47 protein-coding genes are annotated in these 57671 nt (G+C 65.4%); 28 read left to right on the top strand and 19 right to left on the bottom strand.

Translation table 11 applies throughout. From position 1 onward, the window contains the following. Positions 1-392: 392 nt before the first annotated feature. The 6 genes from FPY90_RS11940 (at position 393) to proA (ending at position 12454) form a co-directional block, all read left to right on the top strand. A complete protein-coding gene (locus FPY90_RS11940; protein ID WP_217641852.1) occupies positions 393-557 on the top strand; it encodes a hypothetical protein in 165 nt (54 codons plus the stop codon). 297 nt (positions 558-854) lie between these two features. After that, positions 855-1631, top strand: coding sequence for an IclR family transcriptional regulator (locus FPY90_RS11935; protein WP_083411130.1), 777 nt, complete (start codon positions 855-857; stop codon positions 1629-1631). Between the two features lie 169 nt (positions 1632-1800). Continuing rightward, on the top strand, positions 1801-2847 hold the full coding sequence (locus tag FPY90_RS11930) for a zinc-binding dehydrogenase (RefSeq protein ID WP_498685579.1): 1047 nt from the start codon (positions 1801-1803) through the stop codon (positions 2845-2847). An 80-nt stretch (positions 2848-2927) separates the two neighbouring features. Beyond that, entirely contained in the window at positions 2928-4235 is a 1308-nt protein-coding gene (locus tag FPY90_RS11925; RefSeq protein WP_071214326.1) for an MFS transporter, read from the top strand. A gap of 53 nt (positions 4236-4288) precedes the next feature. Continuing rightward, on the top strand, positions 4289-5758 hold the full coding sequence (locus tag FPY90_RS11920) for an aldehyde dehydrogenase (NADP(+)) (RefSeq protein ID WP_498681170.1): 1470 nt from the start codon (positions 4289-4291) through the stop codon (positions 5756-5758). A gap of 390 nt (positions 5759-6148) precedes the next feature. Next, positions 6149-12454 (top strand): anti-phage protein ProA, encoded by a 6306-nt coding sequence (gene proA / locus FPY90_RS11915; RefSeq protein WP_498681168.1) that lies wholly within the window; start codon positions 6149-6151, stop codon positions 12452-12454. 37 nt (positions 12455-12491) lie between these two features. On the opposite strand, the gene FPY90_RS11910 is transcribed toward proA, so the two are convergent. Continuing rightward, positions 12492-13334 carry a DUF1684 domain-containing protein gene (locus tag FPY90_RS11910; RefSeq protein ID WP_498681167.1) on the bottom strand — a complete coding sequence of 281 codons (843 nt, stop codon included), beginning with the start codon at positions 13332-13334 and terminating at the stop codon, positions 12492-12494. 551 nt (positions 13335-13885) lie between these two features. Here FPY90_RS11910 and FPY90_RS11905 point away from each other — a divergent pair. From FPY90_RS11905 to FPY90_RS11825, 17 genes are all read left to right on the top strand, one after another. Further along, the gene (locus FPY90_RS11905) at positions 13886-15649 is read left to right on the top strand and encodes an FAD-binding protein (RefSeq protein WP_498681165.1); all 1764 of its coding nucleotides are present in this window, start codon (positions 13886-13888) and stop codon (positions 15647-15649) included. An 18-nt stretch (positions 15650-15667) separates the two neighbouring features. Further along, a complete protein-coding gene (locus tag FPY90_RS11900) occupies positions 15668-16570 on the top strand; it encodes a LysR family transcriptional regulator (RefSeq protein WP_498681163.1) in 903 nt (300 codons plus the stop codon). Between the two features lie 99 nt (positions 16571-16669). Next, positions 16670-18019: an MFS transporter gene (locus FPY90_RS11895; protein WP_498681161.1), complete on the top strand. Its 1350-nt coding sequence runs from the start codon at positions 16670-16672 to the stop codon at positions 18017-18019. Beyond that, the gene (locus FPY90_RS11890; RefSeq protein ID WP_071214314.1) at positions 18016-18894 is read left to right on the top strand and encodes a shikimate dehydrogenase; all 879 of its coding nucleotides are present in this window, start codon (positions 18016-18018) and stop codon (positions 18892-18894) included. Before FPY90_RS11895 ends, FPY90_RS11890 begins: the two co-directional genes overlap by 4 nt. 54 nt (positions 18895-18948) lie before the next feature. Continuing rightward, on the top strand, positions 18949-19749 hold the full coding sequence (locus FPY90_RS11885) for an IclR family transcriptional regulator (RefSeq protein ID WP_498681159.1): 801 nt from the start codon (positions 18949-18951) through the stop codon (positions 19747-19749). Positions 19750-19993: 244 nt separating this feature from the next. Further along, a complete protein-coding gene (locus FPY90_RS11880) occupies positions 19994-21376 on the top strand; it encodes an MFS transporter (RefSeq protein WP_498681158.1) in 1383 nt (460 codons plus the stop codon). A 196-nt stretch (positions 21377-21572) separates the two neighbouring features. Further along, complete coding sequence (locus FPY90_RS11875; RefSeq protein ID WP_498681156.1) at positions 21573-22727, top strand: Gfo/Idh/MocA family protein; 1155 nt, start codon at positions 21573-21575, stop codon at positions 22725-22727. 45 nt (positions 22728-22772) lie between these two features. After that, a complete protein-coding gene (locus FPY90_RS11870; RefSeq protein WP_498681155.1) occupies positions 22773-23618 on the top strand; it encodes a sugar phosphate isomerase/epimerase family protein in 846 nt (281 codons plus the stop codon). 20 nt (positions 23619-23638) lie between these two features. After that, positions 23639-24478: an aldo/keto reductase gene (locus FPY90_RS11865; protein ID WP_498681154.1), complete on the top strand. Its 840-nt coding sequence runs from the start codon at positions 23639-23641 to the stop codon at positions 24476-24478. A 55-nt stretch (positions 24479-24533) separates the two neighbouring features. Continuing rightward, positions 24534-26300 carry an FAD-dependent oxidoreductase gene (locus FPY90_RS11860; RefSeq protein WP_498681152.1) on the top strand — a complete coding sequence of 589 codons (1767 nt, stop codon included), beginning with the start codon at positions 24534-24536 and terminating at the stop codon, positions 26298-26300. A gap of 52 nt (positions 26301-26352) precedes the next feature. Further along, a complete protein-coding gene (locus tag FPY90_RS11855) occupies positions 26353-26637 on the top strand; it encodes a YciI family protein (protein ID WP_071214309.1) in 285 nt (94 codons plus the stop codon). Positions 26638-26669: 32 nt separating this feature from the next. Continuing rightward, a complete protein-coding gene (locus FPY90_RS11850) occupies positions 26670-27734 on the top strand; it encodes an alcohol dehydrogenase catalytic domain-containing protein (RefSeq protein WP_307579082.1) in 1065 nt (354 codons plus the stop codon). 41 nt (positions 27735-27775) lie between these two features. After that, positions 27776-29437 carry an FAD-dependent oxidoreductase gene (locus tag FPY90_RS11845; protein WP_307579084.1) on the top strand — a complete coding sequence of 554 codons (1662 nt, stop codon included), beginning with the start codon at positions 27776-27778 and terminating at the stop codon, positions 29435-29437. Positions 29438-29590: 153 nt separating this feature from the next. Further along, positions 29591-30361: an SDR family NAD(P)-dependent oxidoreductase gene (locus tag FPY90_RS11840; protein WP_071214306.1), complete on the top strand. Its 771-nt coding sequence runs from the start codon at positions 29591-29593 to the stop codon at positions 30359-30361. 479 nt (positions 30362-30840) lie between these two features. Continuing rightward, positions 30841-31827, top strand: coding sequence for a Bug family tripartite tricarboxylate transporter substrate binding protein (locus FPY90_RS11835; protein ID WP_307579089.1), 987 nt, complete (start codon positions 30841-30843; stop codon positions 31825-31827). Positions 31828-31871: 44 nt separating this feature from the next. After that, positions 31872-32402, top strand: coding sequence for a tripartite tricarboxylate transporter TctB family protein (locus FPY90_RS11830; RefSeq protein ID WP_071214304.1), 531 nt, complete (start codon positions 31872-31874; stop codon positions 32400-32402). Continuing rightward, positions 32399-33928, top strand: coding sequence for a tripartite tricarboxylate transporter permease (locus FPY90_RS11825; RefSeq protein WP_498681150.1), 1530 nt, complete (start codon positions 32399-32401; stop codon positions 33926-33928). Before FPY90_RS11830 ends, FPY90_RS11825 begins: the two co-directional genes overlap by 4 nt. A 375-nt stretch (positions 33929-34303) precedes the next feature. Here FPY90_RS11825 and FPY90_RS11820 read toward each other — a convergent pair whose 3' ends face one another. The 6 genes from FPY90_RS11820 to FPY90_RS11795 all read right to left on the bottom strand — a co-directional run bounded on the left by FPY90_RS11820 (position 34304) and on the right by FPY90_RS11795 (position 39232). Continuing rightward, complete coding sequence (locus FPY90_RS11820) at positions 34304-34558, bottom strand: Txe/YoeB family addiction module toxin (protein WP_071214302.1); 255 nt, start codon at positions 34556-34558, stop codon at positions 34304-34306. A gap of 3 nt (positions 34559-34561) precedes the next feature. Then, complete coding sequence (locus tag FPY90_RS11815) at positions 34562-34810, bottom strand: type II toxin-antitoxin system Phd/YefM family antitoxin (RefSeq protein ID WP_071214524.1); 249 nt, start codon at positions 34808-34810, stop codon at positions 34562-34564. Between the two features lie 278 nt (positions 34811-35088). Beyond that, positions 35089-35364, bottom strand: a complete 276-nt coding sequence (locus tag FPY90_RS11810; RefSeq protein ID WP_071214301.1) for an HPr family phosphocarrier protein — start codon at positions 35362-35364, stop codon at positions 35089-35091. Positions 35365-35412: 48 nt separating this feature from the next. Beyond that, positions 35413-37482 (bottom strand): PTS fructose transporter subunit IIABC, encoded by a 2070-nt coding sequence (locus tag FPY90_RS11805; RefSeq protein ID WP_498681148.1) that lies wholly within the window; start codon positions 37480-37482, stop codon positions 35413-35415. After that, complete coding sequence (locus tag FPY90_RS11800) at positions 37479-38459, bottom strand: 1-phosphofructokinase family hexose kinase (RefSeq protein WP_498681147.1); 981 nt, start codon at positions 38457-38459, stop codon at positions 37479-37481. Before FPY90_RS11800 ends, FPY90_RS11805 begins: the two co-directional genes overlap by 4 nt. Next, entirely contained in the window at positions 38456-39232 is a 777-nt protein-coding gene (locus FPY90_RS11795) for a DeoR/GlpR family DNA-binding transcription regulator (RefSeq protein WP_498681145.1), read from the bottom strand. The genes FPY90_RS11800 and FPY90_RS11795 overlap by 4 nt, the downstream gene beginning before the upstream one ends. A gap of 607 nt (positions 39233-39839) precedes the next feature. Between FPY90_RS11795 and FPY90_RS11790 the strand changes: the two genes are divergently transcribed. After that, on the top strand, positions 39840-40508 hold the full coding sequence (locus FPY90_RS11790) for a DUF4956 domain-containing protein (RefSeq protein WP_498681143.1): 669 nt from the start codon (positions 39840-39842) through the stop codon (positions 40506-40508). Between the two features lie 2 nt (positions 40509-40510). Beyond that, positions 40511-41341, top strand: coding sequence for a polyphosphate polymerase domain-containing protein (locus FPY90_RS11785; RefSeq protein ID WP_498681142.1), 831 nt, complete (start codon positions 40511-40513; stop codon positions 41339-41341). Between the two features lie 174 nt (positions 41342-41515). Here FPY90_RS11785 and FPY90_RS11780 read toward each other — a convergent pair whose 3' ends face one another. Continuing rightward, entirely contained in the window at positions 41516-42007 is a 492-nt protein-coding gene (locus FPY90_RS11780; protein WP_498681141.1) for a very short patch repair endonuclease, read from the bottom strand. Between the two features lie 100 nt (positions 42008-42107). On the opposite strand from FPY90_RS11780, the gene FPY90_RS11775 reads away from it, so the two are divergent. The 3 genes from FPY90_RS11775 to FPY90_RS11765 all read left to right on the top strand — a co-directional run bounded on the left by FPY90_RS11775 (position 42108) and on the right by FPY90_RS11765 (position 44809). Beyond that, a complete protein-coding gene (locus tag FPY90_RS11775) occupies positions 42108-42689 on the top strand; it encodes a dihydrofolate reductase family protein (protein ID WP_498685577.1) in 582 nt (193 codons plus the stop codon). 195 nt (positions 42690-42884) lie between these two features. Next, entirely contained in the window at positions 42885-43373 is a 489-nt protein-coding gene (locus FPY90_RS11770) for a helix-turn-helix domain-containing protein (protein WP_498681140.1), read from the top strand. 491 nt (positions 43374-43864) lie between these two features. Then, positions 43865-44809, top strand: a complete 945-nt coding sequence (locus FPY90_RS11765; protein WP_498685576.1) for an IS30 family transposase — start codon at positions 43865-43867, stop codon at positions 44807-44809. Between the two features lie 216 nt (positions 44810-45025). On the opposite strand, the gene FPY90_RS11760 is transcribed toward FPY90_RS11765, so the two are convergent. The 11 genes from FPY90_RS11760 to FPY90_RS11710 form a co-directional block, all read right to left on the bottom strand. Further along, positions 45026-46015: a VOC family protein gene (locus tag FPY90_RS11760; protein ID WP_498681139.1), complete on the bottom strand. Its 990-nt coding sequence runs from the start codon at positions 46013-46015 to the stop codon at positions 45026-45028. A 454-nt stretch (positions 46016-46469) separates the two neighbouring features. Continuing rightward, the gene (locus FPY90_RS11755) at positions 46470-47972 is read right to left on the bottom strand and encodes an aldehyde dehydrogenase family protein (protein WP_498681136.1); all 1503 of its coding nucleotides are present in this window, start codon (positions 47970-47972) and stop codon (positions 46470-46472) included. After that, a complete protein-coding gene (locus FPY90_RS11750) occupies positions 47969-48673 on the bottom strand; it encodes an HD domain-containing protein (RefSeq protein ID WP_071214227.1) in 705 nt (234 codons plus the stop codon). The genes FPY90_RS11755 and FPY90_RS11750 overlap by 4 nt, the downstream gene beginning before the upstream one ends. Positions 48674-48720: 47 nt before the next feature. After that, on the bottom strand, positions 48721-50019 hold the full coding sequence (locus FPY90_RS11745) for an NAD(P)/FAD-dependent oxidoreductase (protein ID WP_071214226.1): 1299 nt from the start codon (positions 50017-50019) through the stop codon (positions 48721-48723). A gap of 3 nt (positions 50020-50022) precedes the next feature. After that, the gene (locus FPY90_RS11740) at positions 50023-50343 is read right to left on the bottom strand and encodes a 2Fe-2S iron-sulfur cluster-binding protein (RefSeq protein ID WP_071214225.1); all 321 of its coding nucleotides are present in this window, start codon (positions 50341-50343) and stop codon (positions 50023-50025) included. Between the two features lie 18 nt (positions 50344-50361). After that, complete coding sequence (locus FPY90_RS11735) at positions 50362-51123, bottom strand: SDR family NAD(P)-dependent oxidoreductase (protein WP_071214224.1); 762 nt, start codon at positions 51121-51123, stop codon at positions 50362-50364. Positions 51124-51252: 129 nt separating this feature from the next. Further along, on the bottom strand, positions 51253-53118 hold the full coding sequence (locus FPY90_RS11730; RefSeq protein ID WP_071214223.1) for a PEP-utilizing enzyme: 1866 nt from the start codon (positions 53116-53118) through the stop codon (positions 51253-51255). A gap of 77 nt (positions 53119-53195) precedes the next feature. Then, positions 53196-54290, bottom strand: a complete 1095-nt coding sequence (locus FPY90_RS11725) for a PEP/pyruvate-binding domain-containing protein (RefSeq protein WP_498681133.1) — start codon at positions 54288-54290, stop codon at positions 53196-53198. Then, positions 54287-55573 (bottom strand): cytochrome P450, encoded by a 1287-nt coding sequence (locus FPY90_RS11720; RefSeq protein ID WP_071214221.1) that lies wholly within the window; start codon positions 55571-55573, stop codon positions 54287-54289. The genes FPY90_RS11725 and FPY90_RS11720 overlap by 4 nt, the downstream gene beginning before the upstream one ends. A 133-nt stretch (positions 55574-55706) precedes the next feature. Next, entirely contained in the window at positions 55707-56525 is an 819-nt protein-coding gene (locus FPY90_RS11715) for an IclR family transcriptional regulator (protein ID WP_071214220.1), read from the bottom strand. A 104-nt stretch (positions 56526-56629) separates the two neighbouring features. Continuing rightward, on the bottom strand, positions 56630-57316 hold the full coding sequence (locus tag FPY90_RS11710) for an HD domain-containing protein (RefSeq protein WP_083411113.1): 687 nt from the start codon (positions 57314-57316) through the stop codon (positions 56630-56632). Between the last annotated feature and the right edge of the window lie 355 nt (positions 57317-57671).

The following is a 57671-nucleotide window of genomic DNA, read 5'->3' as shown; positions in this document are numbered from 1 at the left end:
CTGCAATCGAGTAAGGAGGGCGGTGCTCCGGAAGATACCTCGCGCATCGAATGGATTTCGGGCGGACAAGCATTCCATCGAGATGAACCGGTGGTTAGCCTTGAAAAAATGCATGGCGGCCTCGCCTGTCCACTTGTTATCGATCACCGGATGCGCACACCGGGGCCGGATGCCCATCGAAGCGCCACACCCCGATTCCCGGCGGTTTTAAATATGTCTGCCAACAAAGACACCGCCAGGAAGTACATCTACGGATTAAACAATTCGGATCACGCCTAAATCCTCTCGTGCCTGACCGGCGACACTGAGTGGAGGGCCTTCGGCCACTTTCGGCTCAACGGCAAGGAAGTCTACGACCCGCGATCTCAAGCCCCGATTTCAGTGGACCGCCAGTGCTGCTCATAGTGCGCTTTGTCGAAGGGGACGACGTGGTGATGACCGAGTTCTCCGGCGAGGTCTTACGCATGGCCATAGGCGAGGTCTTTGTGATGCGCGAGGCCTTGATCACCGAGCGCCGCACCTTCGTCATCGAACTGACCGAGAACGACCACAAATAGGCGCCGGAGGAACCTACTCTCAGCCTTGCTAGGCACGATATTTCCCAAGCCTCGTATCGCAGATGCCCTCCTGGGTGAGCAGTCAAGTGTTGCTATCAGCAACGTACCCCTTCAGCAGTGTTGAAGCTATCTGGGCTGCCGCTAAATTCGTTTCAACGAGAGGGCGATGAATGCTGGTGTTCAGATGATGATCAATTTCTCAGCAGGATCTATCCGCCTCAATGGACTTAGAAACACAACTGCCGCCTCGCTCATTTGTGTTGCATGTCTCACTGAGTAAGACGCATAATAATTCGCATGGTTGTTTCTCTCCCTCAGGTACCGGTCTCGATGGTCGATCGCATTGGTGTCATCCTCGAGACGTTTAATGTTGATGACCCGGTGTTGACGGGCTCGGAAATTGCGCGTCGTACGGGCCTGCCCAAGGCGACTGTCGCGCGGATACTCGTGGACCTTGATCGGCATGATTTCGTTGCCCACACCGAGTCCGGATACCAGATTGGCATGAAGTGTTTTGAATTGGGGGAACGGGCACAACAGCCCAAGAACCTGCGCCGACTGGCTTTGGCCACCATGTCTGATCTTCGGCAAGCAACTGGTCTGACAGTGCAACTTGGCGTGCTTGATGGCTTGGATGTCGTATATATCGAGATCCTCCGCGGAAAGCACCGAGAGCTTCGTATTCCCTCACGAATCGGCGGGAGGGTGCCCAGTTATGCCACTGCTGGAGGCAAGGCGTTATTGGCCCACTCGGCCGCGGAAGTCCAAGAACTGGTCCTCAGTAGCGCCCTCACAAAAATCGGGCCTCGGACCATCGTCGATCCAAAAGAATTGGCCGCCCAATTGGAACGTACGCGCCGAGATGGCATTGCCTACGAGGTTGAAGAGTCCCATGGAGGTTTATCATGTGCGGCGAGCCCAATCCTTCGAAGCGATGGAACGGCGCTCGCAGTAATCTCAATCACCGCACCGGTAGGTAGCGTTGATATGCGCATAGTGGGGCCGGCTGTTCATGCCGCGACGCTCGGCTTGAACCGTCAGGTGCGGGCTACGCCATACTGGGCAAGCCTCTAGCATTACCTGTCCCACTGAGTGGGACGATTTTTTGACTTCAACGACACGTGATCACAGGCTATTTCCTAGTCGCCGTGACAAACGTCACGAGCGACAAAATCGTTACGAGGAGTCGTTTGTGAAAGCCGCAGTCATGACAGAGCCCAATGTGCCCCTGAGGGTGACCGAGTTGGTCATTAGCGCGCCGGGCCCTGGGGAAGTCCGGGTCCGGATAGAGGCAGCAGGCGTATGCCACAGCGACCTTCACTATATGAAGAACGATCTGGCCTGTAAGACGCCGATTGTCATGGGGCATGAAGGTGCTGGGATTGTCGAAGAACTTGGAGACGGGGTCCGAAGCGTGGCAGTTGGTGACAAGGTAATCATGACGTGGCGACCTCGATGCGGCTCCTGCGAATACTGCTCTTCTGGTCGTCCGGCGCTTTGCACTCTGGGCAAGATCCACGCCGTCACTAATGGCTTGCTGCGCGGCGGTTCTCGCTTGGATCATGATGGCACGGCTGTCCATCACCTCATGGGTGTTTCCTGCTTTGCGCAAGAGTGCGTTGTTTCCGAAGAATCCCTCATCAAGGTTCCTAAGGAAGTTCCTTCAGCCATTGCGGCAATCGTAGGATGCGCCGTCGTAACTGGCATGGGTACGGTACTCAACGGTATGCCGCATGCTGCCGGTGAATCCGTGCTTATTGTTGGTGCCGGCGGAGTCGGACTTTCGGCAGTCATTGGGGCAGCCGCAGTCGGCGCCTACCCCATCATCGTTGCCGATATCGACGACCAGAAACTTGATAAAGCGCGGGAGCTAGGTGCCACCCACACGATCAACAGCAAACTCGTGGACTTAGTTACTCAAGTTCTCGAGATCACTGAAACGGGAGTTCACTGGGCCATCGAAGCGATCGGGCGTGAAGAAACCATTACTGCGGCCGTTACCGCACTGCGTCCACGAGGCACCGCCTTCGTAATTGGACTGGGCAACCCGAATACCGACATCCGTTTCCCCCTGAATCAAGCGGTCCAACAGGAAAAGACCATCCGAGGAAGCTTGTACGGTTCCTCAAATCTCTCGGTTCAGATTCCACAAATCCTGCGGATGTACCTGGCAGGAAAACTGCCTCTGGACGCAATGCTGGGCAACAGCTTCGCGCTCGATGAGATTAACGAAGCTTTCGACGACTTGTCTGGCGGCGGCGCGGGCCGGGCCGTCATCCTCATGACTTAGTCAACTCGAACTAAATCGACATAGGAAGGCCACAGCAGCGTAGCTAGGGCATTCCCTGATCACTCACACAGGAGTTCTAAATGTCAGCCCAAACATCTGCGGTGACCATCCAAGTCACCAATCAAGACCGCAAGCGCGCTCTCTGGGGCAGCGCGGTCGGAAGCACCATCGAGTGGTACGACTATTTCCTCTACGGCACAATGTCGGGCCTCGTTTTCGGTCCGCTCTTCTTCCCCTCGGATAATCCAACCGCCAGCCAGATGCTCTCCCTTGCATCGTTTGCTCTTGCCTTCTTCGTACGACCCATTGGCGGCATATTGTTTAGCCACATCGGTGACCGAATCGGCCGGAAGAAAACGCTGCTAGTCACCCTGACTATGATGGGCGTTGCCACTGTTGCTATCGGTCTGATGCCTACTTATGCAGCCATTGGTGTAGGTGCCCCCATCCTCCTGACAATCTTGCGCCTCATCCAGGGTCTGGCGTTGGGCGGTGAATGGGGCGGGGGGCTGTTGCTGGCCGTCGAATATTCTCCGAAGGAACGCCGAGGATTCTTCGGCGCAGTTCCGCAAACTGGTGCGCTCCTGGGACTGGCCTTGGGAAACATTGCCACGCTTGGCGCCGACGCTCTTTTCCCCAAGGAAGCGTTCCTCACATACGGATGGCGAATTCCGTTCCTGCTTTCTGCTGTTCTGCTTCTGGTTGGTTTGTGGATCCGACATCGAGTCGATGAAACCCCGTCCTTCCGTCAGATGAAACTTGCCGGCAACGAAAAGCGTATTCCGATCGTAGAAACGCTCAAGTACCACTGGCGATCGGTCCTCATCGCAACCGGTGCCAAGATTGTCGAGACATCTACGTTTTTCATTTTCGCGACGTTCACCGTCTCATACGCCATTTCACTGGGTTACGAACGGACTCCCGTACTAGCGATAATTCTGATCTGCTCGATCCTCGGCGTCTTCTCCATGGTTAAGTTTGGCGCGCTGTCCGACAAGATTGGTCGCAAACCGGTATTCATTGGTGGCTCCATCGCTGTTATGGCCTTCATCCTGCCTTACCTGTGGCTTCTGAACCAGAAATCGCTCATTCATTTGGCTATCGGTTGCTTCATTGGTTTCGCGATCATTTGGCCAAGTTATGGATCGCTCATCGGAACGCTCATTGCCGAGAGCTTCACTCCGGATATCCGATACACGGGCGCTTCTTTGGGGTACCAGCTTGGTGCAGCGATCGCCGGTGGGCCCGCTCCGCTCATTGCAACTGCACTGCTGACCGCGTTTGCCGGCAGCTACGTCCCGGTCGGCCTGTTCGTTATGCTCTGTGGCGCCATTTCGGTCGTGGCAGTTTCATTCGCCAAAGAAAAGCGAAATCAAGAAATCGACTAATTTCTGCTGCAACCTTGGCTGAGGCCTGGGTGAAGCTCCTAAGAAAGGCAATCATGGCGCTCACACTTGAGACCATAAATGAAACATCGGCAGCCGCACTGGAACTCATTCTGGCAAAGGCGGAATCCTCCTTCGAGCCATGGGCCGGCACCACACTGATCGAGCGTTCTGAAGCATTGGAACTCATCGCCGATCGGCTCGACGAAGCCTCGGACGAACTCATCAGATTAGCAGTGGCGGAAACGCACCTGGCGGAACCCCGGCTCCGGGGTGAACTGAAACGAACAACGTTCCAGTTGAGGCTCTTTGCCAAGCAGGTTCTCGGAGGAGAATTCCTGGATGCGCGAATTGACCATAAGGACGACGAGTGGCCCATGGGTGCTCCTCGTCCCGATTTACGCCGAACTATGCAGCCTCTTGGCCCAGTTCTCGTGTTTGCCGCCAGCAACTTCCCTTTTGCGTTCTCTGTCGCCGGCGGTGACACTGCATCTGCACTGGCCGCTGGTTGCCCCGTAGTGCTCAAGGTTCACCGCGGACACCCGGCGTTATCCCGCAAGACCGCGGATGTGGTTCTAACCGCACTCGTGGATGCCGGAGCGCCGGACGGAACCTTTGACATAATTTTCGGAACCCGAAATGGCGCTGAAGCGCTGGCGGATTCTCGCATCAAAGCTGGCGCGTTTACCGGGGGAATTCCAGGTGGGCGAACGTTGTTCGACATTGCCTCGGGACGTGCAGAACCAATCCCCTTCTATGGTGAAATGGGCAGCAACAACCCCGTATTCGTTACTCCGGCAGCAGCAGAGGAGCGTGGCGGATCCATCGCCCGTGAGTTCGTGACCTCCTTTACTCAGAGTGCGGGGCAGCTTTGTACAAAGCCAGGAACTCTGTTTATACCGAGCGAGAGCGTAATTCTTGATGAGCTTCGCAATATGGAACTTCCATCGGAAGCGCCCCTGCTCAATGAAGGAATTTTGGCTGCATTCTCCGATGCCAAAGAGAAGCTCGAGGGCCACGCCGGGGTACAAGTGCTGAACGAATCCAATTCACGAACGAGTGGCGATGCCCGGCCGATACTCTTTCACACCACCTTGGAGCAAATTCGCAGGGACCCAGAGTCGTTGCTTGCAGAGTGTTTCGGTCCGGCAGCACTGGTCATTACGTATGAAGACTCTTCGGAGCTCAGCGAAGTGGCAAGGCTATATGAAGGTCAACTAACGGCTTCGATCCATGGCACTGATTCATGTGAAGTGGGATCCCTCTTGCAAGTGCTCTCACATAAGGCTGGACGAGTCCTCTGGAATCAGTGGCCAACGGGTGTTTCTGTCACTTACGCACAGCAGCACGGTGGCCCCTACCCAGCAAGCACCGCGGTGCAAAGCACCTCTGTAGGCACGGCGGCTATGGATCGTTTCCTCCGCCCTCTGGCTTTCCAAGGATTCCCGGAGCACCTCTTGCCAACCCATTTGCGGGAATCGAATCCCTTGGGAATTCCGCGACAAGTTAATGGTGAGGGCGATTGAAAGCTGATTGCCACAGCAAGAGTTTCTGACCGCGTGCCCTGAAAAGGCCGCATCCCCGAGCAGCAACATCGCATTTGATTCGCGTTCGGGGTACCGTCTGGCCGATTCCACTCACATCGGTGGAAGTCGCGGTCGTCCATGCGCCGTCAGCGATGCCGCGGTGCTTCAACTGACAACATCCTAACAAGACCCGACGAAGCCGCCTGCGGAAGATGAGCATCTTCCGCAGGCGGCTTCTCTTCGAAGAGGCATAACGTAGCGCCCACGATGGGACCCATGAATTTCCTTACCTGCGTGGGATAAGTTCTAAGGAACGAATGGGTGGGCACGGCAAATGTCGAGCCCGCGGGGAAACAAAGGACGGCACACTTGACGATTCACAGTGACTATATGGGAAATGCACTGGAAATCGTCTCCGGTGCCCTCGCGGTGTTCACGGACCAGAAGCGCGCGGCCCGAACCGCGGCCGCCGGCTGGACGGGATTGGCGGGACAACTCGACCACGTCCTGGGCAATCCCGGTGCGTCCACGGGCATCGTTGACCTTGCCGCGCAACTGCGCGAACTATGCTCCGCACCTGAAGACCACGGGCTCTCCGAAAAGCAGAGCCAGCAAGCGCGCCGGCTGCAGGAAATCCACCAAGGCTGGGCGAATGGCACCGCCTTCACAGCGATCGACATGCAGCGCGCCCTGGAAACCTGCAAGGATTTCCTGGCCGGGCTGGATCTCGACCACGAGGCCGAGCAAGTGGCGGAACTGCTCCATTCCTCGGCCGTGGGCGACCATCCGCCGGCTTCGGTCCGGGGACCAAGCCGCGGCTCCATTTCGGTCGACATCGCACACGGCAAGTCGGTCAACTACGCCACGGCACACACGCACACGCGCATCCTCGAGCGGGTGGTGCTGGAGAATCGCGCCGGCCAACCACGTTCGGTTCTGGTGACCGCCGTGGTGATGAGCGGGAACCTGCCGATCTCCGCCGTGGCCGATCGCCGCCTGGAACTTCCTGCCGGGGTGAGCACCCTGCACGACCTGGATGTGGTGCTGGATCCGGCTGCCTTTGCCCTGATCGATTCGAGGCGCCCGGGCACGTTGATCGTGCGGGTGGCGGAGAACGGGAAGCTGGTTGCCGAGCAATCCGGTTCCATCGAGTTGCTGCCGGCGAGCCATTGGACCGGTGCCGGAACCCAGGCCAACGCCGAACTGCTGGCGGCGTTCGTGCAACCGCAGCACCCGTTGCTCACCGAGCTGCTGTCCGAGGCCGGCGACATTTTCCGTGCCCGCACCGGCACCTCGAACCCCGACTCCGGACTCGGCGGATCCGAACGGGTGGATGCGTCGGTCGAGTCGATCTTCGAGGTGCTCGGCACCCGCGGCATCCGCTTCGGGGCCCCGCCGGCGAACTGGGACCTGGCCGATCTGGGCGGGCAATACCTCCGCAGCGCCCAGGAGGTCCTCACCGAGCGTGTTGGCTCCTCCCTGGAAACCACGCTGCTGTTCTCCGCGCTGCTGGAAGCCGTGGGCATCAACTCGGTGGTCTGGCTGGCCAAGGACCATGCATTCCTGGCCTATTGGCGGACCCCGGAGGGGGCATTGCCCAGCAGCAGCCTCGATGCCGAGGGCGCCGGGGCACTGGCAAACCTGGTGGCGGCCGGCCACCTTCGCATCGTGGAGAGCACCGCCATCACCACGGACCGGCGTACCTCCCTCGCCGAGTCCTCCGCCGCAACCATGCGTGACTACGCCCAAGGTGCAACTGCCGCCGAACACCTGGTCTTCGCCATCGACATCCGCGCCTCGAGGCGCAGCGGGATCACCCCTCTGCCGGCCCGCGGGCTTTCGGAGAGCGGCCGGCCTGTCGTCATCGAGTACAAGGCAGCGGCCTCGGACACCCTGGCACGCTTCTTCAAGGAAAAGTCCGAGCGACAACGCTCGGCACCGGTCTCCGCGGGCAAGCCTGCGCCACCGCGCATCACCGCCTGGAAAAACGGGCTGCTGGATCTGTCCCTGCGCAACCGCCTGCTGAACTTCACCGAACGCGCGCGTTTCCCGCTGGCCGTTCCGGAATCCGTGGTGGACGGCTTCGAGGACCTGGTCAACAACGGGCGGGCCATCGAACTGCTGCCCGCCGACGAGATTTCCGCCCTGGATGCCCAGCGATACACCTCCGGCCCGTCGCTTCCGATCGAGCGGCGCATCGAGCTGCTGCTGAACCGCGGGAAGGTCTACACCCGGCTGGAGGCGGACCGCTACCTGACCCGGCTTCGCCGGATGGCCGGCGACGCCAAGCGGATCGTCGAGGAAAACGGCGCCAACAACCTATACCTGGCCGTGGGGTCGCTGAACTGGTCGATGGACGGGCGGGCGCTGCGCTCGCCCTTGTTCCTGGTCCCGGTGCGCCTGTTGCCGGCCGGACGCGGAAAGCACTATCGCATCGAAATCGACGAGACCGGCTCCTCCACCCCGAACTACTGCCTGAGCGAGAAGCTGCACGAGCAGTTCGGCCTGCGCATCCCCGGGTTCGAGGACCCGGTGCGCGACGAATCGGGCATCGACCTGGCCGCCGCCCTCACCGCGCTGCGCGAGGCGCTGGTGGCGGCCGAGCTTCCCTTCCACGTGGAGGGGAGCGTGGACCTGGCGATCCTGCAATTCGCGAAGTTCCGCATGTGGCGCGACCTGGACGAGAACTGGGAAACCTTCATGGACGCCCCGCTGGTGCGCCACCTGGTGCAGACCCCGACCAGCGAATTCATCGACCCGGCAAGCACCGAGGCCGAACCGGTCGTTGACCTTGACCGGCTGGCCGCCCAACTCCCGGTCCCAGCCGACGCCTCCCAGCTCGAGGCCGTCGCCGCCGCCCGGGCCGGGCGCACCTTCGTGCTCGAGGGACCTCCGGGCACCGGGAAGTCCCAGACCATCACCAACCTGCTGGCCCACGCCATGGCCAACGGGCAGCGGGTGCTCTTCGTGGCGGAGAAGCGTGCCGCGCTCGAGGTGGTGGCCAAGCGCCTGAACGAGGTGGGGCTGGGGGAGTTCGCCCTGGACCTGCATGACAAGGGATCCTCCCCGAACGCGGTGCGCGCACAGATCAAGGCATCCCTCGACCACCTGGTCTTCGCCGACACCGCGGGGATGAAACTGGCCACCGGAGACCTGGAAACCTCGGTCCGCCGCCTGGCCGGCTACGCCCATGGCCTGCACGAAGCGAATCCGGCCGGCTACTCCGCCTACGGGGCATACAACGCGGCGCTGTCCATGGACCCCGACATCGCCGCCCTGCCGATCCCCGAGGCCTTTGCCGCGCAGGCCGGCGAAGCCGAGGTTGCGGCGGTGCGCGAGGCATTGCTCCAGCTTCCCGACACCGCCCAGCCGGCCAACCCGCGGCTCGAGCACCCCTGGGGATTCATGGGCGGCCCACTCACCGACGACCAACAAGCCGCCCTGCTGGGATCCGCGGCAACCCTGGAACTCGCAATGTCCCAGGCGACCAGCACACGAAACGACGACGCCGTTGCCGCCCTGGTCGATGGCGCCGCGGCACCGGAACACCTGGTGCACCTGGCCGACCTGCTCACCGCCGCAGTCCCGCTGCCGGTGCTCGATGCCGCCGCCACCTCCACTTGGCAGGAACGCTCCACCGCGCTGCTGGCCGAAGCCACCCAACTGGCGAAAACCATGGATTGGCTGCCGAACCTTGTCGCACCCGCGGTGCTGGAAAACGACCTTGCCCCGGCACACGCGGCGGCCACTGAGGCCAACAAATTCGGCTTCCTGGGCATTGGCCGAAACAAGCGGCGGCTGCGGGTCATCGCCGAACACTTCGGCCCGCAGTGGAAGGGCACCAACGACGACGCCAAGAACATTGTGCCCATCATCGAGTCGTTGATCGAGGCCCGGGCCCGGTGCGCAAGACTCGTGCAAGGCCTCGGGGAACTGCCGGGCCTGGAGCCGAACGCGCACTGGAATCCCTTTGTCGACGGCGACATCGCCTCGGTGGCCGGGCAGCGCGAGAAACTGGTGCACCTGGCCGGGCTGCTCTCCGAAGCCGGGGCCACGGGTGCGGATGACCGGTATATGACCTTGCTGCGCGAGCTGCTGGGCCGGACTGCTCCGTTCCCTGCCGCGCTCGCCGGGGAACTGCGCAAGGTTGCAGCGGCCTGGGAAGCATTGCGCGACGCGGTTCCACGCGAAACCCACACGCCGTCGGCCTGGAGCGACGCACCGGGATTCCTGGGCAGGTTCGGCCGCAGCTCCGCACAGCGCGGCACCGGGTCCCAGGCCCAACGCGACCTGGAACGCTGGAACGCCTTCATCGAAAACCTCGAGCCGCTCAAGACCCACGGGCTCGAAGCTGCCTGGGAACAACTGGCCACCGGGGTCTTCCCTGCAGGTGATGCGCTGCGCGGATTCGTGCGCGGCACCGCCGAATCCGCCCTGGCCGAAAGGCTTGCGGCCAACGGATTCGATGCCTTCAACTCCGAGGCCCAGGCGCGGGCCATCCAACGGTTCGCCTCCTCATCGACGGCCTTGCGCAAGCACGTGGGCAAGTCCCTGCCCGAGGCGATCAGCCGGCAACGTGCGGAAAAACTGAAGAGGGCCGAGAGCCGCATGGGGGAGCTGGCGCGGCAGCTCGAGCGCCGCCGCGGAGGGCTGAGCGTGCGCAGGCTCATGGATTCCTACGGGGACCTGGTCACCAGTATCCTGCCCTGCGTACTGGTCAGCCCCGACTCCGCCGCCCGGTTCTTCCCGCCGCGGGCCGGGGAATTCGACATCGTGGTCTTCGACGAGGCCTCGCAGATCCGCGTCGCCGACGCCATCGGCACCCTGGGCCGGGCCAAGTCGGCGGTCATTGTGGGGGACTCCAAGCAGATGCCGCCCAATTCCTTTGCCGAGGTGTCCATCGACCCGCAGGACGATGAGGAATCCGAGCTGCTGGTCGCCGACGAGGAATCGATCCTCTCCGAGGCGGTCATGGCCCGGGTGGACCGCCGCTGGCTGTCCTGGCACTACCGCAGCCAGGACGAGTCCCTGATCGCCTTCAGCAACAAGCATTACTACGCCGGCAAGCTCTCCTCCTTCCCCTCCCCGCGCAACGGGGCCGCACGCACGGGTCCGGACGGTTACGGCATTTCCCTTCGCCGGGTCCAGGGCACCTTCCACCGCACGGGTGCCGCCGGCATCCTGCGCACCAACCCGGTGGAGGCCGGGCACATCGTCGCGGAGATCAAGGCGCGCTTTGATGCCTCACCGGAAGCGGTCCCCTCCATCGGCGTGGTCACGTTCAACGCCCCGCAGCGCGACCTGGTCGAGTCCCTGCTGCGCGACCATGCGGACGAACGCCTGGGTGCCGCGTTGGATGCACAGGAGGAAGGCCTGTTCGTGAAGAACCTGGAAAACGTCCAGGGCGACGAGCGGGACGTGATCCTGTTTTCCACCGCCTTCAGCGCCAACGAGCGCGGACGGCTGCCGTTGAACTTCGGCCCGCTGAACAACATCGGCGGGGAACGCCGCTTGAACGTTGCGGTGACCCGCGCCCGGCGCCAGGTCATGGTGTTCACCAGCTTCGACCCAGCCGACCTGCGCGCCGAGGATTCCTCGGCGCTGGGCATCAAGCACCTGCGCGCCTACCTGGACCTGGCAGCCGAGGGCACCCACGCCCTGGGCAACGGCTCGCTGGCCGTGATCGCGCGCGACCGGCACCGCGAGCAGGTGGCAGCCGCCCTGCGGGCACGCGGGCACCGGGTGGAAACGAACCTCGGGCTTTCGGACTTCAGGATCGATGCGACGGTGGCGCTGCCCGAGCGCCCTGACGAGCCATTGATGGCGATCCTGCTCGATGGCGAACCCTGGGCCGCGCGCAAGACCGTGGGGGACCGCGACGGCTTGCCGCAGGAGATCCTGCGGAACCTGTTGGGCTGGGAATCCGTGGTGCGGATCTGGTTGCCGGCCTGGCTCCAGGATTCCGAATCGGTCCTCGCCTCCATCGATGCCGAACTGGCAAAGGCTTCCAAGGTCCGGGCGGCCAGGGAAACGGCGCCACGCAAGGTTTCCCCGAACAAGCGAAAAACCGAAACCGCGGCCTCGGTGGCAAAGGACGCTCTTGAGGCGGAAACCGAGGTGCAGCCGCGCGGTTATCCGGGAAAGGCCGTACCGTTCACGCCGTGGGCTGCCCGCCTGGCGGGAACCGTCGATGAACTCGACGAGTTGAAGAGGGCCGCGGGCAAGCGGAAGGCCGCCGCACTGCTGGCCGAGATCGTGGAAGCGGAAGGACCGATCCAGCAACGGCGGCTGGCCAGGCTGGCCATCAACGCCTACGGCCTGGGCAGGGTGTCCGCGGCCCGGGAAAAATCGATGCTGGCGGCACTGGACAAAAAATCCCACACCATTGATGCCGACGGGTTCATCTGGCCGGCCAAGCAGGAACCAGCCCGGTGGATCGATTACCGGACCGGATTCGCGGCGCACGTACCGGGCATCGAGGAGATCAGCCCCCGGGAGATCTCCAACCTCATGTGTGCGCTGGCATCTCTCACCGGGGAATCCGGCGTCGAGGAGCTCAAACGCGAGGCCATGGGGATCCTGGGGTACGGGCGCATGACCGAGAAGGTTTCGGCAGCGCTGCAGCAGGGGTTGGAACTCGCGGTGCGCGAGCAGCGCCTGGAATCCGTGGCCGGCAGGATTCGTCCGGCCGGGTAACCGCAGGGCCGTCGGTCGGGCAGGACCGAATGCCTGGTTACGTGGCGAATCGCTCGTAGGGGATCTTTTCCCCGGCCTCAATGGCGACCTTCAATCGATTCTCCGCCGGCGGCAGCGGGCAGGTGGCCAGGTCGGTGAACGCGCAGGGCAGGTTCACCGCCCGGTTGAAGTCCAGGACAACGCTGCCGTCGGGGCCCGGCGCCCCGACACGCAACGAGCGGTTGGCGGCATAGGTGGTCTTGCCCGAGGTGGCATCGGTGAACAACACGTTCAGCGATCCGTCCGCGTGCCCGTTGAAGGCGGTGAGGACGTGGGTGGTGCCGTCGAGTTCGAAGACGACTTCGCCGGGAGCCTGATAGACATGCTCGATGCCCTCGACCGCCGCGCCAACCCGCGTCGGGCGGGGTTCGGCGAAACGGCGGAAGGTACCGCGCACGCGCCACCGCGCATCCGGTGCATAGGTCGGGACGCCCTTGAAGTCCTGCAGCAGCGGGTTCTGCGGGTGCCGGGGGCGCAGGATGTACCTGCCGCCACGCTTGGCCGCTTCGATGACGGTTTCGCCGTGGCCCACGTCAAAGCCTTCGTGTTCGGCGATGCTGCCAAGCCTTTGCACGCCGGTGACCGTGGCGCCGTTGAAGAGCAGGGTCTCGCCCTGGGCCAGGCCCACATAGAGCCAGTCGTCGTGGACCCACCACTGTCCCGGCAGGCCCTCGAAGCGCGTGGCTTCGCCGGTGACCCAGTGCAGGGCGGTGACTGCAAGGAACCCGAAGGGCGCCGACAGCGACTGCAGGCGGTGTTGGTGCCAGCTGCGCCAGTCCGTGGCAAATCCGGCGACATCACGTTTATCCGGCACGATGGGGGCGAGCGTCGGGGTAGCCATGGTGTCTCCTCGTCGTCGTCTCGAACCGTGTTTGCCGTTACCGGTGGCCGTTTCGACTGTTCGGTGTGCAGGGGGTGCGGGCCCCCTGGTGGCGGCCATGCTGCCAATGTTTGCACCCTTTGGGGCAGCGGTTCGAGAAGGACGACGCGGGAGGTCGTGGGACTTCATCCAAGGAAACAATCGCCAAGCCACGCACTGCCCCAGGGGGATGAATAGTGCGATTGTTACGCGACCGCCAGGGTGGACTCCGGAGCAGTGAGCCACTGCCGTCGGCTTTGAGGTTCAGCACGGTGCATCCGGTGTTGTCCGACACCGCGGACCGTCAGGTGTCGGCCGCGGTCGTGGGCGCGCCCATCCGGGTTCGTCGTATCCGTGCCAGGGCGGGGGCCGCTCGGGGTGGCACGGCCCGAGATTCGGCTTGCGACGATAATTGTATCGATTGAACACATAATCAATGATCGAATTTGTCATGGACAGTACATAGATTCACATCTCATAATGAGGGGAGGAAAAGCCAGTGACGCACAGCACCTGTGCCGTGAAGGAGAACCATGAACCAGAATCCGGACAGCAAGTGGGACCAGGAAGTGGATCTCCTGGTCCTTGGGACCGGAGCGGCAGGCCTTTCGGCGACGTTGACCGCCGCGGCGCAAGGCTCAAGGGTTTTGGCGCTGGAAAAGACCGAATACCTCGGCGGAACGACGGCCTATTCAGCCGGCACCTGCTGGGTGCCCAACAACCGCTACCAGCGCGAAGACGGAAACCTGGACGACCACGCGCGCGCCGTGCGCTACCTCGATGCCGTGGTGGGGGACAAAGCCCCGCGCGAGAGCCGCATGGCCTACCTGGACGCCGCACCCAAGATGCTTGACGAGATGCACGACCTCGGGGTCAGGTTCCTGCGCTCCCCGGCAGTCGTCGACTACCACTCGGAAATGCCCGAAACCGGACAGACCGGCCGCGCTCTGGAACCAGAGCCGTTCGACGGACGTCAACTGAGCGCCTCCGACTTCCGCCGCGTCCGCCCCCCGGTGCCGGAGTTTGCGCTCATGGGCGGGACGCTGATGCTGCGCCGCCCCGACGTCGCCGCGTTGCTCAAGCTCTACACCGGCTCGCTGGCCGAGCGCGGCAAAGCCGTGATGCTGGCCGCCAAGCTCGGGTTCCAATGGGCCCTCGACCGGCTGACCCGCCCTCGCGGCACCCGGCTGGTCATGGGCAACGGGCTGGTGGCCCGGCTTTTCCACGAATCCCGGAACCGCGGTGCACAATTCCTCTTTGGAGCCCACACCACAGAGCTGATCACCGAGGCCGGAACCGTCATCGGGGCCGTGGTCGTGCACAACGGCAAGACTCTGCGCATCCGCGCCCGCCAGGGTGTGGTGCTGGCGGCGGGAGGCTTCTCCCACAATCCGGCACTGCGCGAAAAGCTCATGCCCAAGCCCACCCCGCGCTACTCGAGGGCCGGGGAAGGCGCCACGGGCGACACCCTGGCGCTCGCCGAGAAGGCCGGCGCCGTGCTGGGGCGGGACGACGGGGAAAACGCGCTGTGGTTCCCCAGCTCCATCGGCCGACGCGCGGACGGTTCCGAGGTGGTCTTCCCGCACATCTGGGACCGGGCCAAGCCCGGCGTCATCGCCGTGGGGGCCGCCGGCACGCGTTTCGTGGACGAGTCCGTCTCCTACCATCGCTTCGTGCGCGCCATGTTCGAGTCCCCGGAAGCCGAGGCCGTGCCGGCCTGGTTGGTCGTCGACTCGCGCACCCTGGCCAAGTACGGGCTGGGCATGATCACCATGCCGCACCTGCCCCGTGCCGCCCTGCGGCGCTACATCAACGACGGTTACCTCTACGAGGCCCCAACCCTGGGCGATTTGGCCCGGCAGATCGGCGTGGACGCCATGGGCCTTGAAGCCACGGTGCAGCGCTACAACGGCTTTGCCGCCACGGGCGTCGACGAGGACTTCCACAAGGGCGAGCTGCTCTTCGGCCAGGTGGCCGGGGACCCCGCCCACGGCCCGAACCCGAACATCGGCCCGGTGGCCAAGGGCCCGTTCTATGCGATGGCCGTGGTGCCGACCCCGCTGGCCACCTCCTTCGGCATCGAAACCAACGCAAACGGGCAGGCGCTGAATGCGGAGGACGAGCCGGTCGCCGGGCTCTACGCCGCCGGAAACGACGCCGCCTCGGTCATGGGATCGGAATATCCCGGGGCCGGGGTCCAGGTGGGCGCCGGCATGGCCTTCGGCTGGGCCGCCGCACGCCACGCGGCTGGCGGCGACCGTGCTGCGGGTAGTCTGGAGAAGCTCAAGGCCAAGTAGGAACGCGCGGAGGTCGACATGGAAATTCGGTGGTTGGAAGCCTTTATCGCGGTTGCCGAGGAATTGCACTTTGGCAACGCGGCAGTGCGGCTTCGCATGGCCCAGTCGCCCCTGAGCCAGACTATTCGCAAGCTCGAGCGCTCATTGGGTGCCGAGCTCTTTGTGCGCAGTACCCGCTCCGTGGAGCTGACCACTGCAGGGCATGCATTGCTTCCGCATGCCCGCGAAGTCCTTGAGCAATTGCGCATCGCGGCACAGGCCGTCAAGGTGCCCGAGGGACGGGTATACGGAAGCCTGGCCCTCGGGTTCACCGGGGTGCTCAACCACCTCTCCCTGCCGCCCCTGACCCGCGCCCTGCGCAAGACGTACCCGGACATCGAACTCACCCTGGTGGGGCGGGTGATGACCCAGGATGCAGTGCACCAACTGGATTCAGGGGCCCTTGATCTTGCCTTTGTCGGGCTGCCGGTGGACTCGACCCGGATCAATTCCAGGTTGCTGGCCCAGGAGGCCTTCGGGGTGGTGCTCCCAACCGACCATCCGCTGGTTTCGGGGGCCGCCGTGGACCTGACCGACCTTGCGGACGACCAATTCATCACGCCGCCATTGGCTGCGGGTTCGGCCCTGCACGAATCCACCATCAGGGCCTGCGCCGATGCCGGATTCTATCCGCAGGTGGCCCAGGAGGTCAGTGATCCCTACATGATCATGATGCTGGTGGCTGCCGGCATCGGCGTCGCCCTGCTGCCCGAGGGCATCGCCGCCTTCGTGCCGCCCGGAGCCGTGTACGTTCCGCTGAGCGGCGTCCCCCGCTACATGAACCACGGGCTGGCCTGGTCGACCAGACCGGGGTCCCTGGCCCGCGAGGCCTTCCTTGAACTGAGCGAGAAGGTGCTCCCATCACCGGAAATGATTGTGTAGTTTTCACACATTGTCTATGTGTAATTAGGTCGTGGACATAATAAGTGCGTGGGGTCACACTTGATGAAGTTCCTCCATCGGGGGAGAGAAAGGATCATCATGAACACCACGACCCCCACCGCCCGAGTTGCCCGGCCCAAGGCCGGGCCGCAGGCTCGACGCGCAGCGCTCTCAGGATTCCTGGGCAGCACACTTGAGTACTACGACTTCTTCATCTACGGCTCCGCCGCCGCCCTGGTTTTCTCCCACGTCTTCTTCCCGGCGGATGGAGCGAACGCGGTCCTGCTTTCCATTTCCACCCTTGGCGTCGCGTACGTCGCCCGCCCGCTGGGAGCGGTCATCTGGGGTCACCTGGGCGACAAGTTCGGCCGGAAAAACACGCTGATGGCGGTGCTGGTGCTCATGGGCGTGTCCACCTTCCTGATCGGTTGCCTGCCAAGCTACAACCAGATCGGCATCTTCGCCCCGATCCTGTTGGTGCTCCTGCGCCTCTTCCAGGGCCTGTCCGCCGGCGGCGAGTCCCCGGGCGCCGCGTCCCTGTCCATGGAGCACGCGCCGGACGACCGCCGGTCGTTCTTCGCCAGCTTCACCATGAGCGGGATCATGTTCGGCATCGTGCTGGCAACCCTGGTCTTCATCCCGGTCGCCTCGATGCCCGACGAGCAGCTGTGGAGCTGGGGCTGGCGCATCCCGTTCTGGATCAGCATCTTCCTGACCTTCTTCGCGTTCTGGATCCGCCGCCACCTTGAAGAGCCGGAGGTCTTCGAGGAGGCCAAGGAAGCCCACGAAGTTGCCAAGATCCCCTTCGTCGAGCTCTTCAAGAACCATTGGACCGCCGTTGTCCGGGTCATGTTCTCCTCGACCTTCGCGATGATCAACACCATCGTCAACGTCTTCGCCCTGGCCTTCGCCGTGGAGCACAACGGCATCGAACGCACCACCATGCTCGCCGCGATTGCCGCCGCAAACTTCGCCGCAGTGCTGACCCAACCGCTCTATGGACACCTGGCCGACAAGATCGGGCGCAAACCCGTCTTCATCGGCGGCGTCCTGGGTGCCGGGGCCATGATCTTCGTCTTTTTCAACGCCATCGGCACCGGCAACGTGGCACTGATCTTCATTTCCTCGATCATCCTCATGGGCGGGCTGTATGCCGCGCCGAACGGTTCCTACATGGCATCCTTCCCGGAACAGTTCCCCGCCACCGTCCGCTACTCCGGCATGGCCATCGGCCTGATGCTGGGCCTGCTGGTCTCGGGCTTCACCCCGGCCGTCGGCACCATGATGACGGCCGGCGACACCTCCAACTGGATGCCGGTGGCCATCATGTGCGCAGGATTCTCGGTGCTCTCGGCGATTGCCTTCGCCACAGGACCGGAGACCTACAAGATCCCCACCGCACAGCTGGGCATGACCCGCGCCGAACGCAGTGCGCTAGGGAACAAGTGAGCGTCCGCACGCACCGCGTCGGGCTGATCGGCAACGATCTGGGAACCTCGCTGTCCCCGGAGATCCACCAGGCGGAGGCCGCCGCGCTGGGCCTGGCCGGCTTCAGCTACGAGGCCATCGACCTGGCAGGGATCCCGGAGCCTGACCTCGGCCGGGTGCTGGCAACCGCCATCGCCGACGGGTTCACCGGTTTCAACATCACCCACCCGCACAAGCAGGCGATCATCCCGTTCCTGGACGCCGTCGCCCCGGACGCCGCAGCCCTGGGCGCGGTCAACACCGTGGTGATCGAGAACGGCCGGTTGGTGGGCCACAACACCGACAGGACGGGGTTCCTGGCCGGGCTGCGCCGCAGCCTGCCCGAGAGCACCGCACGCCAAACGGTGGTGCTCTTCGGGGCCGGCGGGGCGGGCTCGGCCGTCGCCGCCGCGCTGCTGGATTACGGCGTGGGCCGGCTGCGGATCATCGACACCGACCATGGGCGGCGGGAGCAGCTGCACCGGCTGCTGGTGCGAAGCTTGCCCGAGGGCAGCGCCGCGACCGTCGAGATCGCGGGCACCGACATGGCCGAGGCCTGGGTGGGCGAGGCGCAAGGGGTCGTGAACGCAACCCCGATCGGGATGGAGCACATCCCCGGGACCCCGTTTGACCTCTCGTGGCTGACCGGATCGCAGTGGGTGGCCGATGTCATCTACCGGCCTGTGGTGACCGGTCTTCTCGCCGCGGCGGCGGACCTTGGCTCACCGGTGGTTCACGGCACCGCCATGCTCGTCGAGCAGGCCGCCGACACCTTCGAGCTGGTCACCGGCCGTTCGCCGCGGCGGGAGAGGATGCGCGAGCGGCTTGCGGGCCTGCTGGCCTCGGCGAAACCGTAACGGCTGCACGTTTGTAGACTGGTCTTTGGTGGTCACGAGGGAAATGGAGGGATCATGGCGAATTCCCGTTCCGGGGAATCGGTCGTCGACCGGATCGTGAAGCTGCTCAGTGCCTTTGAGCGCTCCACCCCGGCATTGACGATGAGCGAGCTCTCCCGCGCCACCGATCTGCCCACCAGCACCACCCACCGGCTGGCCGGCGAGTTGCTGGCTGCCGGCTTCCTGGACCGCGACGAAGAGGGCCGCTTCGGCATCGGGGTGAAAATGTGGGAGCTGGCCGCCCGTTCCAACCCGGTGGAGGAATTCCGCCGCCGCGGCCTGCCGGTGCTCGAGGGCATCCATGAGGCGGTTCGGCAACACGTCTCGCTGTCCATCCCCAGCTTCGAGGACTTCACGGTGCTCTACCTGGAGCGCCTGGACAAGCTGGGTGCCGCGGTCAACCTTGCCGAGGTCGCGGGGCGGTTGGACATGCACTCGACCTCCGCCGGGTTGTGCATGGTGGCGCATGCGCCGCACCGGATCCAGGACGAGCTCCTGGCCGGCACGTTGGCGCAGTCGACCCCGCACACGGAGACCAACCCGGGCCGCGTCCGGGCGCACCTGGCACAGATCCGCGAACGAGGCTTTTCCCGGCTGGCCGGAGTCCTGGTCAAGGAGAACGCCGCCTACTCCGTGCCGGTGTTCGGCATGGGCAACGAGATCATCGGGGCGATCACCGTGGTCACCCCGCTTCTCGAGGAAGACCCCAACCTGATCATCCCGGTGCTGGTGGCCGCCGGGCGTTCGCTCTCGCGCTCCATGGGTGCCGAACAGCGTCCCTACGGGTCGCGCAGCTGGCTTCCCCGGGGCAAGTAGCGGCACGCAGCAAGGCCGCAGGGAATGCGCCCTGCCTGTCGCGGCCGAGGGAACTTTCCCATTGGACGGGAAAATGTGGCGGCGGGGTTCGGAAGCTTCCTAAGGTTGTAATCCAGCGCACGAGATGGGCATCACAAGCACCTTCAACGAGCCAGGCAGCTCCCGCGACCCACACCCCGGCCGTCGCCGCTGATGCCACCGCGCAGACACCCCGAATTTTCCTACGTTCCTCAGGAGGGCTCCCATGCCCCGCACACAGAATGACCCCGCCGCCCACGTCCCGGATCGCGCCAGCGATGAGGTTGTGGCACCGGAACCGTTGCGCAGCCCGCGCAAGGCCGCCCTGGCGGCCTTCCTGGGATCGACCCTCGAGTACTACGACTTCTTCATCTACGGCACCGCCGCGGCACTGGTCTTCAACAAGCTCTTCTTCCCGGATGCCGACCCGGCGGTCGCGCTGCTGGGATCGATGGCCACCTTCGGCGTCGGCTACCTGGCCCGGCCGCTGGGCGGCATCGTGATGAGCCACGTGGGGGACCGCGTGGGACGCAAGCAGGCACTGATGATCACGCTGCTGATCATGGGCGTCGCCTCCCTGGGCATCGGGCTGCTGCCCACATACGAACAGCTCGGCTGGTGGGCCACCGGCCTGCTGATCCTGGGCCGGCTGGCCCAGGGCTTCTCGGCCGGAGCGGAGGCCGCTGGCGCCTCCACGCTGACCGTGGAGCACTCCCCGGAAGGCAAGCGCGGCTTCTACACCTCGTTCGTGATGACCGGATATGCCTCCGGAATGGTGCTCTCGACCCTGGTTTTCATCCCCATCGCCGCGCTTCCCGAGGACCAGCTGATGAGCTGGGGCTGGCGGATCCCGTTCCTGCTCTCGGTGGTCGTGCTGGCCGTGGCCTACTGGGTCCGGACCCACTTGGATGAGACCCCGGTCTTCGAGGAAGAGGTCAAGGCGGAGAGCACCGGTGCCAAGCAGAAGGCCCCGGCCCTCATCGTGCTGCGCACCCAGTGGCGCGACGTGCTGCGCATCGTGTTCATCACCATGTACGCCGTCATGCAAACCATTTTCACCGTCTACGCCCTGGCCTATGCCACCGGCCCGCAGGTCGGCATCGACCGCACCACCATGCTGGTCATCAGCGCGGTGACAGTCGGGCTGTCGATCTTCACCATCCCGCTGGCCGGCCACCTTTCGGACCGCTTCGGGCGCAAGCCGGTGCTGCTCATTGGAATGCTGGGCTGCTCCGTGACCATCTTCGGTTATTTCTGGGCCATCGGCGAGCAGAACATCGTCTTGATCTTCGTCTTCGGCCTGCTGAACATGTCGGTCTTCTACTCGGCCTGGAACGGCGTGTGGACGGTGTTTTTCCCGGAGATGTTCGCCGCCCCCGTGCGCTACTCGGGCATGGCCATCGGCAACCAGTTCGGCCTGGTCCTCACCGGCTTCGCCCCGGCCGTGGCCACCCTGCTGACCGGTCCGGGCGAATATGGCTGGCTGCCGGTGGCAATCTTCGCCGTCAGCTGCGCGCTGGTCTCCGCGATCTTCGTGATGACCGCCCGGGAAACCGCGTTCACCCCGATCGAGGAGCTGGGCACCGGCAGCTGGGCACGCGCCAACTAGCGTCACCCTGGCCCGCCAACCCCTCGCCGGATGGCGAGGCAACCAGTAAATGTGCAAGTGGAATCGATGTTTTCGAACGTGCTTCCCATTCAACAGGCAACCTGACCACGTGTCCTGCGCCACTTCCTAGAGTTGAATCCATGCACGGCGGGCAACCGCGAAGCACCCGACAGACCCCAACAGAAAGGCCTGGACCATGTCCGGATCCACCACCGCATCCACCCCGCGCTTGCGCGTGGGCATCGTGGGATGCGGCAACATCAGCCGCAACCACCTCGAGGCCTTCACCTCCCTCGGGAATGTGGAGGTCATCGGGGTCTGCGACGTCGACATCACCCGCGCGCAGGCCACCGCCAAGTCTTGGAACCTCGCCCACGCGGTGGACTCGGTCGACGCCCTGCTGGCGCTGGGCCTGGACATCGTCTCGGTCTGCACCCCGCACCCGACCCACGAGGAAGTGGTCCTGGCCGCCGCGGCTGCGGGCGTGAATGTCTTGTGCGAAAAGCCGATTGCCGTGGATGTTGCCTCGGCGGAACGCATGGCCAATGCCTGTGCGACCGCCGGGGTCAAACTCGGTGTGCTCTTCCAGCGCCGCTTCTGGCCCGCGGCCCGCGCCCTGCGCGAGGCCATCGACGACGGCACGCTCGGCGCACCGGTCATGGGCCAGGTCTCGGTGCTGCTGCACCGCGAACCGGAATACTACTCAGCCGACGCCTGGCGCGGCACCTGGGCGAATGACGGCGGCGGGGTGCTGATGACCCAGGCCATCCACTACATCGACCTGCTGCAGTGGTACATGGGCCCTGTCGCCGAGGTCTACGGGGCGATCAACACCTTCAAGCACGCAGCGAACATCGAAGTCGAGGATTCGGCCTCCGCGGTGCTGAGGTTCACCAGCGGGGCGATCGCCACGCTGACCGCCTCCACCGCCGCAAACCCGGCACTCGGGGTGCAGATCCGCATCACCGGTGCCACCGGAGCCACCGCGGAGCTGAGTGAATTCCCCGAGGGCAGCGACGGGCGCCTGACCATCATGGCCGCGGGCGACACGGTGGCCAGCACCCCGGCGCACCCGGCCGACGCCGTCGCCAACGTCGGGCTGGCCGGCATCAACGCCGCGCTGATCCCGCACCACCGCGAACAGATCGCGGAGTTCGTCCACGCCGTGACCCACTCGCACGACCCGGCCGTCACCGGGCAAGACGCCACCAACGCGTTGCGCATCCTGCTGGCGATCTACAAGTCGGCACGCACCGGGGAGCCGGTGCGCTTCGCACCATTCCCGACCAATGTCCCCACGGCCCCCGATGCTGTCGTGGCCCGGCTCGATTCCATCACCCCGGGCGCCTAGGCCCCGGCCCCATTCGTTTCCCACCCCCATGATTTGAGCGAGAACATGACAAGCACAACCCAGCAGATCGGCCTGGCCCAGCTTTCCCTGGTGGGCACCGCCCCGCCGCAATTGGTGCGCATCGCCGCCACCGCGGGCTTCGATTTCATCGGCGCCCGGGTCCGCCCGGTCACCGCCACCGAACGCGCCTACGACCTGCAGCCGGGTTCGGCGATGCTCGCCGAAACGCTGCGTGCCGTGAAGGACACCGGGGTCGGGATCATGGACATCGAATTCCTGCTGCTCGACGGCACCGACCAGCGCACCGCCTGGCGGGCAATGATGGAAGCAGGCCAGGCGCTGGGCGCAAACAGCCTCACGGTCGCCGCCGCGCTCACCGACCACGACAAGCTGGCCGAAATCCTGGGGCAGATGGTCCGCGACGGTGACGACTTCGGCATCGTCCCGACCCTGGAGGTCATCTCCTACCAAAGCGTCAACTCGCTGCCCCTGGCGGCGAACCTGGCCCGGGACACCGGCTGCAAGCTCGTGGGCGACACCCTGCACCTGAGCCGGGTCGGCACCACCGACGAGCAGCTGCTTGAACACGCCGGGCTGATCCCGATGCTACAGCTCTGCGACGGCCCGGCCGTGGCCCCGGCGGACCGTGACGGCCTGGTCCATGAATCGCGCTCCGAGCGCGGGGTCCCGGGCGACGGTGACTTCCGCCTCGCCGAGATGGTCGCGGCCCTCCCGGCCGATCTCCCATTGAGCGTCGAGGCCCCTTCGGACTCCACGCTCGCACGCCTCGGCGAACAGGGCTGGGCCAACACGCTCAAGGCCGGAGCCGATTCCGTCGTGGCGGCCGCCAATGCGCTGCGGGCCGCGGCCCTGCTCCCGCAGTCCAAGTGAAGTCTCGAGAGGCCAACACCATGAACACCACCAACACCGCGGCAGCGGATCTGGAGATTGCTCCCGGCGTGCGGGCCCCCATGCTCGGTCTGGGGACCTGGCCGCTGCTCGGCGAGGAAGCCGCCGACAGCGTCGCCCGCGGCATCGCCAACGGCTACCGCCACCTCGACACCGCGCAGAAGTACGGCAACGAGGACGCCGTCGGCGAAGGCATTCGCCGCAGCGGCATGGCCCGCGAACAGCTCTGGGTCACCAGCAAGCTCAGCCTGCCGGGCCACTCCCGCGGCGGCGCCATCCAGAGCTACGATGCGGCGCTGAAGCGCATGGGCCTGGACTACCTGGACCTGTTTTTGGTCCATTGGCCCAACCCGCAACTCGGCGGCTACGTCGAGGCCTGCCGCGGCCTGCAGGACCTGGTGGACGCCGGACGCCTGCGCGCCTGGGGCGTGTCCAACTTCAAGGCCACCCACCTGGACGAGGTGCTGGCCGCGGGGCTGAAACCGGCCATCAACCAGATCCAGGTTGACCCGCAGCACCTGCAGAAACCCTTGCTGGAGGCCAACGCGGCACGCGGCATTGCCACTGCGGCCTACAGCCCGCTGGGCCGCGCCGGGGATTTCCTTCTTGATCCTGCCATCACCGGCCCGGCAACCGCACACTCCAAGACCCCGGCCCAAATCGTGCTGCGCTGGCACCTTGACGCCGGCCGCCTTGCGGTGCCGAAGTCGGCCAGCGACGCACGCCAGCGCGAGAACCTCGAGGTCTTCGACTTCAGTCTCACTCCCGCCGAACGCGCGGGGATCGACGCCCTGGACACCGGGGCCGGACCGCGCCTGGACTCCGACGAATACGGCCATTAGGCCCGGGACTTCACCTTCCCTCCCTCCCTTTTTGAACTGAACGGAAACACCCACCATGAGCACCACTCCCATCCAAGCATCCGAGGTCGATGTCGTTGTCGTCGGATCCGGCGCCGGCGGACTGTCCGCCGCGGTGACCGCCGCCTACCACGGGCTGAAGGTGGTCGTGGTGGAAAAGGCCGAGGTATGCGGCGGAGCCACCTCCTGGTCCGGCGGCTGGGCCTGGACCCCGGGCAACCCGCTGGCCAAGGCCGCGGGCGTCAACGAGGACCGGGAGGAATTCCGCACCTACCTGCGCCACCGGCTGGGGGCTCGCTACAACGCTGCACGCGTGGACGCCTTCCTCGAAGCGGTGCCGCACATGGTCGGCTTCTTCCACCAACGCACCTCCCTGCAATTCACCCCCGGCGCGAAGATCAACGACATCTATGGGGACACCCCCGGAGCCGGCACCGGACACCGCTCGGTGGGCCCCGCCCCGTACAACGCGCGGAACATCAAGCCCGGGCTGCGGGCCAAGATGCGCCACCAGCTCTACGCCACCAGCTTCCTGGGCATGGGCATCATGGCCGGGGAAGACCTGTCCAAGTTCCTCTCCGCCTCCCAGGGAAGCATCCCAGGCATCCTGCATGCGGCCAAGCGCGTCACCACCCACCTGTTCGACCTGGCCGTGCACCGCCGGAACATGCAGCTGGTCAACGGCACCGCGCTGACCGCACGCTTGATGAAGTCCGCCGACGACCTGGGCGTGGACATCCGCGTGTCCACCGCCGCACACCAACTGCTCACCGACGACGCGGGCCGGGTCACCGGGGTTAAGCTCAGCGGCCCGAACGGCGATTACACCCTGGCCGCCCGCCGCGGCGTGGTGCTGGCCACCGGCGGCTTCCCGCAGAACGCCGCCCTGCGCGCCGAACTCTTCCCCCACACCCCCACTGGCAACGAACACTGGTCCCTGGCCCCGGCCGAGGCCAACGGTGCGGGCCTGGACATGGCGCGGGCCGTGGGCGCACGCTTCAACACCGATATGGCCTCCCCTGCCGCATGGTGCCCGGTCTCTCTGATCAAGTACCCCAACGGGAAAACCGGCACCTTCCCGCACATCATGGACCGCGCCAAGCCAGGCAGCATCGGGGTGCTGGCCAACGGCAAGCGCTTCGTCAACGAGGCCAACGGCTACTACGACTACGTCGACGCCATGATCAAGGCGAGCGGCGAGGGCCAGGCGGTGCAGGCCTGGCAGATCGCCGACTCGCGCTACGTCCGTCGCTTCCCGCTGGGCATGGCCAAGCCGCTTCCGGTGCCGCTGGCCCCGTACCTGCGCAGCGGCTACCTGGTGAAGGGCAGCACCTTGGAGGAGTTGGCGGCCAAGTGCGGCATCGATCCGGCACAGCTCGCCGCAACCGTGGCTGACTTCAACGCCAACGCGGCCCGGGGCATCGACCCGGAGTTCGGGCGCGGCGAAAGCGCGTTCAACCGCTATGGCGGGGACGCGAAAAACACCCCCAACCCCTCGCTCGGCCCGATCGAGAAGGGTCCGTTCTACGCGGTCAAGGTGGTGCCCGGATCCTTCGGCACCTTCGCCGGCATCGACGTGGATGCCGCGGCCCGCGTGCTCGACGAGTCCGGGAACGTGATCGCCGGGCTCTACGCGGCGGGCAACGACCAGGCCAGCGTCATGGGCGGGCACTACCCGGCCGGCGGCATCAACCTCGGGCCCGCGCTGACCTTCGGATACGTCGCAGCGCGCGACATGGCCGGAACCACCGCTTATGAAGACGACGGCACCGAGGCCCCCGCGCTCGAGGATCGCACCCGTTAGCTAGCAGCACCCACCGATTTCCAAACACACAACATCCCAGGAGCACCACGCCATGAACACCTACGCCATTAGCTACACCTACTCGGACGAGACCGCTTCGAGGCGCGACGAGGTCCGCCCCACCCACGTCGAGTTCCTGAAGGACCGCTTCGAGGCAGGCCGCCTGTTGGTCAGCGGTCCCGTCGACTCCGGCGCCGGCGCCCTGCTGATCATCAGCGCCGCCGACGAGGCCGACGCGCTGGCCATGATGGATGCCGACCCGTTCGCCCAGGCCGGGCTGATCACCGAGCGCGGCATCCGTCGCTGGGACATCTTCTTCGGCAAGGACAAGCTCTAGGCCTCGCGGCCCGGACGGGAGAGGACAAGACCATGCTCAGAGCACACACCACCAAGCGCCGGACCATCGAATTCCGCGACGAGGACATGCCCGCGCTGCGTCCCGGGCACGCCCTGGTGCGCGTCCAGCACGTCGCCCTGTGCGGCACCGACCTGCACATCTGGGACGACGACTATCCGACGGACCTTCCGCTGGTCCAGGGCCACGAGTTCGTCGGCATCATCGAGGCCATCGACTTTGGCACCGAGGCAGCGCCGGGAGCAGAGCAGCTTCCGGTGGGTGCGCCGGTGGCGGTCAGCCCCATGGTCTACTGCAACGAGTGCGGTCCCTGCAAGGCCGGGCGCTACAACGTCTGCCAGTCAATTTCCTGCCTGGGCTGCTACGAGGACGGCGCGCTGGCCGAAGTGGTCAGCGTCCCTGTCGGCAAGCTCCATGTGCTGCCCGAGGGCATGCCCGTGAGGCTGGCCGCCCTCGGGGAGCCCGGTTCGATCGCGATGCAGGCCGTCAACCGGGGAACCCCGGTGGAGGGCGAAACCGCGCTGGTGCTGGGGTGCGGGCCGATCGGGCTGCTGGCCACCTTGTTCCTGGCCGAGCGCGGGGTCACGGTCATCGCCTCGGATCTTTCGGAATCGCGCCTCGAACTGGCCCGGGCCTTCGGGGCCGTGGCCACGCTGAAGGCCGGCTCCGGCGAATTCCCGAACCCCGAACAGCAGGCCGAACTCGAGAGCTGGTGCCCGCTGTCGGGCCCGTCGCTGGTCATCGAGGCCACGGGCGTTCCGGTCTCCTTCGAGAACGCGGTCCGCCTGGCCGCGCCCACGGCACGCATCGTCCAGGTCGGGATCTCCACGGCAACCGCGGCACTGTCCATGAGGGATGTCCCCTTCAAGGAACTTGACATCCGTGGCAGCCGCAACTCGCTGAACCTGATCCCGGAGGCACTCGAGGTGCTCAACCGGCACCACGACCTCGCCTACAAGCTGATCACCCACAGCTTCGATTTGAAGCAGCTGGGGCAGGCCTTCGAGACCATGCTGGATCCCGGGCAAAACGTCGGGAAGATCGTCATCGACATGCCCGCCAGCGTCCTGGCCTCCTAAGAGCCCCGTCCCCGAGTCCCACCGAACGAAAGCGCCGAACCATGAACACCCCCCTTGCCTCCCCGGCCACACCGATCACCGAGCTGGAGCCCGGCTATGACGTGGTGGTCATCGGGTCCGGTGCCGCCGGCCTGACCGCCGCGGTGCGTGCCGCCCACGCGGGGGCCAACGTGCTGGTGCTGGAGAAGGCCGCGCTGCTGGGCGGAACCAGTTCCGCCGGCGGCGGCGTGATCTGGGCACCGAACAACCACCTGGCCCGCGAAGCCGGATTTGCCGACTCGAAGGCGGCCGGGGCCGCCTACCTGCACGCCGCGGCAGGCCACGCCGTGGAGCAGGCCGACATCGACTGGTTCGTTGACACCGCGGCGCAGGCCATCGAGTTCCTCGACGGCCAGACCCGGGTGAACCTCGTGCCGCTGGCACGGCCGGACTACCACATGGAATGGGACGGCGCCGCGCACGGCGGTCGAAGCCTGGACAACCTGCCGTTCTCCGGGGAAGGGTACCCCGGGCTCAGCGCCATGCTGCGCCCGCCAACCTATTTCCCGCTGCTGAGCATGATCGAGCGCGACAACCTCAACGGGCGGGCCCCCGACGCGGGGCTGCTCGCCAAACGAGCCGCCTCGGGGGTGCGCACCATGGGCGGCGCCCTGGTGGGCTCCCTGGCTGCCACCGCCCTGGACCTGGGAGTGGTCTTGGCCCTCGAGGCACCGGTGACCGACATGGTGCGCGGAGACGCGGGATGGCGTCTCACGGTGGACGGCTCGGTTGCGGTTCGCGCCGATGCGGTGGTCATCGCCTCGGGCGGGTTCGAATGGAACGAGCGGCTGCGCCGGGCGTTTTTGCCGCTGCCGGTCACTCCCATCGGCGCCCCGTCGAACGAGGGCGACGGACTGGAACTTGGACTCGCCGTCGGTGCCACGGTGCGGGACATGACAGCGGTCTGGGGCGTGCCGGTGATCACCCCGCCGGCGCAGCAATACGACTCCAGGCCCTCGGGCCGCATGGGCAACGTGGAGATGACGTTGCCGGGTTCCATCACCGTCAATGCCTCGGGGCGCCGCTTCGTGAACGAGGCCCTGAACTACCACGATGCCGCGCGGGTCTTCGCCAACATCGATCCGAACACCTCACACCAGGCCAACAACCCGGCCTGGCTCGTGTTCGATGCCAACTACCTCGAAAAGTACCCGGTGGCCGGTTCCACTCCCGGGGTGCCCGAGGAGTGGATGACCAGCGCCGAGTCCCTGGAGGACCTGGGCCGGGCACTGGGCATCGATGCCGCCGCCCTGGCCGAAACGGTGCGCATCTTCAACCTGGACGCCGAAAAAGGCGTGGACACCGGGTTCGGGCGCGGCGGCAGCGAGCAGGACCGTCACCTGGGGGATGCGTCGAACCTGCCCAACCCCTGTCTGGCACCGCTGGCGCGCGCACCGTTTTACGCGGTGCCGTTGCATGCCGGTGTGCTCGGCACCTCGGGCGGGCTGGCCACCAACCACGACGGGCAGGTCCTGGACCGGCACGGCAAGCCGATCGAGGGGCTCTACGCGGCGGGGAATGTTGCCGCGAGCGTGTTCCGCAACAACTACCCCGGTGGCGGGGCAACCCTCGGCTCGGCGGTGACCCGTGCCTTTGCTGCGGGTAGGCACATCGCCGCCGAGGGTGCACGAAAGCGGGCCGCCGCAGGGGTCGTTCGCGCATGATTCCGCAGATGCCCGGGGGCACCGAGGTGCTCCGCCGAACGCATACCTGCTGCATGGATGGCCTGGGCCCAAGGCCCACAAGCCATGAGCGAAGCTGTAGGCCCGGATATCTTCCGGGACTCCACACTCGTATCGCACACCAAGGAGAATCTCATGGATGATCCCATACTGGCACCCCCGCCAGATTTTAGTCCGTGGCCGGGCCGCTTCGCCCAGCGGGTGGTCCTGGTGACCGGGGCCAGCGGGGGACTGGGCTCCACCGCCGTGGAACGGCTGCGCCGGGAGGGCGCAGTGGTGGTGGCCACCGACGTGGTCGCGCCCGTCGAGGCTCCGGGGGATGACGGGCTGTCGCAGAGCCTGGACGTCACGGATCCGGGGCAATGGTCGCAGGTGCTGGAGGGGATACTGGGGCGTTTCGGCCGGCTCGACGGGGCCCTGTTTTGCCACGGGCTCCAGGGACCGGAAACGCCGGTGGACCAGATGCCCCAGGCCGGATGGAACCGGACCTTGGAAATCAACCTCACCGGGTGCCTCCACGGGTTGCAGGCCGTCTTGCCGGTGATGCGTGAGGCCCGTTACGGACGGATCGTCATGCTCGCCTCGATCGCGGGGCGGGAAGGCAACCCGAACATGGCTGCCTACTCGGTTTCCAAGGCGGGTCTGATTGCGCTGGGCAAGACCGCGGCCAAGGAGAATGCCCGCCATGGCATCTCCATCAACTGCGTCGCTCCGTCCATGTTCCAGACGCCGCTGCTTGCGGCACTTAGTCCGGAACGCAATGCCGAACTGCTCTCACGCGTGCCGATGGGGCGGGTAGGCGATCCCACCGAGTTTGCGGCGCTGGCCGCCTGGCTGCTCTCTTCCGAAGCCAGTTACATGACCGGGCAGACCCTGGATCTCAGCGGGGGCCGCAACAGTGCCTGACCTCCACCCGTGGACCACAGGCGCGCGTGGCCTGGCTGAAGCAGCTGACCCCGGCGTGCGCAAAGCGCGCAAGTGTTACGGCCGTCCGTCCGCTGACCGAACCCTGGAAGGATTCCGCACGGGGCAATTGTCGAGCGGTTCGGATGCCGGGTGATGGAGCTTGAATACCTTGTCAACGGGGTTTTTTGAGGAACTTTGAACAAGTATCGGCTGTGTTGTCGGTGCGAAAATGCGGTCGAATGCCTGCCGTTGAAGTTCGGATTTTTACAGTGGCTTGCATCACAGCATGCAGTACGCTACGTTACAGGTTGTTCGCATTAAGTACATATGTGCGCATTACGCACAAGTACTGATCGAGCAGGCACTGCGAGGAAGCCTTGGCGAAACCCGTCCGGCACCACCAGCCCACCCAGCTAGGACATATACATTCGCACCGCGTCGGGCACCTGCCCGGCCACCAAAATTCCAGGGGAACCATCATGAAAAAGACCATCCTCCGTTCCGCGGCACTGATTGCCGCAGGCCTGCTGACAGTCACCGGTTGTTCGGCCAACGCCAAGTCCGGTGGCACGGCCGACGGGGACTTCCCGTCCAAGGACGTCCGCCTGATCGTGCCGTGGGCTGCCGGTGGCTCCGGCGACCTGACCGCACGCACCATCGCCCCGCTGCTGGAAAAAGACCTCGGCGTCAACGTGATCGTGGAAAACAAGCCGGGTGCCAACGGTTCGGTGGCCTACAACTGGCTGGCCGAGCAGGAACCGGACGGCTACAACCTGGCCATGATGGGCGTCGAGGTCGCTACCTTGCAGTTCATGGACTACGACATCAAACCCGAGAACTACGCGCCGATCGGCCAGGGGCTGGCCGGACCCGGGGCCATCGCCGTCCCCGTGGATTCCCCGTTCAAGACCCTCGAAGACCTGATTGCCGCGGCCAAGGCCAAGCCGGGCGAAGTGACCTTCTCCTCCCCGGGCATCGGCTCGGTGTGGGACTCCCCGGCAGCCGGCCTGCAGCAGTTGGCCGACATCAAGCTGACCTCGGTTCCGTTTGACGGGTCGGCCCCGGCCATCGCCGCAGCGGCCTCCGGCAAGGTCGACTTCTCCATTGACGCCATCGGTTCGCAGAAGGTCCAGGTCGACGGCGGCCACCTGCGTTACCTGGCCATGCTCACCGACGAGCGTGATCCGGACAACTCGGATGTGCCCACCGCCAAGGAAGCCGGCGTGGACCTGCAAAACGCCTCCTGGGTCGGGATCATGGCGCCGAAGGACACCCCCGAGGACACCGTGAAGAAGCTCTCCGACGCCATGGAGAAGGCCACCGCCGACGCCAGCTACCAGGAGGTCATCAAGTCCTCGAACCTGGTGCCGACCTTCAAGGACTCCACCGAGATGGCTGCCTTCATCCAGGACGAGGCCAAGCGCTATGGCCCGTGGATCGACTATGCCAAGAACAACACCAAGTAGTTCCCTGGCCCGTCCCTGGGCACCTAAAAGTCAGCGAGGAGAGCATGACTGACCAACCACCGCTTGAAGAAATCGACCAAGACGCGGCCATCGAGTCCGCGCACCACCACGAGGAACCACTGGTCCGCGACCTTCCGGTGCGCCTGCGCGAGCTGATCGCCGTGGCCGCTTGCCTCGGTCTGGGGATCTGGATCCTGGTTGCCGGCAAGGGCATCGTCGTGCGCGGCAGTGCGGAGCTGGGCCCGGTCTTCTGGCCGAACATGCTCGGGGCCGGACTGATCCTCTTCGGCGCGGTGATCGTGCTGAACAACGTGATGCGCGGGGTCCGCAAGGCCGATGTCCCGGAGCGGATCACCACCTCGGGGCTGGCGATGTTCGGGATGACGATGGCGGTATGCATCGGCTACCTGCTGCTGTGGAACGTCCTGCAGTTCTGGATTATCACCTTTGTCGCGCTCGCTCTGTTCACCCTGGTCCTGGGCGGGCGCAGCTGGAAGGCCGTGCTGGCCTTCCCCACGGTGACCACCGCGGTCCTCCATTTCCTGTTCATCGTTGCATTGCGAGTCCCGCTATGATCACCGTTTTCACCTCACCCGTCACCGACGGCATCGCCGCGGTGATGGCCCCCGACACCCTGATGATTATCGGCATCGGCATCCTCATCGGCATGCTCGTCGGGGCCTTCCCCGGGGTCACCGCCACCATGGCTGTGGCCCTGGCCTCCGGGTTCACCCTCACCATGGAACCCACCCAGGGTCTGGCCATGCTGCTGACCATCTACGTGGCGGCGCAGTTCGGGGACAGGATCCCCGCAATCCTGATCAACACCCCCGGCACGCCGGCCTCGATAGCCACCACGTTCGACGGCTACCCGCTGGCCCGCCAGGGCAAGGCCGGCCTGGCGCTGACCACCTCGGCGCTGGGCTCGGCGGTCGGCATGATCTGCGGCATCGCGATCCTTGCGGTCGCTGCGGTCCCGCTTTCGGCCTTCGCCATGCAATTCGGTCCGGCGGAGATGTTTGCGCTGGTGGTCTTCGGGTTGACCATGATGGTGGGTGTGTCCTCGGGACGGATCTTCAAGGGCCTGGCCGCCGGTGCGTTCGGGTTGTTCCTGGCCACCGTCGGGCGCGATCCCATCACCGGGGACCAGCGCTTCACCATGGGCATCCTGGAACTGAACGGCGGAATCCCGTTCATTCCGGTGATCATCGGCTTCTTCGGGCTGGCCGAGGTCATCAACCAGATCCTCACCCACCGCAAGGGCAAGGGCATCAAGCCCATCAGCCAGATGGGCCAGTGGATGCCCGACGGCAAGCTGCTCAAGCGCCTGGCCAAGCCCACGGCCATCGGTGCCGCCACCGGTTCGGTGATTGGCCTGGTTCCCGCCGTGGGCGGGGACATTGCCGGGATCATCGGCTGGGACAACGCCCGCAAGGCCTCGAAGAAGAAGCACGAATTCGGCAAGGGCTCGCTCGAGGGACTGACCGCGGGGGACACCTCTTCCACCGCGACGCTGGGCGGATCAATCACCACCACCATGGCCCTGGGCGTGCCCGGGGACTCGGTGATGGCCGTGATGATCGGCTCGATGATGATCTGGGGCATCCAGCCCGGTCCTGGCCTGTTCAGCAGCCACCCGGATTTGATCGCGTCGCTGGTGACCATCCTGCTGATCGCCACGGTGCTCACCCTGGTGTTGAGCCTGCTGCGCATGAAGGGCGTCATCAAGCTGCTCGAGCTGCCGGACCACTTCCTGTGGGTCGTCATCCTGGTGTTCTGCATGGTCGGCACCTACTCGATCAACAACTCGGTGTTCGACGTCTTCATGATGCTGATCTTCGGCATGGTGGGTTTGTTCATGCTGCGCTTCGGGTTCCCTCCGGGTCCGGCGGTGCTGGGACTCATCCTGGGCCCGCTGGCAGAATCGAACCTGCGCCGCGCATTGCTGACCGATGGCTGGGCCTCGATCTTCACCAGCCCGATCGCCGTGGTGCTGCTGGTTATCGCGGTGCTGGCCGTGACGCTTCCGCCGTTGCGCCAGTTGGTGCGCCGCCGCAAGGCCGCCAACGAGGGCAAGAAGGTTCCGACGCTGCAGCCGTAATGCGGTGATCCGCCCCTGCGACCGGAGACAACCCGGGGGCGGAGCCAAGAAGCGTCGCACCACGTGCTGCTCCCCATCGGGAGCGCGGCGGCAACCGCGTTCCCGAGCAGTACCTCAATATGCTGAAGCGTCCCGGGTGGGCCGAAAAGAAGCCCGCCCGGGACGTTGCTATATATAAGGAGTCGCGGAACCTATGCGTCGTGGTCCGTTTCCAGGATCGTGGCCAGGGTCTCGAGCACGGATTCTGCACCGAGGCCCTCCGCAGAAACTGCCGTGGGGAAGGCGCCGGAGGGGCGCGGATTGCGAAAAGTTGTTCCGCGACGGCTGAAGGCCGAGACCATTCAAGTCCAAGACGAACGCGGCTGAAAGAACTGTTCAGTAGTGGTATCTGGCTTGAAGAATCACCAAGTCATCTTGAATCACGAGGTAAACCAGCCGGTGTTCTTCGGTGATGCGGCGGGACCAAGAACCTTGTGCGCCGTATCTAAGTTGTTCAGGCTTCCCTATGCCGGCATAGGGATCGCGCAGGGTGGCATCAATGAGCTTGTTGATACGTTTGAGAATGTTGCGGTCGACTGATTGCCAATGGACGTAGTCTTCCCATGCGGACTGATCCCAGACGAGTCTCATGGATCAATCGCGATCGAGCTCATGCTCGGAGTGCTCTCCCGTGGTGGCGCGCTCGTATGAGTCCAACAGGCGCCGGGCGTTGGCCGGAGACCGGAACAAATAGGCTGTCTCCTGCCAGGCAGCGTAGTCATCTGCGGGCATCAGGACGGCGTTGCCGCGGCGGGAAACAATCTCCACGGCGATGCGATCCTCATTGATGCGATCGATCAGAGGAAATAGTGTTTTTCGCGCCTCGCTGGCTGAAATCGACATGGCCTGGACCTCCAAGGTTGTACGACTTTATTGTACCACTTTGGGGTTCTGTTGACATCGACCAAATCATTCGCTGGCACGACTCTTAAGCTGTCCTGCAAACGTTGGATTGGGAACACCTCGGCGCCACGCACGAGGTGCATTGAGCAGTTGAAGGCACCGGCATCGCCTGCTCTCGTGCGGTGCGCAGCCGATCTGTTCGGAAACGCAAATGTCCCGGGTGGAACTTCCTTGAGAAGTTCCACCCGGGACACAGGGCTCAAGCGCAGCGACCACGCTTAGGCGTCGTGGTCCGTTTCCAAAATCGCGGCCAAGGTCTCGAGCACGGACTCGGCACCCTCGCCATCTGCCCGCAGCACGACCTTGGTGCCGTGTCCGGCGCCCAAGCCCATCAGCGACAGGATGCTGGCGGCGTCGAGTGCGTCCTCGGCCGGCTCTCCCTCGCGGGCGATGGTGACCTCGAGGTCCTCGTTGCCGGCTGCCTCGGCGAAGATGGCTGCCGGGCGGGCATGCAGGCCCACGCGGCTGGCGATGGTGGCGATGCGTTCTGCCATGGGGAGCTCCTTGGGTTGGGGTGGGTTTGAGGGGTTGCCTGGTCCCGCTTACGCGGCGACCTTGACCGGTTCGGCGACGGCCGGCGCCTGCGTGACGGGCTTACGGACGAACTTCTTGAGCACGATCACCAGGACCGCCGAGACCACGGTTCCCACCAGGGTGGAGAGAAGGAACATCGGCCAGGTGTTGTTCATGGCGAAGAAGACGAAAATGCCGCCGTGCGGGGCCTGCGAGAGCACATGGAAGCCCATGATCATGGCCCCGGTGATGCCGCCGCCGACCATGGAGGCCGGGATGACACGCAGCGGGTCGGAGGCGGCGAACGGGATGGCACCCTCGGAGATGAACGAGAAGCCCAGCAGCCAGGCGGCCTTGCCGTTTTCGCGCTCGGCACCGGTGAACAACTTCGGCGAGATGACCGTGGCCAGGGCCATGGCCAGCGGTGGCACCATGCCGGCGGCCATGACCGCCGCCATGATCATCAGCGGGGCGGGGTTCGCGGCGATCGAGCCGGCACCCAGCCCGGCCACGGCGAAGGAGTAGGCGACCTTGTTGACCGGGCCACCCAAATCCACGGCCATCATGAGTCCCAGGATCAGTCCCAAGGTGATGGCGGCGGTGCCGGTCATGCCCGAGAGCCAGCCGTTCAGTGCCACGGTCAGCTTGGCGATTGGCCCGCCCAAGAGCAAGAACATCAGCCCGGAGGCGACGATCGAGGCCAGCAGCGGCACGATGACCACCGGCATCAGCCCGCGCATGAAGCGCGGGACCTTCCAGGAGGTGATCCAGCGGGCGGCCAGGCCGGCGAGCACGCCGCCGACGATGCCGCCGAGGAAGCCGGCGCCCATGAACCCGGCGACCGCACCGGCGGTGAAGCCCGGGGCGATGCCCGGCCGATCCGCGTAGGCGTAGGCGATGTAGCCGGCCAGCGCCGGGACCAGGAAGGCCATCGACAGGTTGCCGATCTTGAACGCGACGGCACCCAGGTAGACACCCAGCGGGCCGAATTGGGCGCCGATCTGCGTCACGACATCGGCACCAGGCAGGTTGAACAGGGTGTTTGAGCCCAGCACGTCGTCGGCGACCTCGGTGATCGCGTAGCCGCCGAGCAAGAAGCCCAGGGCCATGAGCAGCCCGCCGCCGGCGACGAACGGGATCATGTAGGAAACCCCGGTCAGCAGCGCGCGCTTGAGCCCGCCGCCGAAAGATTCCTTGCCTTCGGATGCGGTGGGCTCCTCGGCGCCCGCGCCCGCCGGGACGCGGCGGGCGTGCGGGTCCTTGGAAGCGGCGATGGCGTCGTTGATGAGCTTGGCCGGTTCGTCGATGCCGCGCTTGACCGGTACCTGGATCAGCGGCTTGCCGGCGAAGCGGGAGCGGTCGCGCACATCCACGTCCACGGCGAAGATCACGGCGTCGGCCGCGTCGATTGTTCCCTTGGGCAGCGGGGTGGAGCCCGAGGAACCCTGGGTCTCGACGGCGAATTCGACGCCCATCTCCTCGGCGGTCTGGGCCAGGGAGTCGGCGGCCATGTAGGTGTGGGCGATGCCGGTGGGGCAGGCGGTGACCGCGACGATCTTCGGCTTGGGCTGCTGCACAGGTGCATCGTCTGCCGGGGCGGGAGCCGGGGTTTCCGTGGCCGCGACGGCTGCGGCGGCGGCTGCCGGGTCGTCGGAGATCACCGCGGAGACCAGTTCCACGATCTCTTCCTCGCTGGTTGCGGCGCGCAGGGCGGCGGTGAAGGACTTCTTGACCAGTGCGCGGGCGAGCTTGGAGAGCAGCTTCAGGTGGGCCTGGTCGGCGCCCTCGGGGGCGGCGATGAAGAACACCAGGTCGGCAGGGCCGTCCTTGGCGCCGAAGTCCACGGCCGGGGCCAGCCGGGCCATGGCCAGGGTGGGCTCAAGCACCGCGGCCGAACGGCAGTGCGGGATCGCGATGCCGCCGGGCACGCCGGTGGCGGTCTTGGCCTCGCGGGCCTTGGCATCGGCGGCCAGGGCACTGGCATCGGTGGCCCGGCCCTGGGACGAGACCAGGGACGCGAGGTGTTCGATCACGTTGTCGGTGGTGGTGCCGAGATCTGCGTCCAGGCTGACAAGAGCCCGGTTGATGAGTTCGATCATGACGTCGTCCTTGGGGTGTTGGACAGCTCGGCGACGGTGACGGCGTCGGGAGCCAGCTGGTTGGGGGTGGGAATGGCGGAGCCCGGAAGGGACGCGGCAGCGGACCCGTAGGCCACGGCACGGGACAGGCAGTGGGCCGGGGAGTATCCGGCGACATCGGCCAGCAGGTACCCGGCCAGGGCCGAGTCACCCGCGCCGACGGTGGAGCGCGGGACGATGGGCGCGTGGCTGGCGGTCCACGCTCCCTCGTCGGTGACCAGCACCGCGCCCCCGGCGCCCAGGGTTGCCAGCACGGCACCGATCCCGCGGTCGACCAGTGTCCGGGCTGCGGTGGCGGCGGCGATGGGGGAGTCCTCGAAGCCGGCGGCCGTGCCCTGGCCGGTGAGCTCGGCCAGTTCCTCGGCGTTGGGCTTGACCAGGTCAGGCAGGGTGGTGACGCCGTCGGCGAAGAGCGCACGCAGCGGGGCCTCGGAGGTGTCCACAGCGATCTTCGGTGCCGCATCGCCCAGGGCCGTGCGGACCGTGGCCACCAACTCCGCGTAGAAGCCCGGTTCCACGCCCGGGGGCAGCGAGCCGGCCAGCACGAGCCAGGTCGCGGTCCGGGAAACCTCCACGACCACGCGCACCAGTTCCTGAAGCACCGCGGAGTTGAGCACCGGGCCCTGTTCATTGATCTTGGTGGTGGTGCCGTCGGGGTCGGTGATGGTGATGTTGGTGCGCAGCAGGTGGTCGATGTGCACCGAGCGGTGGTCGACGTCGTCCAGGATCAGTTGGCGCAGCAGCGGGTCGGTGCCGGCCCCGGGCAGCACCGCCAGGGTCTTGACCCCGGCCTGGGCGATGGCGCGCGAGACGTTCACGCCCTTGCCCGCGGCCTGGAGGTGGCTGCCGCGCGAGCGCTGCACGTCTCCGTGCGCCAGTGCGGCGCCCAGTTCGATGGTCTTGTCCAGGGCGGGGTTCATGGTCAGGGTGACGATCATGCCAGCACCACCTCCACGTCGGCGGCCTCGAGGGCCGCAGCCAGCTCGCCGGTCGGGGCGGCGTCGGTGACCAGGGTGTCGATTGCGTCGAGTTTCGCGAATTGCACGAGGGTGAGCCTTTCGAATTTGGAGGAATCCGCCAGCACGATCACGCGCTGGGCGCTGGCGACCATGGCGGTCTTGACCGTGGCCTCCATGGGGTCGGGTGTGCTCAGGCCGAAGCTGGAGTGCAGGGCGTTGGTGCCGATGAAGGCCACGTCGGCGCTGAGCCGGGAGAACTGCTCGACGGTCCCGGCGCCAGTGGCGGCGCTGGTCAGACCGCGCACCCGGCCACCGATGAGCTCCAGCGGGATCTGCGGGTTTCCGGCCAGGCGCTGTGCGATGGGCAGCGCGTGGGTGATGACCAGCGAGGGGGTGTTGAACGAGTTCCGGGCGATCAGCCCGGCCAGGATCTCGGTGGTGGTTCCGGCGTCGAGCATGACCGAGACGCCCTCGGCGGGCAGGAGCAGGTGGGCGGCCTGGGCGATGCGTGCCTTGGCCTCGGAGTGGATGGTGGTTCGTTCGTCGTGGCTTTCCTCCCGGGTGCTCACCGCCTGGGTGGCCACGGCCCCGCCATGGACGCGGCGCAGCGTGCCCTCGGATTCGAGCTGGGCCAAGTCCCGCCGCACGGTTTCGCGGGTGATCTCGAAGCGCGCCGAGAGTTCGGCTACGGTGACCTTCCCGTTGCCGGCGATCATCTCGGTGATCAGTCGGTGCCGTTCTTCGGCGAACATGGCTTCCTCGCATCCAGTGACGTGCCACACATGAATCTGTGTTTGAATGACTTTATGCCCGTTTGTGTGGCAACGTCAAGTGGTTTGCGCGGAAGGTGTGGGATTGCCTGTGGATGTGCCCGCTTTTTGGGCGAATCGCCAGCCGTGTTCGGGGCATGTGGCCATTCGGTTTCGGTGTTGAGGTGGCTTGACACCCGAAGGTTTGTGAACCCTCCGATTGCCTGCGGACGGCAATGTGCGGCAGTCCCGGCGGGGAGGGGCTCGGGTGCCTTAAGCTGCGGCCGTCGAATACCTGGGGACGGAAAATCGACTGAAGAGATGGTCGGCCCAGATGATCCAGCCGCTGGGGTTCAGCTTTCGGACACAGGCTTGTCTTGGTTGAGGGGCTGGCTGTTGGTGTTGCCTCCAAGTGTGTGGCGCCGCTGGTTCGGGACCTTCCGCCGGGAATCCGCCGGATCGTGGGGTCCCGGTTAATCCGCGGTTCATCCAGTGTTTGCCGCTTCTTCATGAGAGCCCTCTCATCAAAAACTCCTTTTCATCTCATAAAGAATCAATACCGTCCTAGTCAGACAGTGAATGAACAACACCTGAGATGAAGGAGTTCGATATGCAGAACTTTTGGATAGCCCTGGCAGCCAACATGGTTGCGATGCTGGTCCTGGTATGCGGCATCTACTACCGCCGGCACTTCCGCAAGGACCTTGCACTGGCATACCTGGCACTGAACTTCGGCATCTTCGGGGTGACGATGCTGCTCAACGGTTCCGGAGCCGGAGCCGGCCTGGGTCTGGGACTGTTCGGCATCCTGTCGATCATCCGCCTTCGATCGGATACCCTGACCCAGGAAGAGGTCGCCTACTACTTCATTTCGCTGGCGATCGGCCTAATCAACGGACTGCACCCGGACCCGGCCTGGCTTTCTCCGGCGCTGAGCCTGGCCATGGTGCTGGTCATGTTCGTCGCCGACCACCCGGCCTTCGGCCGACGCACCATGCGCCAGACCGTCACCCTCGACACTGCCTATGCGCAACAGCACCAGCTGCACGCCGCACTGGCCGAGCTGCTCAACGCCAAGGTGCTGCGCACCGTGGTGATCGAGCTGGACATGGTCCGCGACCTGACCATTGTGGACGTGCGCTTCCGCGCCAACACCGTGGCCGGCAAGCGTCGCGAGCTCCTTGACGCGCCGTCCATCGAATCGATCCCGACACCGGCAAGCACGCCGCAGCCGCACACCGCCGGCGAACGGGACCTTGCCCAGCGCCGGGGGCGATGACCATGACCACGACGCAGGGTTCCGGGACCGGGGTGCTGGCAGGATCGTGCGCCCGGGCGTTGGACTCGGCTGCCACGGCGGCGGATCCGATCTCGCTTGAGGAGGTCGTGAGCGAGGCCGCGTTGATGACCCGGGTGGATAAGAAGTTCTTGCTTTCGGCCGAGCAGTTCACCGAGCTGATGTCCCGGCTTGGCCCCGATTTCCGGATCATGGAGATCGAGGGACGCCGGATGTTCACCTACGAATCGGTGTACTTCGACACCCCCGACCTGGAGATGTTCACCGCGCACAAGCAGGGGCGCCGACGCCGCTACAAGATCCGCACACGCACCTACGCCGATTCCGGGTTGTGCATGTTCGAGGCGAAGTTCAAGGGTTTGCGCGGGCAGACCGTGAAGCACCGGATTCCCTACGAGGTTTCCGAGCGCGATGCCATCAACCCCGAGGCGACCGAGTTCCTGCGTGCGCAACTGCGCGCCGAGTACAACCAGGAACTGCCGCACCTGGAGCCGGTCATGCGCAGCGATTATGTCCGCGGGACCTTCGTGAACCCCCTGGACGAGGAGCGGCTGACCTGCGACGTGAACCTGGTGTACTCCCGGGAGGACGCCGCGGTGCACGGCCCGGACCTGTTCGTGATCGAGACGAAGACCGCCAGCGGACGCGGAGCGGCGGACTCGGCGTTGTCGCAGATGGGCATCCGCCCGGTGAGCATGAGCAAGTACTGCCTCGGCATCGCGCTGCTGCACCCACACCTGGCCGCCAACAAGTGGAGCCGGCTGCTCAGGCAGAACTTCGGCTGGAACCGCACCCCGCGGCAATTGTCGGCCTAAGCACCGGATTCAAAGGAGCGTCGTGGCCCCACCATCGCATGGTGGAGCCACGACGCTCCGTTGCTGTGTGCAGGACAGCCCAAGAAAACCCTTGGTCTTGCAACGGTGCATCGGCAGGCAAAAATCCGGGACAGGTGAGCCATTGACCGCAAAGCAAGTGGAATGCTTCGAAATCTAGGATTCCAGGCGTCGCGAGGGTGGCCCAAGGAACCGGGCGAGAGTTTCCATGGTGGCGTGCGGGTCCCCGAGGTCGCATTCCCACAGCACCAAGGATTCCCAGCCCAGGGCCTTGAGCGCCTCGGCGTTCTGCCCGTCGCGTTCGCGGGTGCGGTTGCGTTTGTCTTCCCAGAACCGGGCGTTGGTCGCCGGCGCGTGCCGGCCTGCGGGGCAATCGTGCAGGTGCCAGAAGCAGCCGTTGACGAAGACGACCTGCCGACGGGCCGGAAAGACAATGTCGGGGGTTCCCGGTAGCTTGCCGCCGGGCAGCCGGGCCTCGGGATTTTCTCGGTGCAACTTCACCAGGGCGCCGGACGGGATGCGGCCATGAAGCAGGTAGCGGTACCCGGCGGCATGCAGCAGCCGGCGCACGATGAGCTCGGGCTTGGTGTCCTTGGCCCGGATCTTCGACATGAGTTCTGATCGCTGCTGTTGGGACATGCTGTCCATGCTTCGATTCTGCACCCGCCGGGTTCGCATGGAAATGGGGCCTTCGCGAAGGAAGGATGGGCTGCTAATGTGGGGCACCCCAAAGCAGAAGGAGAGAACCGTGGGCAAGGTGGTCATGTACGGATCGGTGTCGGTGGACGGCTTCATCGCGGACGGGAACGACCAGCCCGGGCCGCTGTTCGACTGGTTGTCCGGCGGCGACGTTCCACTGGACGAGAGCGGCGCGCTGAAGGTGTCGCAGGTTTCCTTCGACTACACCCGGGCGTACTGGGACCAGATCGGGGCGACAATCGTCGGCCGCCACGTCTTTGACATGACCGACGGCTGGGACGGGAAGCCTCCGGGCGGGGTAGCCCACGTGGTTGTCGTGACGCACCGCCCGAGGCCCGAGGGGTGGGACCCCGAGGCTCCGTTTCACTTCGTCGACGGCGTCGAGGCAGCCGTGGCCAAGGCGCAGGAGCTCGCCGGTGAGCGCATCGTCGAGGTCTCCGCGGGCGACGTCGGCGGCCAGGTGCTTGCCGCGGGCCTGGTCGACGAGGTGCGCATGGATGTTGCACCCGTCGTGTTCGGGGCCGGCAAGCGCTACTTCGGGTCGGTCCGCGCACAGCACCTGTTGGGGGATCCCGATGTGGTGATCCAGGGCAACCGGGTGCTTCACCTGCGCTTTTCGGTGCGCCGCTGACCGATCCGGGCGGGTACGCGAAGCAGACCACTGCGAACGCCGGCGCCAGATCGGACAACCGGCCGCGTTTCCGCACCGCTGCCCGGACCCTGTGCGCCGGCCGGCATCCAGCTAGCGATTACCCACCTCAACCGTGAATTGCTTGAGTTCTCGTGATCGTTGCAACGCCCCCGATATTCGGGAGTTTCAACGTCCATGGATCCACTATCAAATGAAGGTCTTTCCTTAAGGAAAAAATCGGGTTCTTCCCCGGCACCGCGGACGTACCGCAAGTATTCGCCGCAGGACAAGGAACGGTTCTTCGAAGCCAAGGAACGCCTGGGAACCGGAGTGGCCGCAGCCCGGGAACTGGGCTTCACGCCCTCCACCTGCCGGATGTGGACGAAAGACGACGGCCGGGCGCCGGGAACGAGCTACACCGCGGAGCATAAGGACGAGTTCTTCGTGTTGTTGGACCGTCTGAACAGCGTCAGCGCCGCGGCCAAGGCCCTGGGCATCAACACCCAGACGGCCTTCAACTGGTCCTACTCGCTCGCGGCGCTCGAACGGAAGCCCAAGGCCGCAATGACGGCCAGGCAGCTGGCGCTCGAACCGAAGCGGGCTCCGTTCCTTGACGCCCTGGAACGCGGGGCAACATCAGTGTTGCCGCCCGCGACGCCGGCATCAAAACCTCCCAGGGACTGAGCTGGGCGCGTGCCGCCGGGGTGGAAAACATCCCGCAGGACCGCTCCGGCAGGCGGGCGGAATACATGCGATTGCGGGAGGCGGGGGCCACGCAGAAGGCCGCTTCCGCGGCCGTGGGCATCAACCGGCGCACCGGCTACGACTGGGACCAGGCCGCCCGCGCGGCCAATGCCCAACCCGATGCAAACGATGACACCAGCATCGCGTATAACTGTCAGGTGACTACTGCCTTTGCCGAATCCGACACCATGGCCCGGCTCGCTGCGGAGCCACCTACCGCCCCACCCATGGCTCCGGTGCTGGCCCTGGTGCCGGAGCCGGGAGAAGGGCTCCTGGCGGCTCCGGAGCCGCCCGCGGATGCGGAGCCCTCCACGGCACCGGCACCGGCCCCGCTGCAGCTTCCGGCGCCGGCGCCGGTGAGTATTGAGGACCTTGAGCTGGTCATCGATGCGCGCTACCTCTCCCACGAAGAGCGGGAACTGATCGCCGACATGCTCCGCGCCAAGAAGTCGATCAGGGCCATCGCCCGGGAACTGGGACGAAGCCCCAGCTCCATCAGCCGAGAGATCAAGCGCAACTCCCACCCCAGGCTCGGATACCAGCCCCACGGCGCCCAGCGGTCCGCCACCAAGGCCCGGGCCCGGCCCAAGCCCAGTAAGCTGGCAGCCCAGGGGCCGCTGCGCGACGCCGTCGTCGCGATGCTGAAACTGTATTGGTCCCCGGAACAAATATCCCATGCCCTGATCAAGGATTTCCCCGATGACCCCGAGATGCGCGTGAGCCACGAAACGATCTACCAGGCCCTCTATTACCAGCCCCGCGGCGGGCTGAAGCGCGAGGTCGACAACGCACTGCGCACAGGACGCACGCGCCGGAAAAAGCACAAGAACCCCGAGGAACGAACCAGTCGGTTCCGCGACCCGATGATCAACATTTCCGAGCGCCCCGCAGAGGTCGAAGACCGCGCAGTCCCGGGGCATTGGGAGGGCGACCTCATCACCGGGGCCCACAACCAATCGGCCATCGCCACCCTCGTGGAACGCACCACCCGCTACGTCATGCTCGTCCATTTGCCGGGCGACCATACGGCCGCAACGGTGCGTGACGGGCTGATCAAGACCATGAGCACCCTGCCGGCGCACCTGCGTGGATCGCTGACCTGGGACCAGGGCGTGGAGATGGCCAAGCACAAGGCCTTCAGCATCGCCACCGACATGGATGTCTACTTCTGCGACCCGCACAGTCCCTGGCAGCGCGGCTCCAACGAGAACACCAACGGGTTGCTGCGCCAGTACTTCCCCAAGGGAACCGACCTGTCGGTCCACGGCCCGGAGGAACTCGAACGCGTCGCTCAGCAACTCAACGGACGACCCCGCAAAACACTCGGTTGGAATACCCCGGGCGAGCAACTACGTGATTTACTAAAAGCAAGCTGACCACGGGTGTTGCGTCGAACGCTGGAATTCAAGTTGCCAGCAAGGGGCCCGGTTAAAAATTTGAGCACCGGCCGGACGATTCGGGGGAGGAATCGTGTATCCAACCGGTGCTCGCATCACTCGCACCTTCAAGAGGTAGTAACGACTCTAGGCGGCGACGCTATGGATTTGATGTGCCGGGCCATGGCGTTTGGTGTGAGAGGTCCGCGCGAGAGGTCAGCCCGCGACGCGCACCGTGATCCCGGTTCCCCACGGATCCTGGGTCGTCAGGGTGCCCTTGCCGAGCTCGTGCGGGATCTTGTGCGCAGTCAAACGGGAAGCGACGGCATCCAGTTCGGCGACATCGGCCACGTGGATGGAGACGGTGCGCAGACCCAGGGAGTCGGGGCGTTTGCCCGCCCCCGCCGAGGACCACGTGTTGACGGCAAGGTGGTGGTGGTAGCCGTTGGCCGCCAGGAAGATGGCCCCCTGCGACCGGGCAGTCACGGCAAATCCAAGTCCGTCCTCGTAGAACTCCTCGGCTTGCTGCAGGTCGCCGCCGCGCAGGTGCACGTGTCCCATGGACACGTCCTTGGCGCTGGCATTTGGCGTTCGGTTTCCCAGGTGCGTCGCGATGTAGGCGTTCGGGTCAAGGGCTGCCGACCCCATGGTCACGAGTCCGTCGTTCCACTCCCACGTGTCTTCAGGGGTATCGGCATAGAGTTCCACACCGTTTCCCTCGGGGTCGGCGAAATAGAATGCATGGCTGACCTTGTGGTCGCTGGAACCCTGGAACGAGTCCGGTTTCAGGGTCGCTGTGCGCAGCACGGCAGAGGCCAGCTCGGTCGCATCCGGGAACAGGAACGCGGAGTGGTAGAGCCCGGCCTGGGAATAGTCATCCGGCGCCGCATCGGGGGAACCGGCTGCGATCAGGCGGAAAAGTTCGGTGCCCTCGGTGCCCAGGATCACGTCATCCTCGTCGCTGCTGAGTGTGGTCAGGCCGACTCCCTCGGTGTAAAAGCGGTGAAGCCCCTCGAGATCCGACGTCACCAATTCGACGGGGCCCATCCGCAGACCGGGGCCCAGGGCGCTTGACGTGGGGCCTTGGACGGCCGCGGCGTTCGTGCCGCAGGCAGCGAGCGCGAAAGCGAGGACCGTAAGAACCACGGTGATCGCTCTTGGCTTGGGTCGCAGGCGGTCGGCACGGTGTGCTGATTTTTTATCCACGGTCGGATTCCTGTTCGTTGCCGGAAAGAAATAAAGTTGACGAGTCAACTAAATTCTAGCCCATGGGATCCTCCCCCTGCGCGATCCGGGATCTACCGCCCGCACCCCGGTCTCGATCCGCTCGTGGGACGCACCGGCGATTTCCGCGAGACGGCCCCTTGGCTGCAGCGCCTCTGGTCGCCGGGTGCCCTCGCGATTCCCGGCCGGGGCGGCATCGGCTTGAAGCGGGGAAGATGCCGTTAAAGGTTTGAGCACCGGCCGGAAGATTCGGGGATTGAATCGGTTATCCAGCCGGTGCTCGCATCACTCGCACCTTCATGAGGTAGTAATGACTCTAGGGCCAGTGTCTATGGATTTGATGTGCCTATCCATGATGTTGGGTGTGAAGGCGGTGTCCATCGTGCCACCGGGCAATTGGCTTTTCACCCGCCCGGCGGCACACAGCTGGCCTGTATCAGCGCCGATGAATCGACTTGTAGCTCAGGTACGCGGCCAGCCCCTCGGGACCGTATTCGGTACCCAAGCCGGAGTCGTTCCGCCCGCCGAAGGGCGCGGCGTGGTTGGACGCAAAGAAGTTGATGCCAACGCTGCCGGTATCCATACGCTCGGCCGCTGCCTGCGCGGCATCGATGTCGGTGCCAAAGACGAGGCCGCCCAAACCGAACTCGGTGTTGTTCGCCAGCGAGAGGCCCTCATCGATCCCGTCGTAGCGCAGGATCGAGACCACCGGTCCGAAGATCTCCTCCCGGGAAATCCGCATGCCGGGCAACACGTCAGCAAACACCGTCGGGGCAATGAAGTAACCGGCATCCAGGTCGCCGCCCAGCTGCGCCTTGTGCCCGCCTGTGGTGGCGCGGGCACCCTCGGCCCGGCCCGACTCGATGTACTCGAGCACCGTCCGGTACTGGCTTGCAGTGGCCGAGGGGCCAAAGACCGTGGCGGGATCCAGCGGATCACCCTGGGGAGCTGCGGCAATTGTGTTCGTCACCAGCTCCACGACCTCGTCGTAGCGCTCGGAGGGAGCCAGGATGCGCGTGGAGATGTAGCAGGTCTGCCCGGTGTTGCGCATGCAGGAGCGAATCAGGTTGTTCCCCATGGCGTCCAGGTCCGCGTCGGGCAGCACCAGCGCGCTGGACTTGCCGCCGAGTTCCAAGGTCACCGGTCGCAGCAGTTCCCCGCAGGCGGCGGCGATCTTGCGTCCCACGGGCGTGGATCCGGTGAACGCGACCTTGTTGACTTGGGGATGCCGCACCAGCGCATCGCCCAGGCGGCCGGATCCGGTGACCAGGTTTGCCACACCGGCCGGAACGCCGGCGGCGGCCAGCGCATCCATGATGATCCTGAATGACAACGGAGTGGGGGAGGCCGGCTTCATCACCACGGTGCACCCGGCCAGCAGCGCGGGAGCCAGCTTGATGACCATGAGGTTGATCGGGAAGTTCCACGGGGCAATCAACCCGCACACACCCACCGGATCCCGGCGCACCAGTGACTCGCCGGCACCATTGGGGAAGGGGCGGATGTCCTCGGATTCGAGCAGCGGGGCCAGCGAGGCGAAATAGCGGAAGATGGATGCGGCGTTGGCCGCCGCGCCCTGGGTCTCGGAGACCGGGGAGCCGTTTTCCAGGGTGTTGGTCAGTGACAGTTCGGTGGTGCGGGCCTCGACCTGATCGGCGATGCGCAGCAACACCGCGGCGCGTTCGGACGGGGCCAGCCGCGGCCAAGGACCCGTGTCGAAGGCCGCCCGTGCCGAGCGAACCGCCTTCTCGAGGTCTTCGGTGGTGCCGTCGGCGACCGAACCCCACACCGACCCGGTGGCCGGGTCGGTGACGTCGTTGTGGCCACCGCAGGTGGAGGGAATCCATTCGCCGTCGATGAAGTGGGTGTCGACATGGCGGTAGGGAAGAGAAAGCGCCTCACGAGCGGCCACTGCGCCGAGTTGCTCCCGGGTGCTCATCGGAGCACCGCCGTCTGCAGCAGGGCACGGGAGCGTTCCAGGTCCGTGGAGGCCATGTCCAGGGCAGCCTCGGTGATCAGCTCGGGGATGATCTCGGTTTCCAACCGGTCGGTATAGGCGGCGGGGTGCTGCGAGAACCAGCCGGCGGCCAGCGCGATGCCGGCGTGGTCGAAGCGCCAGAGCCGGTCGGCGTCGCGCATCAGCGCGTCCTCCAAGGAGTGGGCCACCGGGCGGGTGTCGTGCCCGTCGATGATGGCGCAGACCGCCTCGATGAATTCGGGCTCGTACCCCAGCGGAGGCAGCACACGGCGGGCCACATCGCAGCCCAGGCGTTCGTGTTCATAGCGGATGCCTGCCTTGCGCCAGTCGCCGCGGAAGCCCTCGGAGATGATCTTGGTTTCATCCACGTGTGCCCATCCGGTGTCGTGCAGCAGCGTTGCCACGAGCACCAGCTCGCGGTTCGCTTCCGGGTAGGCGTCACACAGGCGGCGGGCGAAGGCCAGCGAGATCGGCAGGTGGATGTCGTTGCCGCGCGCCCGGGTTTCCGGGACCACCGCGGCCCAGAGCGGCAGCAGGTCCGCTTCGAGGCCCGGGGTCAGGCAAATCGGTGTGGTGTCCACATTTCCGGGGGCGGGGATGGGACGTTGCGGGTAGGCCGCGGCAAAGGCGGCGCCTGGATCGGTGTCGGTGAGGGTGTTCATGGCGCGTGCGGCTCCTTGCGTCAGGGAGAGTATGTGGGGGAGGGCGGCTAGGCAATGAGGGTCTTGAGCATGGTGGCCGGATCGGCGGCCGCCACCGGGTCGATGGATTTGCCGGCGGCCAGGGCCTGTTTGACCGCCATGAAATCCAGCGGGGCGTTCACGGCGTCGGCAGCAATGATGCGCCCATTGCGGTAGTAAAGCACCGTGAACTTCCCCTTGTCGGGATCCTTGCGGATGACCGTGGAATCGAAGCCGGTGGACAGCCCGGCGATCTGCAGCTTCATGTCCGCCTGGTTGGACCAGAACCACGGGATGCCGGCGTATTCCTCGCTGCGTCCCATGAGCGAATAGGCGGCGACCTTGGCATGCTCGATGGCGTTGTTCACGCTCTCGAGGCGGATGCGCTCGCCCTTCGGCGCGCCTGGAACGGGGTTGGGCATGTTGGCCACGTCGCCGACGACGATGGTGGTGCCGTCGGAGGCGAGCGCCCCGGCGTCCACGACGATGCCGTTGTTGACTTCCAGCCCCAGGGCCTCGCCGAGCTCGGTGTTGGGGATGACCCCGATGCCGACCAGCACGATCTGCGCCGTGATCCCGGACCCGTCCGCCAGGCGCACGCCGTCCACGGTGCCGTGGCCGTCATCGAGGATCTGCTCGATGCGGGCGCCGATGCGGATGTCCAGGCCGCGCTTGCGGTGTTCGGTAAGGAAGTACTCGCTGGTTTCCTCGCCAACCGCCCGGCCCACCAGCCGCGGTCCGTATTCAAGCACCGTGACGCGCTTGCCCATGGAGGCCAGCGAGCTGGCGGCCTCCAGGCCGATAAAGCCGCCGCCGACCACGACCACGTCGGTGGTCGCAGGGGCCAGTTCCTTCAGCCGCAGCGCGTCGTCGGCGTTGCGCAGGTACACCACCCCGTCCAGTTCGGCGCCGGGTGCCTCGAGGTGGCGCGGTCGGGCTCCGACCGTCAGGGCCAGCCGGGCGTAGGGGTAGGTGCTGCCCGAGGCACCGTGGGCGATCCCGCTGCCGTCGGTGTTTGAGTCCACGGACTCGATCCGCTCGCCCTTGATGAGGGTGATGTTGTGTTCGATCCAGTAGTCGTTGGTGCGGAAGATCAAGGACTCGGAACCGACCTTGTCCTGCAGGAATTCCTTGGACAGGGCGGGGCGCTGGTAGGGGCGGTGGTCCTCGTCGCCCAGCAGCGTGATGTGTTCGGTGTAGCCCAGGGCACGCAGGGAAATAGCCAGTTGCACCCCGGACTGGGAGGCTCCGACGATCAACAATCCGGTGGCGGTCCCCGACTCCGGCGCGTCGGCGCCGGCAAGTGAGGGAACGGTGAGCGTTTCCATGTCCTAGACCTGCGTTTCGGGTGTGGTTACGTGAAGGTCCTGGCCCTCGGTCATGCGGAGCTGGCAGGAGAGCCGGGAATTGTCCTCGCGGTCCACGGCGGTGCCGTAGAGCATCTCGTCCTCCATCTCGCCCATGGGCTCCAGAGTCGGCAGGTCGGATTCGGCGACGAAGACGTGGCAGGTGGCGCAGGAGAGTGAGCCGCCGCATTCGGCGACGATGGCGGTGACGCCGTTGCGGACCGCGGTCTCCATGACCGAGTCCCCGGTGTTGGCGTTGATGGTGGTGGTGGCACCGGCTGCATCGGTGAAGTGGACTGTAGGCATGGCGATCGTTCTACCTTTCTAGATGAACTGGCGGCCACCGTCGACGACGAGCGTCTGACCGGTGATGAAGGAGGAGTCGGGGCCGGCCAGGAAGAGCGCGGCCCCCACGATGTCTTCGGGTTGGCTGGCCCGCTTGAGCGCGCCGCGGTCGACCCCGTAGCTTTCGGCGTTCTCCATCAGCCCAAAGCTTGCCTCGGTGAGGGTGAAGCCCGGGGCGATGGTGTTGACGGTGATCTCGCGCCGGCCCAGCTCCTTGGCCATGACCCGGCTCAGGGCGATGACCCCGCCCTTGGAGGCGACGTAGTGGGCCCACTGCTCGGACCCGGAGTAGACGGTGGCCGAGGCCATGTTGATGATGCGCGAGCCGGCGCCCAGGTGCGGGCTCAGGGCCCGGGCCATCATCCAGGGACCCTTGAGGTTCACCGCCATGACCCGGTCCCACTCGTCGAAGTCGATATCCTCGAAGGGCGAGCGGGTGACCGTGGCGTAGATGGCGGCGTTGTTGATGAGCACCTGGACCTGCCCGCCGGCGAAGCCCGCTACCCGGGCCGCAAGCGCGTCGGTGGAGGCGGGGCTGGTGACATCGACGCTGAAGGCCTCGGCGCGGCCGCCGGCGGCCCGGACCATTTCTGCGGTCTCGGCGGTGCCGGCCGGATCGATGTCCGCCGCGGCGACCGCATAGCCGCGCCGGGCGAATCCGAGGGCGAAGGCCCTGCCGAGGCCTCCTGCGGCGCCGGTGACCAAGACCGTGCCCGGCGGGGTGTGTGCTTCGGTGCTCATGTTCTGTACCGGGGGCCTTTCACTGGGGCGAATGCTGTGGAGTGGCGAATTAGGGGGAGGTGGTGGGCGGGGCCTTGGGTTGCCATGCCCACCACCGGACGTCCGGAACCGCTATGGGGGAGAGCGGTCCTAGACGTGCGAGTGGGAGTGCGCCCCGGGGCCGGTGACCACGGGAGCCTCCTCGAGGATCTCGACGGTGCCCTTGGTACCGTCCACGCGCAGCATCTGGCCGGTGCGGATGGTGGTGGAGGCGCTGCCGGTCCCGGTGACGGCCGGCAATCCGTATTCGCGGCAGACGATGGCCGCGTGGCTCATCATCCCGCCGATGTCCGTAACCGTGGCCTTGATCTTGCCGAAGATCGGGCCCCAGCTCGGAGCGGTGATCGGGGCGACCAGGATCTCGCCGGCCTGCACCTCCGAGAGGTCGTCGGCATGCATGACCACGCGGGCCATACCCTCCACCAGACCGGGGGATGCGGCCATGCCCTTGAGCACGCCCGACTCGGAATCCTCGTCCCCGCCCAGCCACTGCTGGACCTGTTCGGTGGTGATGCCCCAGAGCATCCGGGTGAACGGTTCGGTGATGGCCGAAGGCGGGGTGTTCAGGGCCGGGGCCGGGCGGGCGGTCTTCAACGCGTCGACGATGCCGCGGCGGCGCTCGATCTCCTGCGGCCACACCACGTTGCCGATCGGGTCGCCGGCGCCGATTCCCCACGAGGTGACCAGGTCGAAGAGCACGTCGCGGACTTCGTTGCGCCCGAGGTAGAGCATGTCCTCGGGTTCGTTCCAGAGGCCCTGGGCGTGGAGCATGCGGGACAGTTCGCGGACCTTGCGCCAGAACACGCCCATGGTCCAGTGCTCGATGTAGAAGTTGTGGTTTTCCACGTAGGGGTAGGCGGTGGCGGCCAGGGTGCGCTTGGCGTCGAAGGCCTCGCGGATTTCGGGATCCAGCAGGTCCCGGTACTCGGAGACGATGCGGTCCTTCTCGGCGATCAGCTTCTCGGTGGGGCGCATGATGTTCGCCCCGCCCTGCAGGCGGTGGATGTAGTCCGCGATAAAGCCCAGGGGGATCTCCTGGTGTTCGATCCAGTACTTGTCGTGCCCGTAGAAGCCGTTGCCGATGGTGAAGTTGAACCACGGGTCCTTGGCTTCCTCCCAGCGTGCCAGCCAGCGCTCGCCGGCGGGGGACGCCGCGATCGCGGCAAGGGTGGCGGCGGGATCGTCGGTGTTGGAGAACGCGCCGGCAAGGTCCAGTTCCACGGCAAGGGCGGCAAGTTCCTTGAGCTCGTCGTCGGGCCTGAACAGTTCCATGTCCACGCCCTGGACCATGGTGGCGATCGACTGGTCGGGGATGTTCGGGAAGACTTCCTTGCAGAAGTTGAAGAAGTCCAGGTAGGCAATGTAGCCCAGGTTCAGGAACTCGAAGTGGTACTGCCAGTTCTGGTAGCAGAGCTGGATCAGCCGGTCGTAGTTCTCCAGCAGCACCTCCGAGCCGTCCTTGGCCTTGCCGGAGAGGATGTCCGCCATCGGCACCATGTCGGGCAGGGCCTCAAAGGTGAGGGTTTCCATTTCGGCGATGGTGCCCTTGACCTTCACGTGCCACTGTTCCAGGAGGGTATCCCAGTTGGCGAAGTAGTGGCCGATGCGTGCCTCGAATTCCGGGACACGGGCGGCGATCTGCTCGCTGGGCACCGGCAGCGGGGACATGTAGAGGTAGCCCAGGTGGATGCGGAAGTCGATGCCGTTGGCGTTGGGGATCATCAGGTGGCGGGCGTTGTACTGGCCCAGGCACTTGACGGCGAATTCCCCGCCAATGGTTTCAAAGGGCTTGAAGACGGTGGGCCAGTGCTGCGAATCGCAGAACCAGAACTTCTCGTCTTCCTCCGCCTTCAGCGCGTCCTGGAACACCAGGTAGTACGGGTAGAGCTCCTCCCAACCCTCGGCGCCCGGAGGGACCTGGAGATCGGAAGGCTTGGGAAAGGATTTCATGCTCATGGTGGTGGATGCCTTTCAAAAGATGCTGCTGCGGAGTTGGGGAAAAGCGACAAACGATGGAGGTCGGAGCAACGCGGCTAGGACGCGGAGTTCAACAACGAGGAGGTGATCGAGGAGAAGTTGAAGCCCGAGCCCAGCCCGAGCGAGGAGGCGTAGCCGCTGCCGGTCGGCTTCACGGTGGCCTTGGAAGAATGCACGGTCTCCGGGCGGGATTGGAGCAGCAGCAGGTTTTCGCCTTCGGGCAGATCCGCATCCAGCGCCCACTCGATGTCCTGCGGGCAGCCGTAATGCTTCTCGGCGCGCTTGGCCAGCTGGGCCACCAGGGCGAGGTCCACGTCGGACAGGCAGCGCACCGCGCGGCGCTCGTCGCTGACCTCGACCTCCACCAGGGAGTTGGTGGCAGGATCCGGGATGAGCTCGGCGTGCTTGGCCCCGATGTGTTCGGTGATGACGGCCAGGGTGACCTTGTCCAGCTGGATGTTGTCGGGGGTGACGGTTCCCGAGACGACCATCTCGCCGACCCCGTAGGAGGCATCGATGGTGATCTTGGAGCGGTCTCCGTTGGTGGGATCCAGGGTCATGGCCACGCCGGAAGCAGCGGAGTTGACCATCTTCTGAACGACCACCGCCATGGACAGGCCCTCGTCGGGAATGTTGTTCTTCAGTCGGTAAAGGATGGCCCGGGAAGTGTAGAGCGAGGCCCAGCAGGCGCGGATGTGTTCGGTGACCGAGGCGTAGCCGTTGAGCCAGAGGTAGGTGTCCTGCTGCCCGGCGAAAGAGGCGTCGGGCAGGTCCTCCGCGGTGGCCGAGGAACGCACCGCCAGGGGCACCTCCCGGGCGAAGTTCGCCTGCAACGAGGCGTAAGCGTCCTTGGTGAATTCGCGCAGGGCGGAGGGCACCGGGCGCTGGGTGATCATCTTGCGGATCGTGGCGCTGGCGGCGTCCACTGCTTTGACGTCCTCTGGGTCGAGGCCAGCCAGTATGGTGTTGATTTCAGCAGTGATGCCGCCTTCCATGAAGGCGTCGAACGCCGCGGTGGTGACGACGAATCCGGGCGGAACCGGCATTCCGGCGGCGGTCATGGTCACCAGCGAGGCGCCCTTGCCGCCGAGGTTTTCCAGCTTCGGTTCGGAGCCGCCGTTGAAGAACTCGATGAAGTCGTTGTTACTCATGCCTGGGCTTCCTTCCAGCTCACGTTGACGTATTCGGGGACGCGGAAAGACAGGTTCTTGCGGAACTCGATGCCTTCTCCGTCGATGAGCTCCAGGCTCGGGATCCTGGAAGTCAGTTCCTCCAGGGCGATCTTGGCCTGCAGCTTGGCGAGCATGTTGCCCAGGCAGTAGTGGATGCCGAAGCCGAAGGAGAGGTGCTCGCGGGCGTTGGGCCGGGCGATGTCGAAGGCCTCGGGATCCTGGAAACGGTTTTCGTCGCGGTTGGCCGCACCCATCAGCAACAACAGCTCGGCTCCCTCGGGGATCTTGACCCCGGCGACCTCGGTGTCCTTCAGGGCCTTGCGGCGCCAACCGACGATGGATCCGGAGTAGCGCAGCACCTCGTCGATAGCCGCGGAGATGGCCTTGGGGTTATGCACCACCTGTTCCCAGGCCTCGCGGTGGGACAGCAGCACACGCACGCAATTGGAGATCAGCGTGGTGGTGGTTTCGTGGCCGGCGAAAAGCAGCGAGTAGAGCAGCGAGGCGATCTCATGGTCGGTGATTTCCGCGCCCTCGGACTGGGCCTTGACCAGGTCGGCGGTGAGGTTGTCCCCACCGTGCTCGTGGGCGTGGGCCACGAGGCGCAGGCACTCGGCCCAATACTCGACGAGGTTGTGGGCGTGCGGGATCTGTTCCTCGTCGCTGAGGTCTCCCCAAGTCATGGCGGCCCGGGAATCGCTCCAGCGCTTGTAGGTGTCGACCTGGGAGGTATCGGCGCCGATGAGGGTGAGGATCGTGATGGTCGGGATGGCATAGGCCAGGTCCTTGACGATGTCACCGGTGCCGGATTCGCGGGCCGACATGACCTCGATCGAATCGATGACATTGGCGCGGATGGAGGGTTCCAGGGCCTTGAAACGGCGCGGGGTGAAGGCCTTTTGCGCGATCGCCCGGATGCGGGTGTGCTCCGGCGGACGGCGGGCCGAGAGCCCGGAGTAGGTGGTGAATCCGCCGTCGTTCATGATCTTGGTGGCCTGCGGGCCGCGCTTGCGCACGGGGGCCTGGGCGTTTTCCGAGGAGAAGGTTTCCCAGTCTTCGAAGACGGCCTTGACGTCGTCGTAGCGGGTGACCACGTAGAGACCGACGCGTTCGTCGAACATCACGGGTTGTTCGTTGCGGAGGTTCGTGTAGGAGGGAAACGGGTTTTCCATGGTGAACGGTTCATAGCCGTGGTGGTCGGCCGGTGCCGCGGCACCGTGACCCATGGGGCATACCCCCGCTGCGACGTTGTTGCTGGACATGGAACTGACTCCTTGAGGAAGGAAGATCGGGGTTGCGCCGCCCGATTGTGGGCTGCGAAACTTTCATTGCCTCAAGTGTTACCCACGACACACGCAAAGCGTGTGGATAGTTTCCCACTCAGTGGAAGACAGTTCAGTGCTGGGGGTCGATGGGCGGCAGCGGGGCGCCTCCGGTGACGCTGCCCAAGAGGGTTTCCAGCGGGATGTGTGCCGTTGCGGCCTCGATGCGCTGGGATACACCCCTGAGCACGGGCAGGTGCCTGGTCATGGTGCCGGCATTGGATGATGAGACCACCAGACCGATCGAGCAACCCAGGCGACCGGTGTGGAAAACGGGCACGGCAATCGAGCACGAGCCCAGGATGACCTCCTCCTGGGTCGTGGCGTAGCCCCGTTCCCGCACCTGGGCCAGCTCGGCACGCAGGCGAGTCGGATTGATGTGGGTGTGCCCGGTGACCGTGGCCAGCGGGCGCCCGAGATAGGCATCGGTGACCCAATCCTCGGAGTACGCGAGGATCACCTTGCCCACCGCGGTGGCATGGAGCGGCAACCGTCCGCCGACCCGCGAGGCGCGCGGCACCCGCTTGGAGCCGTAGACCCGGTCGATGTACAGGGCCATGTTGCCGTCCCGCACGGCGAGCTGGCTGGTCTCCCCGGTCAGGGAGAAGAGGTCCTGGACGAAGGGGCGGGCGGTGTCGCGCAGTTGGCGCCCCGCATTCTGGGCAATGGCCCACAGTCGCAGCCCCAGTTGGATCCCGCCGTTGGGCCCGCGGCTCAGCATGCCCCAATCGACCAACTCGCCCACCAGACGATGGGTGGTGCTCAGCGGCACGCCCGAGGCTTCGGCGATTTCGGTCAGGCTCAGTGCCCGCCGCGAGGTTTCAAAGACTTCCATGATGGCAAGGACCTTGGAAGTCACGGTGCTTCCGGGCACGCGGTTTCCACCGGCCATCGTTGGGCCCCCTTCCTTCAGCTGCACGTATCCGCCGTGCATCCTTGAGTGTAGGCGAGCACCGGCCGAGGATGCCGAACGGATATGGGAATGGGGGAGTGTCTTCAGGCGCCCGGGCGCAGTTCCCGGCTTCGGGGCCAAAGGTTCGCCTGTTCCAGCGCGATCAACCCACGGGCCATGACGGTGGCTTCGGGAGTGAAGAGCTTTCCAAGCACCCGTGAGGAGCAGAGGCGCAGGGCCTGTCCGCGATGCAGCCCAAACCAGTCCATGACGGTGTCGAGACCATGTGGGGTCAGCCGCCAAAGCTTGTCGGCGTCCTTGACGATTTCGTCGTCGGGGTTCAGCGCATGGGTGCGGGAGTCGTGCCCGTCGATGATCGTCGCGACTTGTTCGATCACCAGTGAATCCACGCCGAGGGACTCGAGGATCTCCGAGGACAGACGGGCACCTTCCTTCTCGTGCTGCAGGACCAGTTCCGGACGCCCCCCGCCGGGGGCGATGGCGGCGAGCACAAGGCCTGGTTCGACTTGGGACCAGCCAATGTCATGCAACATCATGGCCGGCAGCACCACTCCCGGTTCTGCCTGTGGGCGTGCATCGAGCAACGAGGCGGCAAGGGACAGGGATAGGAGGGTATGGGCATCGTTGTCCCGCACGGCCAGCAGGGACCGGGCCCGTCCCCAGATTTCACCCAGAAGCGGATGGGTCTCGAAAAGGTCGGGCATCGGCGGTGGGATGTGCTTGGAGGTGTCCAGGCCGAAGTGGTTGGCCTGTGGATGCACTTTGATCATGGGCACATACTTGCACCTGCACCCGTTTTTCCCAAGGGTTGTTTTCGCGTCGGTGGATATCACTGATTAATGCCGGACGTGGGAATTATGGAGTGCCCGGACTCGGCATGTTCATCTTGGTCTTCGATCCGACAAACAGGGAACGGGGCTTTCCCAGGCGGCTGCGACCGTCTCCAATGGGACTACGGGGTACGTCTCCCGGGGCGTCGGTCTGCGCGGACGGAGCCAACGGACGGCCAACTCATCCGCGTTCCGAAGGAACTGTTCGAGCGACTCCGGCACGCGGCGCAGCCGGACCGCTGTCGGTGAGCGTCCATAGTCCACATGACCGTTAAAGAGGTGAGCACCGGCCGGA

The organism is Arthrobacter sp. C2, from assembly GCA_024207135.1.
Taxonomy (GTDB): Bacteria; Actinomycetota; Actinomycetes; order Actinomycetales; family Micrococcaceae; genus Paeniglutamicibacter.
This window is presented reverse-complemented; position numbering and strand designations above follow the sequence as displayed.

Coding starts and splice junctions, on each gene's coding strand:
- FPY90_RS11910 (WP_498681167.1), bottom strand. CDS start 13,334: ATGGCTACCCCGACGCTCGCCCCCATCGTGCCGGATAAACGTGATGTC.
- FPY90_RS11835 (WP_307579089.1), top strand. CDS start 30,841: ATGAAAAAGACCATCCTCCGTTCCGCGGCACTGATTGCCGCAGGCCTG.
- FPY90_RS11830 (WP_071214304.1), top strand. CDS start 31,872: ATGACTGACCAACCACCGCTTGAAGAAATCGACCAAGACGCGGCCATC.
- FPY90_RS11895 (WP_498681161.1), top strand. CDS start 16,670: ATGAACACCACGACCCCCACCGCCCGAGTTGCCCGGCCCAAGGCCGGG.
- FPY90_RS11805 (WP_498681148.1), bottom strand. CDS start 37,482: ATGATCGAACTCATCAACCGGGCTCTTGTCAGCCTGGACGCAGATCTC.
- FPY90_RS11860 (WP_498681152.1), top strand. CDS start 24,534: ATGAGCACCACTCCCATCCAAGCATCCGAGGTCGATGTCGTTGTCGTC.
- FPY90_RS11905 (WP_498681165.1), top strand. CDS start 13,886: ATGAACCAGAATCCGGACAGCAAGTGGGACCAGGAAGTGGATCTCCTG.
- FPY90_RS11770 (WP_498681140.1), top strand. CDS start 42,885: ATGGATCCACTATCAAATGAAGGTCTTTCCTTAAGGAAAAAATCGGGT.
- FPY90_RS11820 (WP_071214302.1), bottom strand. CDS start 34,558: ATGAGACTCGTCTGGGATCAGTCCGCATGGGAAGACTACGTCCATTGG.
- FPY90_RS11920 (WP_498681170.1), top strand. CDS start 4,289: ATGGCGCTCACACTTGAGACCATAAATGAAACATCGGCAGCCGCACTG.
- proA (WP_498681168.1), top strand. CDS start 6,149: ATGGGAAATGCACTGGAAATCGTCTCCGGTGCCCTCGCGGTGTTCACG.
- FPY90_RS11845 (WP_307579084.1), top strand. CDS start 27,776: ATGAACACCCCCCTTGCCTCCCCGGCCACACCGATCACCGAGCTGGAG.
- FPY90_RS11720 (WP_071214221.1), bottom strand. CDS start 55,573: ATGTCCAGCAACAACGTCGCAGCGGGGGTATGCCCCATGGGTCACGGT.
- FPY90_RS11840 (WP_071214306.1), top strand. CDS start 29,591: ATGGATGATCCCATACTGGCACCCCCGCCAGATTTTAGTCCGTGGCCG.
- FPY90_RS11730 (WP_071214223.1), bottom strand. CDS start 53,118: ATGAGCATGAAATCCTTTCCCAAGCCTTCCGATCTCCAGGTCCCTCCG.
- FPY90_RS11800 (WP_498681147.1), bottom strand. CDS start 38,459: ATGATCGTCACCCTGACCATGAACCCCGCCCTGGACAAGACCATCGAA.
- FPY90_RS11795 (WP_498681145.1), bottom strand. CDS start 39,232: ATGTTCGCCGAAGAACGGCACCGACTGATCACCGAGATGATCGCCGGC.
- FPY90_RS11815 (WP_071214524.1), bottom strand. CDS start 34,810: ATGTCGATTTCAGCCAGCGAGGCGCGAAAAACACTATTTCCTCTGATC.
- FPY90_RS11925 (WP_071214326.1), top strand. CDS start 2,928: ATGTCAGCCCAAACATCTGCGGTGACCATCCAAGTCACCAATCAAGAC.
- FPY90_RS11900 (WP_498681163.1), top strand. CDS start 15,668: ATGGAAATTCGGTGGTTGGAAGCCTTTATCGCGGTTGCCGAGGAATTG.
- FPY90_RS11825 (WP_498681150.1), top strand. CDS start 32,399: ATGATCACCGTTTTCACCTCACCCGTCACCGACGGCATCGCCGCGGTG.
- FPY90_RS11865 (WP_498681154.1), top strand. CDS start 23,639: ATGAACACCACCAACACCGCGGCAGCGGATCTGGAGATTGCTCCCGGC.
- FPY90_RS11885 (WP_498681159.1), top strand. CDS start 18,949: ATGGCGAATTCCCGTTCCGGGGAATCGGTCGTCGACCGGATCGTGAAG.
- FPY90_RS11765 (WP_498685576.1), top strand. CDS start 43,865: ATGCTCCGCGCCAAGAAGTCGATCAGGGCCATCGCCCGGGAACTGGGA.
- FPY90_RS11715 (WP_071214220.1), bottom strand. CDS start 56,525: ATGGCCGGTGGAAACCGCGTGCCCGGAAGCACCGTGACTTCCAAGGTC.
- FPY90_RS11870 (WP_498681155.1), top strand. CDS start 22,773: ATGACAAGCACAACCCAGCAGATCGGCCTGGCCCAGCTTTCCCTGGTG.
- FPY90_RS11850 (WP_307579082.1), top strand. CDS start 26,670: ATGCTCAGAGCACACACCACCAAGCGCCGGACCATCGAATTCCGCGAC.
- FPY90_RS11745 (WP_071214226.1), bottom strand. CDS start 50,019: ATGGAAACGCTCACCGTTCCCTCACTTGCCGGCGCCGACGCGCCGGAG.
- FPY90_RS11810 (WP_071214301.1), bottom strand. CDS start 35,364: ATGGCAGAACGCATCGCCACCATCGCCAGCCGCGTGGGCCTGCATGCC.
- FPY90_RS11880 (WP_498681158.1), top strand. CDS start 19,994: ATGCCCCGCACACAGAATGACCCCGCCGCCCACGTCCCGGATCGCGCC.
- FPY90_RS11785 (WP_498681142.1), top strand. CDS start 40,511: ATGACCACGACGCAGGGTTCCGGGACCGGGGTGCTGGCAGGATCGTGC.
- FPY90_RS11935 (WP_083411130.1), top strand. CDS start 855: ATGGTTGTTTCTCTCCCTCAGGTACCGGTCTCGATGGTCGATCGCATT.
- FPY90_RS11740 (WP_071214225.1), bottom strand. CDS start 50,343: ATGCCTACAGTCCACTTCACCGATGCAGCCGGTGCCACCACCACCATC.
- FPY90_RS11710 (WP_083411113.1), bottom strand. CDS start 57,316: ATGATCAAAGTGCATCCACAGGCCAACCACTTCGGCCTGGACACCTCC.
- FPY90_RS11750 (WP_071214227.1), bottom strand. CDS start 48,673: ATGAACACCCTCACCGACACCGATCCAGGCGCCGCCTTTGCCGCGGCC.
- FPY90_RS11780 (WP_498681141.1), bottom strand. CDS start 42,007: ATGGACAGCATGTCCCAACAGCAGCGATCAGAACTCATGTCGAAGATC.
- FPY90_RS11875 (WP_498681156.1), top strand. CDS start 21,573: ATGTCCGGATCCACCACCGCATCCACCCCGCGCTTGCGCGTGGGCATC.
- FPY90_RS11790 (WP_498681143.1), top strand. CDS start 39,840: ATGCAGAACTTTTGGATAGCCCTGGCAGCCAACATGGTTGCGATGCTG.
- FPY90_RS11855 (WP_071214309.1), top strand. CDS start 26,353: ATGAACACCTACGCCATTAGCTACACCTACTCGGACGAGACCGCTTCG.
- FPY90_RS11735 (WP_071214224.1), bottom strand. CDS start 51,123: ATGAGCACCGAAGCACACACCCCGCCGGGCACGGTCTTGGTCACCGGC.
- FPY90_RS11755 (WP_498681136.1), bottom strand. CDS start 47,972: ATGAGCACCCGGGAGCAACTCGGCGCAGTGGCCGCTCGTGAGGCGCTT.
- FPY90_RS11725 (WP_498681133.1), bottom strand. CDS start 54,290: ATGAGTAACAACGACTTCATCGAGTTCTTCAACGGCGGCTCCGAACCG.